Origin of the sequence: Acinetobacter sp. WC-743, from assembly GCF_000335555.1 — a bacterium.
Classification (GTDB): Bacteria; Pseudomonadota; Gammaproteobacteria; order Pseudomonadales; family Moraxellaceae; genus Acinetobacter; species Acinetobacter bereziniae.
This window is the reverse complement of record NZ_AMFQ01000011.1, coordinates 1-54,578: the sequence shown is the minus strand read 5'-3', so window position 1 is coordinate 54,578 and position 54,578 is coordinate 1. Positions and strand designations below refer to the sequence as shown.

Genomic DNA, 54,578 nt, shown 5'->3' with positions numbered 1-54,578 from the left:
CGAAACTTATCCCTGATCTCATCATGCATTGGATAAGCACCCACGAGTACACCATCCACCTCGATGGCATCTTTAAATATACTTCTAACTTGCTCAGTATCTGGTTTTTTTAACTCTTCTTCGATTTCTGCATCTGTTTCTTTACGAATATCATGTGATGGGCGCTCTAAACGAAACCTAAAACTATCGATTTGTTTATCCGCTATTCGTTCAACCAAACGAACACCGATATCATCATATATATAAATATTAATTCGATTAATTGGATCTACACTTTCGACAACCCGATAGTTTTTACCTAATGCTTTAAGCCATGGCTCAACGCCTGAACTCATATATAAATCCGTACCATTATAATTAATCGCACAACCATGGACCTTAAACTGATGTTGTGGATTTATTTTCTTTATAAAACCTTCTTTATCAGCATCTTGCTTTGTCGTAGACTGACCATTACTACAACTGATACACAGTAAAAGGGGGAGAAATAGCGCTAGTTTTTTTTGAAATATATGCATTACTTTTTCCCACCCTTGATCATATCTAAACCTTTTTGGACCGATTCTGCTGCTTCATCAATTTTTTCTTGCGCCGCTTTAGCACCTTTATACGCACCCTGTCGGGTCGTATCCCAACCTTTTTGCAGCATGCCATCACTAGCCTGATTGACTTTGTCCTTATTTTGTCTTGCCCATTGTTTAACGCTTTCATCCATCCAATTACAACGGCTTGGATGTCTAAAATAACTTTTTGCCGTATCTAATACCGCTTGTTTATTTGTCGCAGTTGGCTTTTTAGACCAATCCCTCCATTTTGTCCCGACATCACGTACCGCAATAATCGCTAAATTGGCAGCAAGTAAGTGTAAGGGGTTTCGTGCTTCGTCTTTCCCCAATTGTGTATGACTTGGGTTATCACCATGAATCACAGGATTTACCCCTTGTTTTACACTCACAATCTCATGTGAGTGTTTTAAAACATTATTCACGCCAAATTTGAATAAAAATTTAAACAGTGAAGTGACCAGTGTTTCTAATAGTGCGGTTTGCTTTTTAAACTCACTGATGGTTTTTGCTGCTTTTTTTAGCAAATCAACATAACCTGCTTCATATAAAGCACAAATTTCATCCCTTAACTCTAAGTATCGAAACCAAATTTTGGTTAAATTCTTATCTTTAGACACCGCATCAAGGGTAAAAATAAATTCTTGAATAATCAAATCAGAAAAACTACGTTCGCCAGAGACCATTCCTTTATATTCACTCCACTCTTTAAGTGGATCAATCATCTTCGCCAAAGTACCACCAATACTGGCAAAGGTATCCCAAGAGTCAAAAGTTCCTGTCACCAAAGGAATTTGTTCATAGCGACTAAAATTATTTTTTCTTAATACATTGTGTCTAACATCAGTATAACCATGCTTAATCAGTGTAATTTCAACAAAATTACTGTGTGAAAAAAAATCTTCCAAGACATGAAAGGCATTGCCCAAATGCCGCAAAGGCGCATCCGAGCTACTGCTTTGTTTCATGCTTTCTTCTAACTGTCCCAACATATACTCTAATGCTGTTGGAAATGCCGAATCACGCATATTATTTGGGGTATTGTCAGCGATATAATTTTTTAAATTAAATTGTGCAGATTTCTGATCACTGTTGGTTTGAAAGGTTTTATCATTCGGTTTAGGGTTTAATTCTTTGTCTATATGGGTATAAATATCAGCACCAAAAGGATTGTCGATATGTTCTTCAAAACGATAAACACCTAATATACGCTCGCCATCTTTTCCTCTTAGATCACGAAATAAACGATGTGGTAAAGAGCTTTCAGGTAAATAAGCCTTCAAAGCTAACGCTTTATAACGCCTCTGATTTTTTTCACTTAAATTACTGTAATTTCCCTTTTTTAGAATTACTTGCATGATAGAACGGTATTTTGAAGAATAGCTATCACTTTTTTCGTACTTTTTTAATCTAATTAAATCACTTGCGACATTTTCATCAAAAAAATGATCATACGCCAAGACTGCCAATATATTGGAAATTAACTTACGTGTTGGTTTTATGGTAGTAATTTTACCTTGATTATCTATCGCAACATCAATGCTTGTATTCAGCACAGCCCCACAGACCAGTTGGGAATGATCTCTTAACCAATTTCCTGCATAAATTGCATTAACTGTAAGTCGATTAAATATTTCACCTTTTGGGTTATCTTCTCCAATAGCTTCTTTTTCAATAGATTGGTGCCCATGTTCAATCCGCACACCTTTATTGTCATCTTTTTTAATATATTTACCTGTTTTGGGGTCTATGGTTCCCCTATTTGCCAGTATTTTAGTTTGTTTAGAAAACTTACCTTCACCTGCACCAAAGTATTCATATTGGACATCTACCACTTCGTCCATTTGCGACTCGAAATCAGCATGCATTCTTGCGGCTCTTTTCCCCGATGTTGGGGTGATTTTCAGCTTTCCTGAAAACTTTTCAGAGCTTATTTCTGCAAACTCAAACTCAGTATTTGCACCTTTGTCTTTTCCTTCTGTCAATTGACCTAAATTATATGCATAAACCGCACCTTCATCTCGTGGTGCATCAGGTGCCAGTTTTTCTATTTTTACGGGTATTTTTAAAATATCACCAATATAAATAAGATTAGGGTCAGAAATTTGATTAAGTGAGCATAATTCTTCAACAGTGGTATTAAAATTCTTCGCGATCTCTTCCAACACATTGCCTTTGACAATCACATATAGATTAAAGCTATTGTCTAATGAATAGTTACCACTGATTCGTAGATGATCATCGATGTAATGCCCATACTCATGTAAAAGCACTGTATAAAGTCTTTCCAAATTACTGTCATTTTCTAGCGCAGATAACACTGTATCAGCAGCAAGATAGATTTTCTTGTCATGATGATTAAACCCAGCTGCGTGACCGTTGATACTTTTAGCAACCACCGTATGTTCAGGCGGTTGAATTAGACCATTCTCCAAGTCGGTTTTCAGGGCTAAATACAAACTGTCTGGAATATCAAAACCAAAGATCGGTGCGACCAAACTGACAAAACTTTCTTGAGAGAAGGTCTTTGCCAATACAACAAGTTGGTCATGGGCATAGGTACTTTTTAGCGTCGGTAATGGCTGATCTGGTGCAAAATTTACGATCGGCAACAAAGGTAATCCAGCACTCACTTTCATCCCAGAGCTAAGTTTCTGCTGTCCAGATTTAACTTCAAACAAGCCTGGCGTGGTCGAAAAAATACCTGAGCCATTCAGTCTTAATTCAGATGTATCCGCACGAAATACAATTTCTTTAGGACTGATCATATAAATCGTATCTTCAGTCGATATGATCTGAATGCCTTTACGCGCAATCAAATCTGCACCATCACTATGCGCTTTTATTTCAACCTTGCCTTTTGCAGCATAAAGTCTTGCACCGTCTTGCGCCGCAAATAAATTGATCTTGTTTTTTGCATGTGCTACAAGATTCTTTTGGCTACTCAGATTTATACTGTTGCCTGCGCTCTGGCTGATTTGCCCATCTGCTGAAAGATGAAGGTCGCTATTGGTCGACATTGCGATAGAGTTTGGTGAAGCCAGTAGCATTAAAGCTTGTTTAAATGCATCTGCTTTGTCTTTTTCACCTTTTTCTATTTGATTAAGGAAGTATTTTAAATTATTTAAAACTTCCAAAGGATCAGTTTGTTGATGCTTGGCAACTTCACTTAGCGCTTTGGCATTCTCTAGACTATTTTCTAACTGACTTTTGGCTTCGGTTGTATCTAGATGATTACCTGATGCCTCATCTTGTGCATGGGTACTCAGCAGTAAGCCTTGTCCTGCGCGTATTGCGCCCCATTGGTCCGTTCTTAACTCAAAGCCTTCACCTCGCCCTTCACTGGTCTCTGTTTCTTTTGGATAACTGAGATTGCCAAGATTGAGTTGAGTTGCACCATAACTGCTGTGTAACTGACTGCTGATCTGGTTGTTGGTATCGTCAAATCTCAGTTGGTTATAGCCACTTCCCTGATATTCCTTGCTTTTAATCCCTGCCAACTTCTTAGTATCGAGTAACTTGCCTTTGTTATCAAACTTGGTTGGATAACGGTATCCTTCATGAATACGCCCCACCACAAAAGGTCTGTCAATATCCCCCGCAAAGAAGTCAACCACGACCAACTCTCCAATACGTGGTAAGAAGCGTGCTCCATAGCCTTCGCCTGCCCAAGGAGTGAGTACATCGACCCAAGCTGAGTCGGTATCATTGTCGTTCGCACCTGCACCTCCATCATGGCTGTGGTCTTCATTGCGGGTAAACAGGAAGCGAACCTTAATACGTCCCCATTCATCCACATGGATTTCGTCTCCACTCGGTCCAACCACTCTCGCTCGCATTGGATGGGCTGCGGGTCTTTGGGTTAAGGGATTATATTCAGGAACAACTGTAATATTACGTCGTTGTAGAATGAGCTGATTGGCTTGGCGTTCTTCGTTATTGTTTGTGGTGAGATGGGCGAGTTGCCATTGGCTTTGTCGGATGAGTGCTTCGACTTGATGGCTCAAGTCTTTGGGTAAGTTATTTTGGTGATAAAAGGTTTTGGAGATGATCAGAAATTGCCGATCGGCAACATCTTTTAGCTCTAGAGTTGGATGTTGGTTAAGTTCAAAGTGATAACCCACCTGCGCATCTCGTACCGTTGAAGTTGCGATAAATTGTTTGGCTTGCGCATCGTAGTAGTTGCTGAGGTTTTGGTTAAAGCGTTCGATCTGACTGTTGCCGGATGGTGTTACTCCATCTTCTCCATTTAAGTCTTGAGTCCATGCAGGGCTAAAGTGCCATACTTGTTCTAAACCTAGACTGGCGTTATCGTACTGGTCACTGCGCTGATGTTTGCTTTGTACATTGCCTGCACCTTGTTCGGTTTCAAGAATATCGGCTTGCCAACGGTGGATATGTACCGATGTCGGTTGAAGTGAACGTTGTCCTGTAAAATTGATAATCGAATCGCGAGTCTCTACAGATGAACTTCGATGAAAGCGGATCGTGCGTCGTTCTAAACTTTTATATTGAGTATTGTCATCAATTAATCTAAGCTTTTGAGGCTGGATGGGTTCATTAAAATGAGACACTTTAAGCTGTGCTTCATCAATTAAACTGGTCACACCTTCCGATGCTAGAAGCCTTTGAATAAGGTCTATATCTCGTTCATTATTCTGCATAATGAAGGGTCGAATATCGTAATCTTTAGTTAGACCGCTTTTATCCAAAGTCAAACTTGAAGTAAACAGTGGAGATCTGTCTCGCCATTCATTAAATATAACTTCTACTGCTTGTAAAGCAGACATATTCATAAATACGCGCGAGTTTCTACGTTGTTTCCATAGTGCGGTTGGATCTTCAACCGTGAGGCGATAAATCGTCAAAGCTCCATCTGAGGCGCCCACCTCAGCTTTGGTCACAATTCCTGAAATACGATTGAGTTCGGAGCGATCATTGACCACATCAATGGCTACACGACAGCCAATAAAGCGTTTTAATGCAATATCGTTCAGCGTAGATAGACAAATCAGTTGTAAGTTCACCCCATCATTGATGGCATGTATCCCATCAACGCGTTGTAAAAATACCAGTTGATTAAGTTCAGTATTTGAAAAAGACGCATGGATAGCACGTTTTTGAGCAGTAAGACCCAATTTTTCCAAAGCAAAATAAATATTATTAAACATGAGTTATTGTGTAGTTGTTCTAAATTAAAAAACACTCTACAAAAAAGATCATATTTTGTCCATATTTAATTTTATCTACATACTTCATTATGTTTCATTTCGTTTCGATAGTTTTCTCCGATACATTACCGCTCCCATAGTTAAATTAAATTTTTCGCATAATTCTTTTATAGAAAGTGTATTTAATTCCTGTTTGGCGTTCTTACCCAATTTAGAAGAGAAACTCGTTTTTTTTCACCTAATAATTCTTTTAAATAAGAACGAGCAGTTAAAATTTCCTGTTCAGTTTTATTGAGTCCTATCGCAATCTCTTTGATTGAATACTGTGTACTCATATTTTTTTGAAGATCCAATGCACATCTAAATCTAGTGATTATTTTAATTAGCAATCCGAGTAATTTCATTGATTTAGCCCAACCATATTTCTTTAAAAACTCAGCCAAATCATCGGTCAAAATGAAAATATATTGACTCTTTGCAATTCGCTCATACATCGAACCTTTGTAGATCATAATCCCAGCTTGTGTATTTCGCTCTTCACACACATCCCAGTCTTCACCTTACCAATCTTTAATTGTCTTTATTGGATAAATTTTATATCTTTGAACCATAAGCATAAACATTTTTATTAAATTCTTCTTAATACTCAAAGAGCTTTATTTAATTTCAATCACAAATAAAAATTACATTTATTAAACTAATTTAAATAAAATATTTCCAAAGCTGTAATTGCTCAATAACAAGTCGTTCAAAGCTAAAGATACAAATCGTGAATAAATCTACTGATATAGTGAGATTGACAGGTATAAATTGGACACTTACCATCATGACCAATCTTAGATCAGCAGTATTGGTTTTGTTTTGAATCTTCAGTATCAATTAAAAATAATTTCTATCATTTGTGTGACTCTTGCAATTACGGCGTGTTCGTCTTTAGGCGGTGGTTCTGTGCAAAAGCGTGCAGCTAAACTTTCTACAGGTATACAAAAGGCTTATTCAGTTTCTCCTGATATTGCAAATCGAGTCTCACCTTTTATTGTACAAAGTGCAGATCAATATGATGTTAATCCTTTACTGATCGCAGCTACAATTCGCCAAGAATCCAGTTATCGTAGTTATGTGACTTCTCCCTCTGGAGCGGTTGGCTTAACTCAGGTCATGCCACGTTATTGGCAACAAGCTTGCCCGGGCGATCTATTTGATGAATATACCAATGTACGCTGCGGAACCATGATCTTAGCGAAATATAACCAATCTGCAGGTAGTTGGAAAAAAGCATTAGGTTATTACAATGTTGGTCCTACAAATTATGAATCAAATCGTAAAATGAAACGCCAAGGTAAGAGATATGCCAAACAAGTGAAACAGCACGAAAAACAGTTAAAATCTTCGTTATAAAATTTAGCACTAAAATCTAATATCAATCCCCAGAATAAAGTTAAAATTAATTCAACTTAACTTTGCAAACAAAGCACTGCTTTGTTTGCAGCGCAAGATTTGGCAATATCTCTAAAAAGTTGAGCATCGCCTACATCTAAATATCAAAAAACCCTCTCTGAATTATGTATGAGAGGGTTTGTTTTTTTGTCGACTTCACCATTAAGTGTATTGTCGATCAGATACAGTTACTGGCTATTGGCGTTTAATCCGCTGAAATATCTTCAAACAATACTGAAGATAAATAGCGTTCACCGGCATCTGGTAATATTACGACAATGGTTTTTCCTGCATTTTCAGGACGAGCTGCCAATTGTGCCGCTGCTGCTAATGCTGCACCACTTGAAATCCCCACAAAAATACCTTCCTGAGTTGCACTTTTGCGTGCAAAATCAATAGCAACTTGGTTTTCAATCGCAATCACTTCATCGACCAAATCTAAGTTTAAATTCTTAGGAATAAAGTTTGCACCAATCCCCTGAATCTTATGTGGACCAGGTGTTAGCGTTTCGCCACGCTTGGTTTGACCTATGATTGGAGAGTCTGCTGGCTCGACAGCAACTGAATGGATCGCCTGTTTTTTAACATTTTCAAAATAACTAGAGATCCCCGAAATTGTTCCCCCAGTGCCCACACCAGCCACAAGAATATCAACTTTACCACCTGTTGCAGCCCAAATCTCTGGACCCGTTGTCGTCTCATGGATTTTTGGATTAGCTGGATTTTCAAATTGTTGCGGTAAGTAATATTTTTCAGGTTGCTCTGTGGCTAAACGTACAGCTTCCTCTACCGCACCTTTCATCCCTTTTGCTGGTTCAGTTAAGATTAAGTTTGCACCTAAAGCTTTTAATACTTTACGACGTTCAAGGCTCATACTGGCAGGCATTGTCAAAGTAATTTCATAACCTTTTGCTGCTGCTACAAATGCCAATGCAATTCCTGTATTGCCACTGGTTGGCTCAACAATATGCATCCCTTGCTTTAAAAGCCCTTTGGCTTCTGCGTCAGCAATAAGTGCAGCACCAATACGGTCTTTCACTGAAAATGCAGGATTACGGCTTTCTGTCTTTGCTAATACAGTCGCACCACCCGTAATCAAACGGTTAATACGAATCAGTGGTGTATTACCAATCGATTCAGCATTATTGGCATATACAGCGATACCTAGATTTTCTGTGCTTGGGAAATTTGGATCTGTAGACATGGTCTTTCCTTGAATTTAAAATTAATTTATATCAATCTATCATAATGCTTTTTTATGTAGCTTTGACATTCAGTAACTGAATTTAATTATAGCAACAATAAAATAGTTTATTCATATAAATCATATGTTTAGTTTTTGCGCAATGTGTTTGACTGAATTGTCAGCAAATCAAAGTATATATTTGTATATTATTTCAAGCATAATAACGCCATAACTCATCTGAAGAGAAGATTATGGCAAGCAGTGCTTATCAAAAATTTTACCGTCAATTTACAAAAAAAATCTTAGATAAAATTGTCAGCCCACAAGTTTTAGGTGACACACAAACACTTGAAAATACAATTAACGATCCAAATATACCGCATTTTCCAATTTGCTATGTCATCCAAGACGACTCTACATCCAATAAAGTCTTGATCGATAATGAAACTGAAAAGAGAAAACTCAGCCCAGCTTTTGCACCACTTCAGCTTTCTTCTGACTATCAAGAAGATGATTCATTTATTACTTTAGAGCCAACAAAAAGTAATGCTTCAGCTTATTACCCAGATAAAATCATTCGTCTGGTTGAATTTTTGTTGAAGCACCCAGAACAAGATGTATTGCTGATCCCGACCACAATTTTATGGGGACGTGCGCCTGAAAATGAAGACAGTTGGTATAAGGCATTGATGGCAGATGCTTGGGCAAAACCGACAGGTATCAAACAAGCCCTCAATATCACGCTGTATGGTCGTGACAATTATATCGAGTTCCATCAAGCGATTTCTCTTCGTCAATTGATCAATTCAGCGATTGAGCTTACTCCAAATTTCTCACCTGCTCACTATGTGGTTACCGAGCTGAATAAACAATTTAATGGTTATAAAGAAGCCATTCTCGGTCCTGATATTTCAGATCGTCGCAATGTCATCAATAAATTGATGACCACTGAAGCCATAAAAGAAGCTATTTTAAATGAAAGTATTCACAAGAAAATCAGCATCAATGAAGCTGAAAACTTAGCACACAAATATTTAGATGAAATCGTTTCTGATTTTTCCTACTCAACCTTACGCTTTGCTGAGATTGCATTAACCAAGCTTTGGACGCAATTGTATGATGGAATCGAAGTACATAACTTTGATACGGTGCGCGAACTTGCCAAAGATTATGAGATTGTCTACACCCCTTGTCATCGTAGCCATATCGACTACTTGCTGCTGTCCTATGTGATTTATAACCGTGGATTGATGGTTCCGCATATTGCGGCAGGTATTAATCTGAATATGCCTATCGTTGGACAGTTAATGCGTGGCGCAGGTGCGTACTTTATTCGCCGTAGCTTCAATGGAAATGCGTTATATACCGCTGTTTTTAAAGAATATATCTACAGTATGTTAAATCGCAATACACCGATGGAATACTTTATAGAAGGTGGACGCTCACGAACTGGATTATTATTGCCGCCTAAAAAAGGGATGTTGGCAATGACGATTCAAAGTTATCTACGTGGAAACAGTAAACCAATTGCCTTTATTCCTACATATTTTGGTTATGAAAAGCTGATTGAAGGAAGTTCATACATCAAAGAATTGGGCGGTCAAAAGAAACAAGCTGAATCTTTATTTGGTTTATTAAAATCTATTCAAAAAATCGAAAAAGTATTTGGTGTGGTACATGTCAATCTAGGTGAGCCTGTTTTTCTTGAAGATATTTTGCAAAAGAATCAAGCACCGCAACATGTCGGATTGCATGATGAGATTCCTGACAGTGTCAAAGCCACAGTGAATGATATTGCAATCGATATTTTGGAAAATATCAACAAAGCGGTTGTGATCAATCCAATCAGTTTGATTTCTTTGGTGTTGTTAAACGCACCAACGCATAGTTTGGCTGAACGAGAAGTTTTGGTTCGTTTAGAACAATTCCGCAATTTATTGAAACATCATCGCTATGATGATCGTATGCAAATCACTGAACTCTCCAACAAAGAAATCATTCAATATGCCATGAAACTCAAACAAGTTGAGTTGATTGAACATGACAATGAACGTTGGGTAAAAGTAAGTGATATACAAGTCGGCTTACTCAAATATTTTAGTAATAACATCCTACACACCTTTATTCTGCCTGCTTTAATCGCAAAAGTATTTAAACAGCAGACTGAAGAACAGATGTTTAAAATTGAAAAATCTACCTTATGCTCACAAGTGATTGAACAATATCCCTTGATCCATAAAGCATTTTTCTTAAAATGGGACGAAACTGAAGTTGATACCCAGATTGAATGTATTCTGGAATATTTCAGTGCTGAAAAACTGATTGATATTGATGCAGATCAAATCATCAGCATTTCAAACGCAGATCCTAAAATTCGCCTACTTTCAGCCCTTGCACATTTATATGATGTCAATGTGGTGAAAGAGCCTGAAAAAGAAGCAAAGGATAAATAACTGCATCGTAAATTTGAATAAATCTATACTGGGATTAAATCGAAACCAATCGTTTTGATAAAATACCCAGTATAGATATTAGAATTAGACACAGCGAAGATCACTAAAATTCAATGATACCAAGTTTATCTGCTTATCGAATGCTTTAACCCAATAAAACCATAGTAATTGAGCACTTGTGCAAAACTTTTTACTAAAGCAAAACCAGCCTGTTTGTACAAATCAATGATCTCGTCTGGACGAATTAATGCAAAATCTTGAGTGATACGATCTGCCATAACCTCTACTTGCTTTTCATGTAATCCTGAATCCAATGTCAAAGTTTTTAGACTGTCTAACTGTTGCTCATTTTCAAATTGAGTGAGCTCTACACTTAAACATAAGCCTGTATTGCTTAGGCTATTTGAAATATCTTTAAAAAAGTCTAATTTGCTTTCTACAGGAACAAAATGTGATACCAAAATCGCCAATGCGGCATCAAAAGTTGTGTCGATATGGTGCAATATAGAGGTATCACCAACGATACATACAATTCGAGAAGATAGTTCTAAATTATCAATATGTTGTTTAGCTTTTTCAATCATGTTGGGCGCAGGATCAATTGCTGTAAAATTCCATTGCGGAAATTGCTCTGCCAAGTATTGCAACTCATAGCCTGTACCACATCCCACCACCAAAATATGGGCTTGTTGAGGCAAATAAGTTTTCAGTAAAGCATGAACTTGTAAGTGAATCAGTTCGTAACCAGGAATCAACTTGCGGATATGTTCATCATAACTTTCTACAACCACGGGATGATTAAAGTCCTTTGCCATGATTTACCCCCTCTAAGTTTTAATTTTTAAGTAACTGATTGATAATTAATAGATGAATAATTAAGACTCTGACACGATCGTATGTTTAACTTTAACGGCTTGCAGACAAAAATCAGCAATTTGTTTAACAAAATATTCTTTATAGGTTTTATCAAAGCGCTTGGTTTTCGCAATACTGAGCGGTTCGATCACCACAAATGTCATTGCACCTACAATACACAATGCGGTGGTATTTAAATCTTCAAAAATAAACTCACCTGAGTGTCTTCCCTCAGTTAAAATTTTAATAATACTTTCTTTAATCAACTGCTTACTCTGGAAACGTTCAAGCTCAAATTGTGGATCAACAGGTTCAAACAACAGAGAATAAGACAGTCGCGGGCTATTCATTGCACGTTTAACAAAAGTTGTGACTGCACGATGCAATTTTTCAACAGCCGTTAATTCAGTATGGGCAATATCATTCAGAATATTCACTTCGATATGAATAGCGGCATTTAAAACTTCAATCAACACTTGATTTTTATTTTCAAAATAGCGGTAAACTAAACCACTTGAAACACCAGCACGATCTGCAATTGCTTGAATTTGCGCATCTTTAAATCCCCCTTGTGCCACCAGTTCACGAGCTGACAATAAAATCATCTCTCGATTCTGCTGCATTTTTTCTTCCATGACAGAGGATCTTTTATAATTCATAGTAATGTGCAAATCCTATTCAGGCTTAAATCGTTCAAGCTAAATATTAATAAATTTTAAATCAATATGCTATCAATCTCAGCAATTTCATACTGATATATAAACTTCACCAATATCTTTTCATGATCTGTTGAGTGTGAATTTTTGCCAAATACAACCAGATGCACAGCCAGCATTAAACTTTGATTAAGCACAAAATGCCACATCAAACTGTTTATCTTAGATGCAGAACAATCTCACTTTGTCCGTTAATCCCCCCTTTATTTGGTCACTCATCCCCTTTTTTCACATGATCAAAAATGCTTCACTCATCTTATAAAGTGCTTAAATAAAACCAGTGAAACTAATTACTTAAGATAGTTTAGTGGTTGCTATTTTATTTGACTTTTATGACCGCAATAACAAAAAAATTCAAGGAACGAACAGCATGAAAACACAGCCCCTCCTTCTCAGTATACTTACTCTATTTTCAACAGCTTATGCTCAGGCGGCTGCCATGGATCAATCAGGACAATCAATACTGGCATTTCTTGAAGACAAAAACTATTTTGAAGCCAGCATTTCCGCTGTTGATCCAGATGTTTCTGGTAAAGTTCGCAATCGTCCAGATTTGGTCAATGCAGGTAGCAATGATCTAAGTACTGGCGATATGGCGCGCTCATTCCAATACTATAATGCAGCATTGAAACTTCAAATTGCGCCAAAAGTTTCTTTTGGTGTGATTTACGATCAACCATATGGTGCAGATATTGAATATCCTTTACGTACAAATAATACCTTCTCGGATAATGAAATTACCATGAAAGGTACTTCTGCCGATGTAGATACACAAAATATTACGATGCTATTCGGTTTTCAGCCGAATACACATTTTAATTTGTATGGCGGTGGCGTTTATCAAACTGTAAAAGGATCAGTATCTTTACGTGGCAATTCGATGAGTGTATTTAATGGCTACGATGCAAAATTCAAACAAGACAGTGCTGTAGGTTGGATGGCAGGTGCAGCTTTTCAAATACCCGAAATTGCCTTAAAAGCCGCAGTAACTTACCGTTCTAAAATCAAACATAAAATTGATGCGCAAGAAACGATTTTTGGTGAAACATTGGCTTTTACTGGAGATCAACCAACTGAAATCAATACACCTCAATCCGTCAATGTTGACTTACAAACTGGCGTTTATAAAGACACAATTGCGTATTTAAATGCGCGTTGGGTAAATTGGAAAGATTTTAAAATTCGCCCTACCCAATTCGGTGCCTTAACCGAACTCGCAACGGCTGAACTGAGCCAAGGATTGTATTCAGGAGGATTCAATCTCGATGATTATCAAAAAGACCAATACAATTTAACACTTGGTCTGGGACATCAGTTTACTGAAAAATGGGCAGCTTCAGCAGATGTGTCATGGGACTCTGGTACGGGTAATCCTGCTTCTGTATTAAATCCAACCAAAGGTGGGTGGGGATTGGGGATTGGTGTTCAATATAATCCAACTGCTGATTACTTTATTGCTGGTGGAGTTAAATATCAATGGATTGGCGATGCAACCGCACAGGATGGAACATATTATATTCCTGTTCCTGGTGCTTCTGAAGTCGCACAACAAGGTGACTATCGAAACAATAATGCCATTGGTTATGGTCTAAAAATCGGCTATCGGTTCTAAAAACAACGATTTGGATAAATTTATTTTTTAGCGTAGACTTCATTCTGGCGTATATATTTGAAGAATGAAGTCTTTTTTATTAAAAGATTTCATTTCATCGTCATTTATAAATGCTAAAAACTTTAACGATCAAAATGAATAAAAATCAATTTTCAATTTAAGGGTAATAATATGAAATTATTAAATTTAACAGCAATGATTGCTTTAACTACAGCTTTAACAGCATGTGGTGGCTTGCCAAAGGAATGCGAAGAATCTTGGAAACATATGGAAGATTTAGCAAAACAAAGTGGTATTCCTGAAGACTCGCTGAAAGAACAGAAAAAGGCATTTGAAGAAGAAATCAAAAAAATGCCAAAAGAAGATGCGATCAAAGCATGTAAAGCACAATCATCAATTTTTGGAATGGTTAAATAATTTAATCAACAGCAATATATGGATGTGTCTTTACCCATATCCATATATTCTTCAGCTATTTTTTAATCCAAAATTAATGACACTGCTCAGATTCTGTATAAACAAACATAGGACCTAAGTCATATATTTGATCATTCCTTTTTGCTTGTGGAATGTATGCACTTGAAATGCTTCCATCTAAATATAAAGCTTGATCAGTCTTGAGCTGTGTTTTAAAAATATCAGCGAACTCATAAAAATTAATTTTGCCACGACTAATCACAAAATAGAGCTGATTATTTTTAATTCCAACCCCATTCCTAATTTTCAACGAGTCAGAGTCTTTTACAAAGATTGGATTAATTTGTCCATTGATGACCAGCATCGGACCAGATTGTGTCGCAAAGCGTGCTTTAAACTTAGACTTTTGATACTGGGTTGTGGTTTGAATGACAGCTCGATGATCATTCCATGCCACCACACCATTGGGTTGCATAAAGAAGTTACCAAATTTATTCTTTTGTTGATTTAATTCAACCTGTTGTTTGTTTTGCTCAATATAGAGCCCAACAGGTGTAAAATTGGCATGATACATCCCTGCATTCATAGCAAAACTGATATTACATTTCTTGAGGTTCTTTTGTAACGCAGCGAATTTCTTATAGGGGCGAGCCTGTGGATCTTTGAGGAATAACTGTAGCTTACTCAGATCATCAATTTGAACCACATCTGCTATCACTTTCTGATCTTTACTGATTTTAGTATAAGTCGTCTCAGCATGTAGCTGAAATGGAAAAGTACTCAATCCTATACTGGTCAAAAAGGTATAGATCCAATATCTCAAACGCATAAACTTTAATTCCAAATCATCTTTTCAATTTTTTAATTCATAATGTATGCTATTTTGCATTTTAAATGTAATTTTTTACTTAATTAGCACTTTAAGGGCTATTAAATTCATTACGCATCGCTATAATCATTCTATCCTTTCAATTAAATACATGTGTACAATTTATTTGAACTGAGTGAAATATGCAGACAAAACAAATAACCAAATACCCGATTGGAGCGCATTTAATCGTCAAACATTTTGGCTATAGCCATCATGGCATTTATGCAGGACGAGGTCGAGTGATTCATTATTCTGGTTTTGCACATTTCTTTAAAAAGCGTCCTATAGAAATGACCTCTCTCGAAAAATTCTCGCATGGTAAATCCATACGCGTGCGTCTTTATGAGCAACCCAAATTTTCAGGTCGTCATGTCGTACGTCGTATGCGCTCTCGTATGCATGAAAACAGCTATCATTTAATTATCAATAATTGTGAACATCTTTGTAGTTGGGCAATCACAGGGGTAGAAAGTAGTCCACAAGTGGTTAAAATGATGAATCGTTTAACCACAATTGGTTATATTAGTTCAATCATGACCTATATGAATGGGTTATTTTTAACCGTGGCGACCACATGCTTTGCATTGGTGTTATATATAAAAATGAAACTCAGGGCTCAATCAAAACTTAAACTTCCTGCCTACCTTTCGATGAAAGACCAACACACCAAAAAGTAAAAGTTTTAGGCTTTATTCATTTATATAATGAGCAATCTATAGCACCCAATTCGAGTAAAAACTGAGTGCTAAATCATGAGATATGATGTTCTCGTTTTTTAAAAAGGTGGAAATTTATCTTCGACCAAATTCAGCACCAAGCCATGTTCCAAATATGCTTTTAGACCGTCCAATACCGTCGTAAATCCGCCAGTCGCATCGATAATAAATTTAATCAATTCAGAACCCTGCAATGGGATATCATAATTACGAATCGTGACATAAGTTTGCTCAGCACTGACCGCTTCAAAAATAAAATCTACAGACGTTTTAGGATCTTGGCCCCATGCAATTTGAATCAATTTATTTTCAAGAATATTAAAAACCATGACCTTCGATTTTACTTGATATTTATCCCAACTCCACTGCACAATTTTTCCTTCTTTTAGTGGTCCAGTGGAACTGCTAAACCAAAACTTAGTGGTTATTGCTGGGTCTATAAAAGCATTAAAAACCTCAGCTACAGGTTTACGAATTAACATTTGTGTTTCAATGGTTGGATTCATTCTTATGGCTCTATTTAATTTATAGGAATAACAATTGGATCAATAGGATGATACTGATAACACAACTGCGTATGAATCAGTATCAGGTTTTTGTTAATCAATTTAAAAGCTTAGTTTTGAATAAATGAAGATTCTACTAAAGCTTGATAGCGTTCGGAGAATTGACCATTCCAATATGGATATGGTGGATATACTGCACTGATTTGATTTAAACGCTGTAACTGTGTTTCTGTCAATATGACATCTTTTGCAATGAGATTATCTTGTAGCTGTTGCTGGTTACGAGCACCAATCAATACCGTAGAAACTGTAGGGCGCGTAAGCAACCACTTTAATGCAATTTGTGCAACTGAATAACCTGTACTCAACGATAACTCTTTTAGAGTATCGATAACATCATAGAGATATTGATCATTTACTGGTGGTGCAAACTGCGCTGTTGCATGTAAACGACTTTGAGTTGGGATGGGATGCTCTCGATCAAACTTTCCTGTCAAACGTCCCCACCCTAAAGGACTCCATACCACAGCACCAATGTGCTGATCATGATTTAAAGGCATCAACTCCCATTCATAGTCTCGCCCAATCAGCGAATAATAGACTTGATGAGCCACCATTTTTTCATAACCATAACGATCTGCAATTGATTGTGCCTTCATTAATTGCCAACCTGAAAAATTTGAAGCACCGATATAACGTACTTTTCCACTTCGCACTAACGCATCTAAGCTTTTCATGAGTTGTTCTAGGCAAGTGAAACTATCAAACTGATGTAACTGTAATACATCAATATAATCGGTATTTAAACGCTTTAGTGATTGCTCAACGGCACGTATTAAATAATCACGGCTAAAACCGACTTGATTCACTTGGGGATCTTTACGAATCCCCACTTTGGTTGAAATGATTACATCTTGTCGATACGGTGCTAATGCAATTCCTAGCATTTTCTCTGACTCACCTTCTGAATAGGCATCAGCACTATCAAAAAAATTAATCCCTGCGTCTATACAAGATGCAACCATTTGATTGGCTTCAATTTGTTCGGTCTGTCCCCATGCAGAAAATAAAGGTCCTTTTCCTCCAAAAGTTCCTGCACCAAAACCAAGCTCGGATACTTTTAATCCCGAACTTCCTAGAAGATTATATTTCATGACCATTCACCTTGTTTCAATAATCGATATTGCAAAAATAGCAATTTCAATTTATTTAAAAAATCAGGATAATCAGAAAATACTTTTTCGATTTTATGGAAAATGAATACAGAAGATTTTCAATTCTTTCTTCGTGTTGCTGAACTTGGCTCTATCAGTCAAGCAGCAAAGCATGCCAATATCGCTGTTTCAGTGGCAAGTCAGCGTATTCAACGATTAGAACATCACTTATCGCTTAGGCTATTTTATCGCACTACCCGTAAATTGCGTTTGACTGAAGAAGCTAAGATGTTGATTGCACATGGGCAACCGCTACTAGAAAGTTTTCAGATATTGACTGAAAATCTTAAACATTGCGATCAACAGCTTGTTGGAAATATTAATCTCACAGCGCCTGCGAGTTTCGGTGTACAAATACTGGTTAAAGTGATTGCTGAATTTTTAAAGCAACACCCAGCATTGTCGATAAACTTAGATCTTAATGATCAGAACGTAGATTTGATTGCTCAAGGAATGGATATTGCAATTCGGATTGGAAAACTTCAAGATTCATCGTTAATTGCTAAACCGTTATGTATCAATCAGCGCTTACTCTGCGCCTCTCCAGAATACCTTGAGCAGTACGGCACACCTCAGCATATTGAAGATTTAGCGCGACATCGCTGTATCATTCAACGCCATCAAAAAGGCATCACTGATACATGGAACTTTATTGATCCTTTAAAAGGAGATAAATTATTAAATATTCATGTCAAAGGACACTTTATTACCAACGCCGGTGAAGGTGTGCGTCAAGCCGCATTGGCAGGTCTAGGCATTTCAAATCACTCTTTTTGGCATGTTCACGATGATTTAATGACTGAGAGATTAATCCATGTTCTTCCTGAATTTACGGTGGAACCTACCGCGATTTATGCTGTAGTCCCTGATCGAAAACTCATGCCAAACAAAGTCAAAGTTTTAATTGAATATCTGCAAGAGTATTTTAAAAACTTTAATAAATAATTGATTTAAAATTTAACTTATACCAAAGGTCAAAAATAATTTTAATTCATCAATATCATTATTGAAAATTTTTATTGTTAGGTATTTTCACAGCCTCATATTTTGAGAAATGCTATGATCTATTTACGGTCGCGTTGTCAATATTTAAATTGATTACCTTTACGGAGCTTCACTGATCATACTGCAACAAAGAATGGGCTTATTCCAAATGACAAATATAATCGACTACTTCTGTGGATTGCATACTAAAACGGCTATTTGCAGGAACTGTAAAAAATTCACCTGGATGATACACCTCAGTTTCTTCACTCTGCTCTCTTTTTACAAAACATTTTCCAGAAATAATTTCGATTTTTTCGCAGACATGTGTTTCAAAAGTTAAAGGTTTGTCTGTGGGCAAAATGACGCCTAATGTTTTTTTAGAACCATCTTGGCATTCGATAACGTAACTGATTGATCGCCCTTTATAATGTACATTGGGCTTGATATGAACTGTAACTGCATCAAATTGAGAAGACATTGGCTGACCCTGATTATTATTTGTACGTTTAATATATCGCTTTTATATCCCTCAGCTCAATCAATTTTATTGAACATAAAAAAACCTAGCCGAAGCTAGGTTTCTTACTATTATTAAATTATTTAACCTGAGTTCGATATAAAAATCTTGATGAAATATGATACTCGGAAAAGTCATCCGCAACTGTTTGAGGCAGGACTACTTCTATAAAGTATTGTTTCTGTGACTGATTAAATATGTTGCTGGTGGTTGACGAGTTTTGCGGTGAGCAGCGATACCGCTGCGCAAGGTGGTTGCCCTTGCGCAGCTTCGCTCCTCATCCCGAAAGAAAAGTAGGGCTAGCCGCAGGCTGATCCTTAAATTGGGTGAAAACGCAGCAAGACTCCGTCGAGACTTATTTTTTTCAATGAGTTGAAGATGTGGTTGCATCCAACTCACGCTATTTACCCGGCTTAAAGCTGTCTTTCAAATCTAGAATACGGTTAAACACAGGTTTTTCAGCTGCATGGTCATATTGATCTGCAACAAAATAACCTTCTCGTTCAAATTGGAAACGATCTTCTGGTTTTGCTTGAGCCAAAGCAGGTTCAACCACTGCTTGTACGATTTTTAAAGATTCAGGATTTAAAAACTTCAAGAAATCATCATCAGCATCAGGCGCAGCTTCTGTAAATAAACGATCATAAATACGCACTTCGGCAGGTATCCCTTGAGTTGCAGAGACCCAATGAATAACGCCTTTTACTTTACGACCTTCTGGATTTTTACCTAAAGTTTCAGGGTCAATTGAACATTTCAGCTCAACAACTTCACCATTTTCATCTTTAATCACTTCGTCACATTTGATCACATAGGCATGACGTAAACGAACTTCACCATCTGGAACCAAACGTTTAAAGCCTTTTGGTGGCACTTCTTCAAAATCTTTACGATCAATATAGATTTCTGTGCTTAAAGGAATAATGCGATCACCCATATCAACATTTGGATGGCGTGCATGATTGAGTTCCATATCCGCAGGTAAATTGGTTAATGTCACTTTCAAAGGATTTAATACAGCCATACCACGCGCTGCTGTATTTTCAAGCGACTGACGAATACAGAACTCCAGCATTGCCACATCAACAATACCATCCGTTTTAGACACACCAACACGCTTACAGAAATCACGTAAACCTTCAGGAGTAAATCCACGACGACGCATGCCCACAACAGTTGGCATACGTGGGTCATCCCAACCATTAACATAATTGCCTTCAACCAACTTACGTAATTTGCGCTTAGACGTAATGGTGTAATCTACGTTTAAACGGCTAGACTCATACTGACGTGGCACAGCTTTAGAATGAACTTTTTCAACAATCCAATCGTAGAATGGACGGTGGTCTTGGAACTCCAATGTACATAATGAATGAGTAATACCTTCTATCGCATCTGACAATGGATGCGCATAGTCATACATTGGGTACATTTTCCATTTATCACCTGTTTGATGATGTTCTGAATGAAGTACACGATATAAAATTGGATCACGCATATGTACATTTGGAGATGCCATATCAATCTTGGCACGCAATACTGCTTCGCCTTCTGCAAATTCACCATTATTCATTTTTTCAAAACGAACAAGATTCTCTTCAACAGAAATATCACGATAAGGTGAGTTTTTACCTGGCTCTACGAAATTACCACGATTAATTCTAATTTCTTCAGGGCTTTGCAAATCTACATAAGCATCACCTTGTTTGATTAACTGGATTGCCCAAGCATGCAATTGTTCAAAATAGCTTGATGCATATCGTGGTTCACCATTCCATTCAAAGCCCAACCACTTTACATCGTTGGCAATTCCGTCGACATATTCTTGTTCTTCAGCATCAGGATTGGTGTCATCAAAACGTAAGTTACATAAACCTTCATATTCTTCGGCAATACCGAAATTCAAGCAAATCGCTTTAACATGACCGATATGCAAATATCCATTTGGCTCAGGTGGAAAACGAGTCACGACTTGTTGTGTACGACCTGTTGATAGATCATCAGTAATCACTTGACGTACGAAATCTAAGCCCGGTTGTTGTTCTTGCTGCGCATTATCGACAGGGCTGGCATTATTTGTCGGGCTTTTCGGCAGTTCTGAAACAACATCATTTGGCTTCATAGTTGATAAATCACTTCTAAAAGTTAAAATTGAATATAGAAAATGCGATTTTATCCTTTTTAACAAAAGAATTTCACATTTTTACTTGCTATGTAGTTTACAGTTTGCTTATGCTTCTCTCAACCAAAAACCCATGACATTTTTCGTCATGATTAGGAGATTATAGAATGAGTTTTCCTCAAGTCGAATTAAACACCAACAAAGGACGTATTGTTCTTGAACTTAACTCTGAAAAAGCACCAAAAACTGTTGCTAACTTTTTAGAATATGTTCGTGATGGTTTTTATGATGGCGTAATCTTCCATCGTGTTATTGACGGTTTTATGATCCAAGGCGGTGGCATGGATGAAAACTTCAAAGAAAAAACAACGCGTGATTCAATTGAAAATGAAGCTGACAACGGTTTGAGCAATGACGAAGGTACGATTGCGATGGCACGTACACAAGCACCTCACTCTGCTTCTGCACAATTCTTTATCAACGTAAAAAATAACTCTTTCCTTAACCATACAGGTAAAACTGCACAAGGCTGGGGTTATGCCGTATTTGGTAAAGTGACTGAAGGTATGGATGTTGTTGAAGCAATTAAAGGTGTTCGTACTGGCAACCGTGGTTACCACGCTGACGTTCCGCTTGAAAATGTGGTTATCGAATCTGCAAAAATCATTGCTGAATAATAAATAAATCCTAGGCTGTGTTCTTTGATTAAAGAACAACAATGCACCTTGTCCTGTTATAAGGTGCTACTGAGTAGGATAATTTTATAGGAAAAAAAGTGACCTATCTGTTTATCGCTGATTTACATTTGTCACCAGAACACCCTCGACTGGTTCGAGGGTTTTTTGATTTATTGGATCAATATAAAACTCAAAATACTCAATTATTTATTCTGGGTGACTGGTTTAATGCTTGGATTGGCGACGATTATACTGCACCATGGCTAGATGAAGTTGTTCAACATTTACAACAATTTAACCAAGCAGGTAATCAAATTTACTTTCAAGTCGGCAATCGTGATTTTGCTTTAGGGCAAGCATTTCTTGATCAATTCAATGGCAAACTGTTGCCTGATATTTACACACTGACAATCGCGCAAACAGATTTTCGTTTAGAACATGGCGATGCCTTATGTACTGATGATGTTGCTTATCAAAGATTTAAGAAAGTCATTCGTAATCCTCTTGTATTAAAAATCTTAAAAAGTACACCACTAAACTTTAGACAAAAACTTGCCAATGGTTTTCGTAAACAAAGTCGTGAATCTCAGCAAAATAAATCTTATGAAATTATGGATGTCAATTCAAAGGCTGTAGAACAGGCTTTAGAAAATACGGATATCTTGATTCATGGACATACTCATCGTCCTGCTATTCACGATGTAAAGAATAAACCTCGAATTGTTCTTGGCGATTGGCGTGAAAAGACCTCAGAAGCTATGATTTTAGAGGTAGATGAAACTGGAAAATGGCAATTTATAAAATGGCGAATCCGTTAAAATCTATATAACCTTGCATCTTATTTTTCAATAAAACACTTTATTTTTCAGTATTAATCATATTTTCGATAAAATTTTGAATATTTTTTAAATTTACCTTGTCAATCACAACTAAATTTTCTTCAAAAAAATAATTATATTTACTTAAATTATCTTTAATCGTTTGCCCTAGACGAACAGGATCATAAAAAGTAAAAAAATAACTTTTCCCTGAAATATCAATCATTAATAGTAACCAACCTTTCTTTTCATATTCCCATTCGTAATCATGAAAATCTTGCGGTAAATGAATATAATATGCCGTCATGTTTCCCTCTTCAGCTTTTAATTATCATCTTGTTATACAATCACTTTATAGCGATTTAATATTTATTTCAAACGAGCATTTCAAGCTTTTTATCTTTCGCTATTTTGCATATTTATGGCACAAAACTTTATAATTCATGACAATTCTATTTGTTATAAATTCACATCGTAAGAATATACTAAATTCGATTTTCAAATATTTCAAATCGCTCATGATTTTCATGTTTATTTACGATTTTAACATTCACTTTTAGGTGTTTTAGCATAGAATATATCGATAATTTACGATATATGAGATAATTTCATGGATCTACTGACGGTAGCAAAAACACGTTATACCACCAAGGCTTATGATGCGACAAAGAAAATTCCTCAAGAACAATTCGAGCGTTTAGTTGAAATCTTACGTTTAACACCTTCTTCAATTAATATTCAGCCATGGCATTTCTTTATTGCAGATCATGATGAGGCTAAACAACGCATTGCAAAAGCCCTTGTTGGCAAATATGCCTATAACGCACCCAAAGTATTAGATTCATCGCATACCATTTTATTTTGTACCAAAGCAGATATAAGCGAGCAGCATCTGGCAGATTTGTTACAACAAGATGATCTTAGTGGGCGCTTTAAAGATGAAAAAGCCAAGCAAGGACAAAAAGAAAGCCGTTCAGGCTATGTTTCTTATTATCGAAATGAAAAAGGAGACATTCAGCGCTGGGCTGAAAATCAAACCTTTATTGCACTTGGGCAAATGCTTTTAGCCGCAGGGATTGAAGGCATAGATGCTACCCCGATTGGTGGTTTTGATGAAGCAATTTTAACTGAAGAATTGGGTTTAACTGAAAAGAATTTAATTCCTTCTGTCATTATGACACTCGGTTATCGCAGTGATGTCGATTTCAACGCTAAATTGCCCAAATCTCGTTTAGCTCAAAAAGATGTGATTACTCGTCTTTAAAATATAACACGTAGATTTGCAAAGAGTGGCTTATATCCGCTCTTTGCAATTAAGCATATCAATGCTTTCTTTAGTTTTATAAGGCTTATCTTTATAAAGGATGTGAGCTTGCAACTTCTTGACTGATCATTACAGCAGTTGCAGCAGATAATGTCCAACCCAAATGCCCATGCCCTGTGTTATAGAATACACGTTCACGTTTACCTCGTTTTACCACAGGCATCATATTTGGCATCATTGGACGTAACCCTGCCCAAGGCACGCAATGCTCTGTCGATATATCAAAATTTTTATTGACCCAATCTGTCAAAGGCTGAATACGATCAGAACGAATGTCACGGTTATAACCATTGAATTCCGCAGTACCTGCAATACGTAGGCGATTCGCACCTAAACGAGACGTTACAATTTTTGCACTTTCATCGAGCAAACTGACCCAAGGTGCACCATTGATACTTTTTTCATCATTAAGCTGTACAGTGATTGAATAACCTTTTACAGGATAAACATTCACACGATCACCAAGTTGATTGGCTAGTTGATAACTGCCGACTCCGCCACAAATCACAACTGCATCAGCACTCAATTGCTCAATAGCAACCGAATGACCTTCCATATTTTCAACACTTGGGTGGTATTGAATATTAACGCCATTTGCAGTGTGTTCAACATTCACGACTTCCATACCAAATAAATATTTTACCCCATATTTTTCAGTGGCTTTGGCGAGACCTGTCGTAAACTTATGAATATCACCTGTTGCATCACCTGGACAATAAAAACCACCGTAATATTCACCAGTTAAACTGGGTTCAATGGATTTAATTTCCTCATTGGTAACGGCATGACGCTCTAGACCACCTTTACATAACAATGCATTGACACTGGTTGCAACTTTATAATCATATTCAGAATGATAGAAATGCAAAATTCCACGTTTTTCTAAATCAAAATCAATCCCTTCTTGTTCAGCAATGCTAAACAATCTTTGACGTGCTAACAGCGCCATTCTGACCGTGTCTTGTGTATTAGTTTCATAGTGTTTGATATTACCGAGGAATTCTACTAACCAAGCATATTTATGTAAGTCAAAAGAAGGATTGAGCAACAATGGTGCATCTTTTTTTGCCATCCATTTAATGCCCTTGAGAACCGTAGACTTCTGATTCCATACTTCTGCATTACACGCAGAGAGTTGTCCACCATTGGCAAATGAGGTTTCCATAGCAGGAAATAAATGTTTATCAATAACAGTTACTTGATAACCTAGTTGAGCAAGTTCGTAAGCTGAGGTTACACCTGTAATACCCGAACCAATTATGACCACATGACACATACACACACTCCTTTGAAATGTAATTCTTCTCATTACATTGTCAATGTATGCCCCATCTGTCATGTGTACCTGAGAGCTTCGATAAAAACCTAAACTATTTAGGTTTTACCTTCCCCTTCGGTGAGCCATTTCTTTTTTGTTTTCAATAGAATGACTTCTCTCCAGAGGTTTTACAATAATTACAGTCCTTTTGCCTGAGAGTTTCCGGGGTCGTTGCTCCTTCGGCGAGTCTACAAGAGACTTCTCTCCTGCAATCATCTTTCCTTTTATATAGCAATGTATATGCCATTTTGAATAAAATAGATACACTTTTGCGGTAATGAATCGTAAAAATTATTCTGCTTTACCAAACTCTGCTAAAAATTGCTGTTTATCCTCGTCCGTCAAGAATCTTAAAATATAAGCTTGAATACTGTTTTGTTCTAATTGTGCTGTTTGCTCAATTTTGGTTAATGCTACATCGAGTTCAGCCATATTTTCAGCGTATAAGTGCTCCAACCAAATAGCTTCATCAATATCTTGCTCAGTTAAAATCAACGCGACTCCACTTTCAGAAACCAATGCTTCACTGAGTTCTACACTCATATTGCATTGTGTATAAGTCTCACCTGTCCAAGAATTGACCAACAATTGTATATGTGATGCATCCAGTTTTAATTCTACGTATAAATCAGTCGCGGAAAAATACATTATTCTTTCAAATTCTGACTCATAGGCATAAGCTGAAAAATTATCTAATAAATGTTGAATCTGACGATTCTGAGTATTCGCGATTACAGCTATACCATCTACAGCAAAACGTAAAACTTTTAACGCATTCATTTTCTACTCGATAATCTTGACTAGATTTGTTGATTAAATTTGTGATTACATCTGATCTTATTCCACTTTACCCATTATCGGACTGTAAAGTCGATCAACTGTAGTCTGAAATTTAATCTTTAGATTGTATTTAACAGTTCATTTAACTTTTGGATATGTTCCATATCATCAGGGTGCTGTTGCAAATTACGTACACTATGATTTTGGTGATTACACACTCCAACAGCCTCATCCAGATAAAAATCATTTTGAATGATCAAACCATTCACTATACAGCTGGCAATATATCCTTCATAACCTTGAAAAGATTTTATATTCGATAATCGCTTGGCAATCAGCTCTGTGACAACCTTTAACTGGTTCTGTTCAACAGCAAGCATCGGTAGCAACAATAAGAAATCTAAATCTGTCGATTGTAAGCGTTGAAACTCTTTCAAACTCAAAAACCATGCTTCAAAATGCCCGCCAATATTGCCGATATACAGATCATTGAGAAAATAACGAATTTCCTCTGGTGTAAATTGAATATCAATGTAGAGTTTAGAATGAATTGCTAAATGATAATACCGCATTTCCCGATCAGTATGTTCAGGTAAAAAAGACCTATACCATGCTTCAAGCTCTTTGCTATAAAGATCTATTCCTGTCTTCTCCTCAATCGCCTCATCCAAATTCAATTCTTTTTCTTCATCAAAACCACGTAATAATGCAATAAACCAATGCCAAAAATGCTCATTGCTGAAAGTGATTTCGTGCACCAAAATATGTTGGCTCATTGATTCTTTCTTAAATGTAATTAATTATTTACTGCATCATATCGAAACACGTTCAAATCATCGTATTCAATTTGTGGTGTTGTTCCTGAAATAATATCGGAGAGTAGTTTTGCTGAACCGCAAGACATGGTCCAACCCAATGTGCCATGTCCAGTATTGGTATATAGGTTTTGATACTTGGTTTTACCAACAATCGGCGTACCATCAGGCGTTGCAGGTCTTAAACCCGTCCAAAAATGTGCATCCGTAATATCACTGGCATTTGGAAATAATTGCTGGAGTACCATCAGCAAGGTATCTTCACGGCTTGCTTTTAAAGAGCGATCAAAACCATTAATTTCAGCCATTCCTCCAACTCGAATACGGTCATCAAAACGTGTTAAAGCAATTTTATAAGACTCATCTAAGATCGTGGAGATTGGTGATAATGCTGGATCAATAATCTTTGTAGTGATCGAATAACCTTTTAAAGGATATACGGGCGCATCAATATTAAGTTGTTTTAACATCTCATGACTATAACTGCCCAATGCCATTACATAGACATCACCTTTCAATGTACTGCCATCTTTGAGTTTAATGGCTGTAATTCGATCTGAATCTTTTTCAATTGTTTCAATCACTGTATTAAAAAGAAAATTTACACCTTGCTGCGCAGCGAGTTCTGCTAATTCAGTGGTAAATTTTTGGCAATCCCCTGTTTGATCATTAGGCAAGCGCAAACCACCAACAAAATCAACAGTCGCATGCGCCAATGCAGGTTCTGCTTTGATCACACCAGCTTTATCTAATAATTCAAATGGCACACCTTCATGCTTTAATACTTCCGTGTCTTTGCCTGCCACATCTAATTGCTGCTGCTTACGAAACAGTTGCAATGTCCCAAGCTGACGTTCATCAAAATGAATTTGGGTTTCTGCACGCAGTTCATCTAAGCAATCACGGCTATATTCTGAAATTCTCACCATTCGCTCTTTGTTGATTTGATAGCGATTGATATTACATTCAGCTAACATTTGTACCATCCACTGATACTGATACATATCTCCAGTTAGTTTAATGGCGAGCGGCGAATGAGGTTGAAACATCCATTTAAATGCTTTTAAAGGAATCCCTGGAGCAGCCCAAGGAGAGGCATAACCTGGAGAAATTTGACCTGCATTCGCAAAACTTGTTTCAAGTGCTACATTCGGTTGACGGTCAATTACAGTGACCTCATGACCTGCTTGTTTGAGATAATATGCCGATGTTGTACCAATAACACCTGCGCCCATGATGATGATATGCATACTGAACCGACCTTATACGAATTTATCGTCTTATAATAAAAAGTTATCTATTCTAATCTGAATTTTTGCCACTCTTTTAATGTAGCACTTAGAAAGAATTTGGCAACACAGATTTCGTATGGAACTGTCACTATGGTTTATACTGCTGAATTGTTTAGTTTTTTATCTTAAAATAATCATTTTTTTCGTAGAATATATAACAAGGTATATTGCTTTCAGCATATAATATTGTGATAGAAGTCTTGCTCAGCTCAGAAAGCACGAATATTCACTGATAATGATTATAGAATATATTTTACCCCTTTACGCTTCTTATACACATCTAAATTGAATAGTCTATATAGCGATAATCTATTGAAAAACTCAATTAAAATGAATTATCTGTATGAATATTCATTCAGCCAGTCTAACCATAAAGTAGATAATTATGGCTGATCATATCGCTTAATTTAAAAAAGCTCGCTTCATCTATAAAGATTCAGCGAGCTTTGTCATCATCAGCTTAAGGATAAAATCATCGATGGGTATGAATGGACATCACAATCCCAAAACTTGCCAACAAAGCAATCACGGCTGAACCGCCATAACTCATCAAAGGTAAAGGATCGCCTGTTACAGGCAAAATTCCACTCACCATGCCAGAGTTTACAAAAACATAGAAGAATAAGGATAAGCCAATGGTTCCAGCTAAAAGACGTCCATAATTATGAAAGCTATTTAAGCTAATGATCATGCATCTAAAAATCATCGCGGTATACAAGGCAAATAAGAAAAATACTCCAATAAAGCCAAATTCTTCTGCATATGTCGACATGATAAAATCGGTATGGTGTTCTGGTAAGTAGCCTAATTGAGACTGTGTCCCTTCCAAGAATCCGCGTCCTGTCATGCCCCCCGAACCAATTGCAATTTTAGACTGAATAATATTCCAACCAGCTCCCAGTGCATCAGACTCAGGATCAAACAAAGTCATAATTCGTTTCTTTTGATATGCTTGCAAGACAAATGTCCAAATTAATGGAAAAGCCATTGCTAATGCAGCCAGTGTACCAATAATTAAAGTCCATGACATGCCACTGAGAAATAAGGCGAAAACCCCACCAATCACAATACCTATCGCCAAGTCTGGCTGCAGTAGTGCCAATACAAATGGCACTACCATAATCATCAAAGCCACCACAATATGTCTAAACTTGGGAGGTAAAGGATTTCGTGCAAAATACCATGCCATCATTAAAGGCATTGCAAACTTCATAAACTCACTGGGTTGCATACTGCCAATACCGGGTATGGTTAACCAACGTTTTGCACCTAAGCGTACGTCACCAATCAGTAAGACCAAAATCAGTAATAGAATGGCAAATAGATAGAACCATGGGCTAATCGCTTGATAAACTTTGGGTGGAATCTGTGCACAGACAAACAATAAAACAAAACCCACACCAAAGCTGACAGCTTGACGAATCACCATAGTCATGTCTTCCGAAGAAGCACTATAAACCATCAACAAACCAAGAACAGCATTGATGATTAATAAGCCCAATAACCATGGGTCAAGATGCAATTTATCCCATCTCGACATCTTCTGATTAATACTTAAACCATCTCGAACGGACTGACGTAAAAACTTATACTGGGGCGATGGTGTCATAAATGCAAATCTTAAACCTAGCTTAATCTAGCCAAATTATAGAGATAAATATTCAAGGAGAACATCTATCCTTTGAGAATTATTTTTAATTTCTCAGTTTTTTAATGCATTATTTGTGATTGTAAAATTAACTTTGCCAACTCTAAATCGTCAGGATAAGTGATTTTAATATTATCTGAACGTCCCATCACGACTTGGACAGTGTGATTACTATGTTCTAAAGCACTCGCTTCATCTGTAATCATGACTCCATCGTTAAGCGCTGTTTCAATGGCTGTTTTTAAAATTGAAAATGTTGAAATTTGAGGCGTTTGTGCTTGCCACAATTGATCACGATTCACTGTTTTAACAATATTATGTTGCTGATCAACACGCTTTAAGGTATCTCTTACAGGGATTGCAAGAATCGCATTGCTATTTAAGTTGATTGCTCTATTAAGTAGATTGACAAGACACTCACGTGTTACACATGGACGTGCAGCATCATGTACAAAGACAAAATCATCAGGTTGGGCAAATTGTTCGAGATAGCTTAATGCATTTAGCACGGAGTCAACACGTTCATTGCCACCTAAACAAAAATGACTTAAATGTTTATTTTTTAGAGCCAATGTCTGGGCATAATGATCTTGCTCACCAATTGCAAGTACATAACCCGCAAGTGGCAATTCATTTAAACGGTCGATGGTATGCGCTAAGACTGTTTTATTTTGAATAATTTGATATTGCTTAAGTTCTGTTTTTGAAAAACGACGACCTGAGCCAGCAGCCGGGACAATTGCCCAAATTTTACGGTTGGTCTGGTACAGGTTCGTTATCGTCTTCATTGGTTCTTAAGTCTACATTTGGATCTGTGTAAATCTGTTTATAATGGGTACTAATCGTACTCATTTGTACAAATGTTTCATGTGGCTTCACTAGACCGAGATCTAAACGTGCATGTTCTTCTATGGCCTCAGAACCATTTTTCAAATCATACACTTCAGCAGCGAGGATACGGTTGCGTTCTTTTAGATCAGCATTGACTTCAGCTTGCTGTTCAATTTGCTGTACTAAAGCTTGGTGAGGAAAATGACCTCCCTCACCAAACCAGAAGCGATATTGCAATACTGCAACGATTAAAATCGCCAGTATTGCAATCACTTTACTTGAAGTAGTTTTAAAGACTTCTAACATTTCAAAGAGATTAATTCAGACCTTTGAATTCAGCTTTACCGCGATAAGCTGCATGAGTCAACTCTTCAATACGAAGTAATTGGTTATATTTTGCAACACGGTCAGAACGGCAAAGTGAACCTGTCTTGATTTGACCAGCAGCAGTACCTACAGCCAAGTCAGCAATTGTAGAATCTTCAGTTTCACCAGAACGATGTGAAATAACTGTGCTATAACCATTCGCTTTAGCAAGATAGATCGCATCTAAAGTTTCTGACAATGTACCAATTTGGTTGTATTTGATTAAGATCGAGTTACCAACTTTCTCATCAATACCGCGTTGTAAAATCTTAGGATTAGTTACAAACAAATCGTCACCGACCAATTGGATTTTATCACCAAGAATAGAAGTCAAATAACTCCAACCTTCCCAATCAGATTCATCTAAACCATCTTCGATTGAGATAATTGGATATTGTTTTACAAGACCAGCTAAGTAGTCAGCAAACTGGTTGCTTGTAAATGCTTTGTTGCCTTCACCAGCAAGAATGTATTGACCATTCTTGTAGAATTCAGAAGATGCACAGTCAAGCGCTAACATGATTTCAGAACCCGCTTTATAACCTGTGGTTTCAATAGCAGAAAGAATAACTGTAATCGCTTCTTCGTTTGAACGTAAGTTTGGTGCAAAACCACCTTCGTCACCCACCGCAGTGTTTAAACCTTGCTTTTTCAATACAGATTTCAAAGCATGGAAAATTTCCGCACCAGCACGCAAAGATTCAGCAAATGAAGTGAAGCCTACAGGCTCAATCATGAACTCTTGGATATCAACAGTGTTATCTGCATGAGCACCACCGTTCAAAATATTCATCATTGGAACTGGCATAGTCAAAGTTGTTTGACCACGTAAGTCTGCGATGTATTGGAACAATTCAGTTTTTTTCTCAGTTGCAGCAGCACGTGCAGCAGCTAAAGATACAGCCAAAGTTGCGTTTGCACCTAATTTTTCTTTATTTTCAGTGCCATCAAGCGCAATCATTTTGTCATCAAGCGCTTTTTGTTCAAATACGTTTTGACCTTTTAATAAGTCTTTGATTTGACCATTTACGTTTTGAACTGCAGTGCGAACACCTTTACCTAAGTAACGTGATTTGTCACCGTCACGAAGTTCTAAAGCTTCACGAGAACCAGTTGAAGCACCAGATGGTGCACATGCACGGCCAACAACGCCAGAGTCTAGGATTACGTCTGCTTCGATGGTTGGGTTACCACGAGAGTCCAAAATTTCACGTGCACGAATGTCAACGATTTGGCTCATGAATAATTCCTCAGTTGATTAAAAATAAGATGCTGTTTAAGGGCATCAATGAGTATCTAACTTTTTGAAACCTTTAACTAAGGTATCCAATTCTTTTAATTGTGCTAAGAATGGCTCAAGTTGAGACATACGCAATGCACAAGGTCCATCACATTTTGCTTTTTCAGGATCTGGATGTGCTTCTAAGAACAACCCAGCCAAACCTGTTGCCATACCTGCTCGCGCCAATGTAGTGATTTGCGCACGGCGTCCACCCGCTGAATCTGCACGACCGCCTGGTGTTTGTAAGGCATGGGTGACATCAAAAAATACAGGAACATTCATTTCTTTCATGGTATCAAAACCAAGCATATCAACAACCAAGTTATTGTAGCCAAATGATGTACCACGCTCACACAGAATGAGTTTGTCATTACCAGCTTCTAAACACTTATTGAGAATATGGCTCATTTCACGCGGAGAAAGGAATTGTGCTTTTTTGATATTGATAATGGCTTGTGTTTTCGCCATTGCTTCAACCAAATCTGTCTGACGACTCAAAAATGCAGGAAGCTGAATGATATCTGCCACTTCAGCGACAGGTGCAGCTTGGTAAGGTTCGTGAACATCTGTAATAATCGGCACATTAAAATGTTTTTTAATGTCGGCTAACCATTCAATTCCCTTTTCCAAACCTGGACCACGGAATGAATGTAAGCTTGAGCGATTGGCTTTATCAAAACTGGCTTTAAATACATAAGGGATATTTAAGCGGGTACAAATATCGACATAAGTCTCTGCAATTTCAAAAGCCAAGTCTTTCGACTCAAGTACGTTCATTCCGCCGAATAGTACAAATGGCAAGTGATTTGCCATTTGTATATCGCCTAAACGTACAATTTCTTGTGGTTTTAATTGTGACATTTAAACTTCCTAGTTTGTTTTACACACTTACTTACTGTTTTGGTGCTGCTTTTTTGCGGCATCGATAAAACTAGCAAATAATGGATGCCCATCACGTGGTGAACTTGTAAATTCTGGATGGAATTGTACAGCAATAAACCAAGGATGGTCAGGAATTTCTACTGTTTCAACAAGATGTTGCGCAGTTGAATAGCCTGAAATTTTCATACCTGCTTGTTCAATTGCAGGAATGAAACGATCGTTCATTTCATAGCGATGGCGATGGCGTTCAGTAATTTCTGCTTTCGCATACACTTCACGTGTTTTAGTGCCTTCAACCAACTCGGATGTTTGTGCACCTAAACGCATTGTTCCACCCAGATTTGACTCAGTGCTACGATGCTGAATTTCACCACGTTCGTCTAACCATTCAGTGATTAAACCAATCAATGGGAATTTTGTTGAACGATTAAATTCTGTAGACGTTGCTTCTGGCATACCTGCAACATGACGAGCAAACTCAATCACAGCCAATTGCATACCCAAGCAAATACCCAAAAATGGTACTTTGTTTTCACGTGCGTATTGAATGGCTTGCATTTTGCCTTCAGTACCACGCTCACCAAAGCCACCAGGTACCAAGATCGCATCGACATCTTTTAAGATTTCAGCAGGATTTTGGCTTTCCAATTCTTCTGCATTGATATAATCAATTTGAACTTTAACGCGATTTTGAATACCAGCATGTAAAAGTGCTTCATTGACAGATTTATAAGCATCTGGCAATTCAACGTATTTACCGACCATTGCAACACGGATGGTGTATTCAGGATTAAGTAAAGCTTCTACAACGTGATCCCAGTCTGCAAGATCTGCTTCTGGCAAGTTGATATAACCAAAACGTTCACAGATTAAATCATCAACATTTTGTTCGTAGAATGTACGTGGAATTTGATAAATCGAACGTGCATCTTTACAGACCACAACCGCACGCGCTTCAACATTGGTAAAGAGTGCAATTTTACGTGTGGTATCGGCATCAACATCATGCTCAGTACGACAAATCAAAATGTCAGGCTGAATACCAATCGACAATAACTCTTTCACTGAATGTTGAGTTGGCTTAGTTTTAAGTTCAGCAGCAGACTTGATATAAGGTAATAAAGTCAAATGCATTAACATGGTACGTTTATGACCAAGCTCAACCATCAACTGACGTACAGATTCCATGAATGGGAGGGATTCAATGTCACCGACTGTACCACCGATTTCAACGATAGCAACGTCATAACCTTCGCCTGCACGAAGTACACGCTCTTTAATATTATCCGTAATATGAGGAATAACTTGGACTGTACCACCGAGATAATCACCACGACGTTCTTTATTCAAAACATCTTGATATACACGACCAGACGTAAAGTTATTCAATTTGGTCATTTTGGCACGACGTAAGAAACGTTCGTAATAACCCAAATCTAAATCAGTTTCAGCACCATCTTCTGTGACAAATACTTCACCGTGCTGGAATGGGCTCATCGTCCCAGGATCGACATTAATGTATGGATCCATTTTGACCATGGTTACTTTTAAACCACGGGCTTCTAAAAGTGCAGCAACTGAAGCAGCTGAAATACCTTTACCTAGTGATGATACAACACCACCAGTGACGAATATAAAATGGGTCATCAAGTTTCTCGTACAATGGAGCCTAAATTGGCCTACAATGTTGTGCGATTTTACTTTACCTTGTACCAAGAAAGCAAAGTCAATTCACATCAATTCATAGAACAATAAACAATTGGCTATTCTATCAGCATTTCCAATAAAAATTTAGCACTTGATAAGGTGATTTTTAAATATCATTTTGCTGTTATACTAGTTAACATCTCTTTAATCTGTTTTGTTTTGAGTAATTATGAATAAGAAATTTTTAATTTGTGGCGCAATTGCGACAGCACTACTTGTATCTGCTTGTGTAAAAAAAGAAGAGCCGAAAGAGACTGAGCAAGAGAAAGTTGAAACTGCTCAAACAGCGGCATCTGAACCAGCTCAATTTGAAAGCTTACCGAGTGCTGAACAAAATACTCAACAAGTCGAAATTCCTGCGCATGTAGAAGTTGAACGTACTGAAACAGCGAATACAACAACAGAAATTCGTCGTGAACCAACGCATGAAGCGCTTGCAACAACACAGGCTGCTGAAAACAAACCTGCTGCAACAGAAGCTAAACCTGCAAAAGCAGAGTCAGTGAAGACTGAAACAGCTCAAACTGCACCAAAGACCCAGACTGCTCCGAAAGCAAACTCTGGCACTGCTCAATCTGAAGATGACGCAGTTGCTGCTGCAATCGCTGCAGCTACACCTGCATTGAAAAACTAAAAGCTTATTTTTCAACAAAGAAATAGTTTTTAAGCAAAAAAAACCAGTCATTCATGACTGGTTTTTTTTGCTACTTATAATCTTCATAACAAATATAATACTAAGATATAGTAAAACCGCCTAATTATTCACACAAGTAATATTTATATACTACTGATATTAAATAAAATTTATTCTTTTTATAAGATTTTAATGATTCATTTATTTTGCCCTTTTGAATCATAGGTGGTCGTGCTATCGTGAGGCGACATGGATGTCGCCATGTTGAGCGGGGGTATATGAGCAAAAACAAAGCACTGCTTTGTTTGTAGCGCAAGAACCCTATTAGACGAAAGTTTTTTGTCACTTTTCATGTCTGAAAAGTGAGTCATCGCATGCGCAAAAAAAATTTAAACTTTAGATGTAAAACGTGGCAGTGCAAGCTTTAGATCATCAAACAATATATTGATCACATTCATTTTAGTGATTAAGAGAAACGATATTTTACAGTATGGTTTTTTCAACAGATTGACTATACTGAATACTGTTTTAGAAAGTCCGCCATTAAACGTGAAGCCCAAGATTTGGTATTCAAGCCCTCATAAAAACCACAATGACTGCCCTTTTTGGTCGTCACCACCACCACGTTATCCATATTCTGAATGGTTTCCTTATAAGGTTCCAAGTTTTTAATTGAGCACACCGGGTCATCTTCTGCATTCAGAATCATCAGTGGAATTTTAACATTTTCAAAAACATAAATAGGATTGGTGGCTTTTGAATAACTTTCATAATCTGAAAAACCAGCCATTTCAAAATATTCAGTTTGAAACTCTTGTAATGTTTTGGTTCTCAATACATTTTGTACTGAATGTACTGGTGTCCACGTTTGTGTATAAGGCGTGATAAATGCTTTAAACAATTTTTTGGTCATCACCTTGGTATAAAAAGGATGTACATTTTCAAAACCAATTTCAGTATCGTAGCCTGGGCACATTGCAAATGCTGCTTTAAATGGTGTGTCTAGACCTTGCTCACCCAAATAGCGTACCAATAATCCAGTACCTGCAGATGATCCCACCGCAAACAATTCAGTCTGTGAAAATAAATCCTGTATATAGCTCAATTGCTCTTTTAGATCGGATGTTGAACCAAAAATTGACATCAATGGAACAGGCATTGGCAAACCTGCATGCCCACGACGTAAACATAGTGCAATACGCCAACCCGTATACTCATGTAAATCTTTAACTAATTCACGCATACTTTCTGGCGTTCCAGTAATGGTATGCATGATCACAATGGTCGGTGTCTCTTCAGGTAGATCATAACCATACCATGCAATAGCAGTAATGCCTCCATCTTGCATAGTGATTTGATCAATCCGATCATATTGCAACTTAACTGTCTTTTTTTTAATTAAATCAAAATATAAAAGATGTGCGTGTGTATTGGTCAACCACGGTGTAGGACGATATTTGTCTTGTAATTGAGGTAGTTTATCTAAGATCTCAGACATTGCACCTTGCTGATTAAAATACAACTTTGGCAATTCAGCGCCAGTCACTTGATCTAATAAACTTTGGGTAATCTCGGTAAACTTATGGAGTACAGACATTTTCCACCTCAACTTTTTATTTATGATAATCATACTTTAAATATGGGGGTCAACGCTCCCACTATTTATTTATACCATTATGCTTTGGGTATAAAGGCAGCCATTCGTTGCCCCATTTGGGCAGCCAAAGCTTCCAATCCACTTTTCGGGCGAATCATCACTTCAAAATCTACAATTTTTCCAGCCTCATTAAAACGAATCATATCAATCCCTTTTAACTTTTTATCAGCGACGTTGGCTGAAAACTCTAACACTACACTCTGCTCATCGCCTGTATAAAACTCTCGATGATAGGTAAAATTTTCAAAAATTTGGATCACATTGCTTAAAATAAAAAAAACAACTTGCTTCCCTTCATATGGGTGATAAGCCACTGGCGAGCGAAAAACCACATCATCCGCAAGCAGTTCATTTAAAATACTCATATCACGGTTTTCTAGCATCTGATGCCATTTTTGTATTGTAGATTTGCTTTGTGTAAAACTCATTTCTTCCATCCTGAATAGAATCCTCCCTAATAAAAATCTTAAAGACAATTCAACAAAGAGAGGATTTTGATTAAGTTTTTAAATTGGATTAAATCACTGCTGCTAATTCTGCGCCTTGACGAATCGCACGTTTAGCGTCCAATTCTCCCGCTTCCTTCGCGCCACCAATTAAATGAACTGATTTTCCTTCCGCTTGAAGTTGATCAAACATCGCAGTAAATGGCTCTTGTCCAGCACAAATCACCACATGATCAACATCTAAAATCATGACCTTGTCACCAACGGTAATATGCAAGCCTTGATCATCGATCTTGTCATAAGTTGCACCTGGGATCATATTGACATGACGATGTTTAAGACCTGTACGATGAATCCATCCAGTTGTCTTACCTAAACCTGCACCCACAGAATTGGTTTTACGTTGCAGTAAATAGATTTCACGAGGCGATTGCTCAACTTCTGGCTGCTTTAACCCACCAACATGCGCATAAGATGTGTCAATCCCCCATTCATCATAGAATTTCTGAGGATTTAAACTGCCACTCTCACCTTCATGTGAAAGGTACTCAGCGGTATCAAAGCCAATACCGCCTGCGCCGATGATTGCGACTTTTTTGCCAACAGGCTTACGATCACGTAAAACCTCGATATAGGACAATACTTTCGGATGATCAATGCCTTCAATATTTAGATGGCGTGGTGTCACACCTGTAGCCACAACAATTTCATCAAACTTTGCAGCATTCAATTCTTCATATGTCGCAGTATGGTTGAGTACCAGTTTAATGTTGGGTTGTAATTCAATTTTACGTTTGAAATAACGTAAGGTTTCATAGAACTCTTCTTTACCTGGAATGGTTTTGGCAATGTTGAACTGACCACCAATCTGATTAGATGCTTCAAAAACGGTAACTTTATGTCCACGATCTGCGGCATACGTTGCAAAGCTTAAACCAGCAGGTCCTGCACCAATCACGGCGATATTTTTAATAACATCGGATTGTTTAAAAATCAGTTCAGTTTCATAGCAAGCACGTGGATTGACTAAACATGTAGCAATTTTCATGGAAAAAATATGATCTAGGCACGCCTGATTACAACCAATGCAAGTATTAATTTCATCTGCACGACCTTGTTCAGCCTTTTGCACAAAATGAGAATCTGCAAGCATCGGACGCGCCATAGAAATCATATCAGCATCGCCTTGAGCCAAGACATGCTCTGCCATTTCTGGGGTATTGATACGGTTCGATGTGATTAAAGGTACTTTAACAGAACCTTTTAATTTTTTAGTCACCCAAGTAAACGCTGCACGAGGTACTTTGGTCGCAATCGTCGGGATTCGTGCTTCATGCCAACCGATTCCAGTATTGATAATCGTTGCACCAGCTTTTTCAATTTCTTTCGCCAAGTGAATGACTTCTTCGAGCGTAGAACCACCTTCAACCAAGTCCAACATAGACAAGCGATAAATAATAATAAAGTTTTCACCTACCTCTTGGCGTGTTCTTCTTACGATTTCAATTGGAAAACGGATACGGTTTTCATAACTGCCACCCCACTCATCATCACGGTGATTAGTTCTTGCAGCAATAAACTCGTTGATCAGATAACCTTCTGATCCCATAATTTCTACACCGTCATAGCCTGCAATTTGTGACAATCGGGCACAATTGGCAAAGTCTGCAATCGTTTGATGAACTTCTGCTGACGTTAGTGCATGTGGCTTGGTTGGATTAATTGGCGCTTGAATCGCTGAAGGTGCAACGTTTTCAGGCTGATAAGAATAACGTCCAGTATGTAAAATTTGTAGTGCAATTTTACCTCCAGCATCATGAACTGCTTGAGTAATGACTTTATGTTTTTCTGCTTCTTCTAAATGATCTAATTTTGAACCACCAAAAAATGTTACACCATGATCATTGGGTGAAATACCACCTGTAACAATCAGTCCTACACCACCTGCAGCACGTTCTGCATAAAATGCAGCCATACGCTCATATCCACCTTGAACTTCTTCCAGTCCAACGTGCATAGAACCCATCAACACTCTATTCTTTAATGTGGTAAAGCCTAAATCTAAAGGCGCAAGTAGATGCGGATAATTAGACATGTAAACTCCTTGGCGTGCATTCGCTAGCTATCAATCTGATGAAAAAGTCTAATATTTTTTAATGCAACAAGTTGCATAGTTTGGGTATTTATAATCGAGATTTGATTTTTATGCAACATGTTGCATAATGACTTTATATTCATTTTATTGACCTAATATTACACAATGTCATTAGCCCATGTTTTATTGACCAGTCTGATCGAAAAACCAAGCACAGGTTTTGAGTTGGCTCGACGCTTTGACCGATCCATGGGATTCTTTTGGAATGCGACCCATCAGCAAATATACCGTGAACTCAACGGCATGCAAAAAAAAGGCTGGATTTCGACTTTAGAAGATCAGGCGGATCAAGGTCGTAAAAAAACCTATCAGGTTGAACAACTTGGGCGTGTCGAGTTGGCTGACTGGATGGTTAAGCAAGGACAGCCTGCTCAACTTCGTGAAGAGCTTATGGTGCGCTTACGTGCTGAAGCACAATTTGGTGGAAATACTGTTTTACCTGAATTAGAACGTCATTTAAAATTGCATCAAGAAAATTTAAAACTCTATCTTCAAATTTTTTCCAAAGATTTTGAACACACAGAGACACTTGATCGTACTTTATATATCCATAAAATGATTTTACAATTGGGAATAGACTTGGAAAATGGCTGGATCAACTGGCTCAATGAAGTGATTCCACGACTAAAAGCATTTGAGAATAAAGACAATCCGTAGGAATATGCATGCCACACTATACAATGCCTGATGGCGAGAAATTATTTGTCCGTGAAATTGGTCAAGGCGAACCTGTTGTTGTTTTGTCTGGTTTAGGCATGCATAGCTGGCAGTGGTTACCCTTTTTATTACCCAATATTAAACAATACAAATTTTATATCCCCGACTGGCGTGGTTTTGGTGGCTCGAAGACGTGTAATATACCACAAGATATAGATGCAATATCAAATCACTGGCGTGACCTTGACAGCTTAATTGATCAACTGAATTTAGATAATTTTATTCTCATGGGTTATTCCATGGGCGCAACCACAGCCATGCATGGTATGCAGTATGGGAATTTAGCTGGCAAATTAAAAGCTTATTTACATATCGATCAAACCCCTAAAATTCCAACAGACGATACTTGGGAGTTTGGCTTATTTGGCAAAAAATATTTTAAAATAAAGCGCTTACTCAAAGATTTTTCTGACTTTTTACATCAGTATTCTCAGTATCGTTTTGTCGATGAATTGCCGATTGAGCCAAGAACAGAACTGATTCAAATTTGGTTGAATTTCATTAAGATTCAAGGCAGTAATAAATTAAGTCCATTTATGTTTAATTTAGCCTTAAAACATCCACAACTCCAAAAACACTTATTGCCTATCCGCCGCATGGACTATTTAACGTGGTATATCGACAATTATCTCAATCATGATGAAGATTATCGTGATGCCATTGCTCAATTGGCTTGCCCTACGACCTTCTTTATTGGTGAAAAGTCTTCACTGTATCCAGCTGAAGGACAAATGCAAGTTTCCAATAGTTTGATCAATGCCAAAAATATTATATTTAAACGGTCCGGACATACTCCTCTTATCACTGAACCTGTCAAGTTTAGTCAAGAAATTCGCTCTTTTCTAAAACAGTCTGCATAAGCGATATTTATAAAAAAATCCTCGTTTAAAGCCAATTAAACGAGGATTTTAAAACTCAGTCTTTAAAATCTTGCTTTAAAAATTATACATTGCCACTGCATTAAAACGATTATCTTCGCCTGTATCTTGTCCATTTGCACCAGCAGCAAAAGCCTTACGCTCACCATAGACATATTCCAATCCAAAGCTTAATGGTTTTTTTGGGCTATAAAATACATTTGCCCAAGCCTGCCATACATGCTTATTGGCTTTTGTCGGATCACTCAAATATTGAATATATTTCTGATTTTCATCTGCTTTCATATAACCATAGCCCAAAGTCGAACGCCATTGTGGATTAAACTGTTGGGTCACACCCAGAGTGATAGAGTCAAATTCATTTAATGCCATGATTTTTTTGTTGGCATCCACAGAAAAACCAGCATTGGTCCATGACACCAAACTAGAGTCTCCTTTCACATGATAATAATCTGCTTTTAATGTGGTCTTTGTACTCAGTTCATATTTTGCCCCGACACCCACACCCCATGCCAATTCATCATCGGTTGTAGTCCGCTTTTGACTCATCATTGCCCTTAAACTCATAGTCCCCGCACGATCTGCAAAGCTATGATTCAGGCGTGTAGAAAATACTGGCAAGCGCATACTGGATAGTGCATCTTTTGAATCCTCCACAGCACTGACAAGTTGAGTTTCTGCATTAAATTTATGCGTATAACGGACTTGTGCATCACGCTTTACTGCCCCGCCAACATAGCCCAAAGCATCAATCGTTTCTGGCATATAATCTGGAACTGCGAAATTTGACCAAGTTTGACCAACCAACCATGAACCATAATTAAAATAGGCATGTCGAATCCTCAATGCATCATTTGCTCCCAAGAAATCAACCTCTATTTTCGCATTTATATCCTGATCTGCGGTTTTAAAATCTAAGCCTATGCGCGTTGCTGCTAGGGTTGATTTTAGTACATCACTACTTTCGTTATTACCTTTCAGTGGAACGGTATTGATTTGATTATAAAGCCGCTCAGCACTTCCTCCTTCTGACTGATATAACAAGTCTGCACGGACATTGCCGTATAGACTCATTTCAGCGCCTGCTTTAGAACGTATTAACCAGGATGATGTTGATGAATTTGTCGCTGTTATCGGATTAGCCTGTGGCTGATTTTGTATCAGTTGAATAGCTTGATTTTGCTGTTTCTGATGCTGCTCAATCATTTCACGCAACTGTTTGACTTCACTCCTTAATTGTTCAACTTCAGAAAGTGAATCTGCATGAGCCATATTTAGACTAAATAAACCGATTGAAACTAAAATGACGTTGTAGTTAAATTTTTTCATTGTAGAAAGCATCCTATTCTCTACGATTGATTATTTTGAACCAGCCTTAATCTCCGTGATTCAGGCTGAAAAATCGATTAATTTGTAGTATTGCCAACAATATTTTGTTGCGGTGACGTTGCTGAAAGCACTGTATTTTTTTCGACAGAAGCCTTTAAGTTGACTAAAAATATTGCAATTGCAGCAATCACACCTGGAATTGCAATCACAAGAAAATTCATTTGATGAGGAAGTTCAAACGTGAGCAGTGCGCCAGTGAGGACTGGACCTACAATTGCACCGATACGTCCAATACCAGACGCCCATCCCATACCTGTGGAACGAACAGCCGCAGGATAAAATTGAGCAACAAAGGTATAAAGTAAGATTTGCGAGCCGATTGTTGCTGCACCTGCTATCGCAATAAGTGTATAAAGTACAGCCTGTGGGCTTTTAAAACCGAGCAAAATGAGTGCCATAGCACCAACAGCAAACATGATCGTTAATACAGGTTTAATGTGAAATTTATCTGCCAATGCACCACCACCAATTGCACCGACCATTCCGCCAATATTGAGTGCAAATAAGAAAATCATACTTGCACCCAATGAATAACCTGCCTGAATCATCAGCTTTGGTAACCAACTGCCCAATGCATAAACCATCAATAAACACATGAAAAATGCAATCCAAAACATGAAGGTGCTAAAAGTACGTCCTTGTTGAAATAGCGCACGTAATGGTGCTTGATCCTCAGCAGTGACTTCATTTAGCACAAACTGAGTGGATGCTGTTAAATCTTGTTGCGGGGCAATTTTTTGCACAATCTCACGGACTTGGTCAGTTTTTTTTTGTTGAGTCAAATACATCAAAGACTCAGGTAAAAATTTCCAAATCAAAGGGAGCGCTAAAAAAGGAATGATGGCGATGTAGAACATAATTTTCCAGCCATAATCAACCACCAACCACGCACCCAATAATGCTGAAGCCATGCCACCAATCGCATATCCACTAAACATCACTGCAACCAATGTGCTGCGAATACGTTTAGGTGCATATTCAGTCATCAATGCCACCACATTTGGCATCACCCCACCAATTCCAAGACCTGCTAAGAATCGTAAAATCCCAAATTCAATTGGTGTTGATGCAAAAGCACCTAAAAAAGTAAATCCACTGAAAATCGCCACACAAATCATAATGGTTTTTTTACGACCTAATTTATCCGACAAAGTCCCAAAACTCATCGCACCAAACATCATGCCAAATAGTGCTGTACTGGCAAGCATTCCCGCTTGAACAGCGGTAAGCCCCCACTCTTGCATCAACAATGGTAAAGCTACGCCATAAATGACTAAATCATAACCGTCAAAAATAATGATAGATAAACACCACAATAAAACTCCCCAATGGAATGGAGTAAATTTTGCATCATCGACAATCCGATTGATATTTAATTGCATATTCAGCCTCCTGCTGAGAAACGTCATCTAAGTTTTCTCAGACAATGGAGTAAGCGCTATTTTTTGTCCAAAACCGATTACATATATATCCATACCTAAAAAGTCGGTTTAATATTTTTATTTGAATAAACAATAGATTAAAAAGCTTGAATAAAATAATTCAGCCTTATATTTTTGCTCATTTATTTTTTATTTTAACTTTTAAATGGCTGTTTCTAGATTTATTAAGCAAAGCAAACTACTTATTCTGATTTTTAAATACATTACTTTTCACGTAATATATCAACCACATTGGATGTTATAATTAAAAGAATTAAATACCCTTAATCATTGCCATTATATTTTTGACGATGCATGTGATTAAAATAATATAAATAAAGAAACCCAATTGTCAGTCTGCATGATGAGCTTTTAAATAAGGTATCTGATCTCATGCTTGTTTCATGGCAATAAATCTATAGTCAAACCGCTTGATTATTCATACAAGTGATTTGGATGATTCTTTTATTTTATACTTTTGAATCATAAACAGTCTTGCTATCACGAGGCGACATGGATGTCGCCATGTTGAGCGGGGGTATTAGGATGTACCCCTCGCTCAACGGAAGATTTTTGTTACTTTTCATCTCTGAAAAGTAGAGTATAGCCTACGCAAAACAATTTAAACTTTAGAGCTAAAGCGTGGCAATGCAAGCTTTATATCATCAAACAATATATTGATCGCTTTAATTTTATTGATCAACAGAAATGATATTCTACTGTATGAATTTTTCAACAGATTGACTATACATACTTAATTTTAGCCCATAACGCCTACTATTTATGATGTGTTACTGCTTCTAATATATTGTGCTAAAGCTTGCACGATCATATTGAAAACCTTCCAAATCATAAACTTGATAAATACAATCGAACAAAGATCGAATATCTTCGCTTTCATCCATACAACGAATCGCCATAAAGATAGGGCTTTTTGCAGAGCTGTCCAACATGGGGATATAGATTAGATTTGGCAATTGAATGGTTTTTGCACTTTCAGGTACAACACATACGCCTTCTCCTGCTGCAACTAGCCCCAAAGCCAATTGAATCTCACGGACCTCCTTGAGATTTTTAGGATCTAGACCATGTTCAGAGAAAAGATGACGAACCTGTGTTGAAAAGTTGGGCTTCGGATGGCTTGGGTATAGAAATAAATTCTCATCTTCAATATCTGCAAAATAAGTTCCTTTTGAATCAGCCAAAGGATGGCTAATATGAACAGCCAACATTAATGGTTCTTCTCGTAATAAAACTCGTCGAACTGCGGGATCAGAAATCCTAAGACGCCCAAATCCAACATCAATACGCCCCTCTTTTAGCGCTTGAATTTGATCTTTGGTACTCATTTCAACCAATTCAATTTTTAAATGAGGTTGCTGTTGTCGAAACATATAAACAATTTTAGGGAGCAAACCGTACAAAAGTGAGCCAACAAAACCCATGGTGACTGTTTTTTCGATCAAACCAATCCGTTTGGTCATCGACTTGACTTCTTCTGCATTAGACAAAAGTTTAACGGCGTGTTGATAAAAAAATTGCCCCGCTTCAGTGGTTTTTAATGGACGGCTTCCTCGTTCAAAAAGTGAGATACCCAATTCACTTTCAAGATTTTGAATCTGTCTGCTCAACGGGGGTTGAGCAATATAAAGCTTTTCAGCCGCTTTGGTAAAACTCTGTTCTTCTACAACAGCAACAAAATAGCGTAAATGCCTGAGTTCCATCTCAAACTCCATACCTTTAAGATATAAAAAAATGCAAATTTGATCTTAGACAGCGATCATTCATTCTTTTAAGGTATATCAAAAGCAAGATGCAAAGCAAGACTGAAAATTTAAGTGATTCAAAGCCAACCCAAGAATGACATTCTGTTAGCCAAATGAATTTTCAAACCAGTTTAAGCAAGAAGTCTTGTTGCCAACAACATGGAAAGTGGGCAGCAAAGTTGCAAGCAAATTTTATTCAGCATGCGATGCCAAACCACTCATACTTAAGGAGCTTAGTATGAATCGTCAAGAAATCGATGCTTTAGTCAAGCAAATGAATATTGATACAGCAACAGCTAATGTTAATCCTCGTATTCAACAAATTGTGGTTCGCTTAGTCGCTGATCTTTTTCAAGCCATCGATGATCTCGATATTTCCCAGACTGAACTATGGAAAGGACTAGAATATTTTACAGATGCAGGTCAAGCCAATGAGCTTGGACTATTGGCGGCAGGTTTAGGACTTGAGCATTTCTTAGATCTACGTGCTGATGAAGCCGATGCCAAAGCAGGCATTACGGGTGGAACACCACGTACTATCGAAGGTCCACTTTATGTTGCTGGCGCACCAGAATCAATCGGTTTCGCCCGTATGGATGATGGTTCTGAAGTTGATCTGATTGATACCTTATTGATTGAAGGTACAGTTACAGATCATCACGGCAATCTCATTCCCAATGCTAAAGTAGAAATTTGGCATGCCAATCGCTTAGGTTCCTATTCTTTTTTTGACAAATCTCAAGCTGATTTTAACTTACGTCGCACCATTTTGACCGATGCCAATGGCAAATACGTCGCTCAAACGACAATGCCTGTAGGTTATGGATGCCCACCTCAAGGGACAACTCAGGCACTTTTAAATCAATTGGGTCGTCATGGCAATCGTCCATCACATGTGCATTATTTTGTCTCAGCACCAGGTTATCGAAAACTGACCACCCAATTCAATATTGAAGGTGATCAATACCTTTGGGATGACTTTGCTTTCGCTACACGTGAAGGTCTGGTGGCTACTGCTGTAGACATCACCGATGAAGCAGAGATTGCCCGTTATGGTTTAAACAAAGCCTTTAAAAAGATTGAATTCAATATTCAACTGATTCAGACACAAGACCAAGCCCCATCGACTGAAGTCATTCGTCGACGCGCAAGCGCTTAATCATACGCATAGAACCGAGTGCTTTTAATCACAACATTTCAGTTCGTAATCTTATTTGGAAAGCCGGAGAAATAACATGCCACGTATTCCAGTGATAAACACCAGCCATCTTGACCGTATTGATGAGCTTTTGGTTGATAACTTTGAAACAGGTGAATTTAAACTTCATCGCTCAGTATTTACAGATCAAAGTCTATTTGATCTTGAAATGAAATATATTTTTGAAGGTAATTGGGTGTATTTAGCACATGAAAGTCAAATCCCCAACAATAATGATTACTACACCACCCATATTGGTCGCCAACCTATCATCATTGCACGAAATCGCAATGGTGAATTAAATGCAATGATCAATGCATGTTCACATCGTGGCGCTCAGTTGTGCCGTCATAAGCGTGGCAATAAGGCGACCTATACTTGCCCTTTTCACGGTTGGACATTTAACAACTCAGGTAAATTACTCAAAGTGAAAGATCCAAGTGAAGCAGGTTATTCAGACTGCTTTAACCAAGAAGGGTCTCATGATCTAAAAAAAGTTGCGCGTTTTGAAAGCTATAAAGGTTTTCTTTTCGGAAGTTTAAACCCTGATGTACCTAGTCTGGTTTCATTCCTTGGTGAAACAACCAAAATCATTGACATGATTGTAGATCAGTCTGATCAAGGTTTAGAGGTTTTACGTGGCGCATCGACTTATACATATGATGGTAACTGGAAACTTACCGCTGAAAATGGTGCAGATGGTTATCATGTCTCTGCAGTACATTGGAACTATGCCGCAACGACTCAACAACGAAAAGAAAAGCAACAGGAAAACGATAATGTCCGTGCCATGAGTGCAGGTGCATGGGGTAAACAAGGTGGTGGCTCTTATGGTTTTGAACATGGTCACATGCTGTTATGGACCCAATGGGCAAATCCAGAAGATCGTCCGAACTATCCGAAAGCAGAAGAATATACTGAAAAATTTGGCGCACCCATGTCGAAATGGATGATTGAACGCTCTCGTAATTTATGTCTATACCCGAATGTTTATTTTATGGATCAATTCGGATCACAAATACGTGTACTTCGCCCGATTTCAGTCAATAAAACTGAAGTCACGATTTACTGTATTGCACCTGTAGGTGAAGCGCCAGAGGCACGTGCCCGTCGTATCCGCCAATATGAAGATTTCTTTAATGCATCGGGTATGGCGACTCCTGACGACCTCGAAGAGTTCCGTGCCTGCCAAGCAGGTTATGCGGGTATTGAACTGGAATGGAATGATATGTGTCGAGGTTCAAAGCATTGGATCCAAGGTCCAGACGATGCTGCCAATGAAATCGGTTTAAAGCCAAAACTCAGTGGCATTAAAACAGAAGACGAAGGTTTATATCTTGCACAGCATCAATACTGGTTAGAGGTGATGAAACATGCCATCCAATCAGAAAAACAACTTGCTCAACAAGAAACGTGCATGCAAGGAGAAATCGCATGAATGCAACAGCACCTATTGAACAAGTGTCTTTAGATAATATTGCTCAATTTCTCTACCGTGAAGCTCGCTTTTTAGATGATGAACAATGGGATCAATGGTTGGCATGTTATGCGCCGACTGCATCATTTTGGATGCCTGCTTGGGATGATGATGATCGCCTTACAGAAGACCCGCAATCAGAAATTTCATTGATTTACTATCCAGATCGTCAAGGGTTGGAAGACCGTGTTTTCCGTATCAAAACTGAACGTTCTTCAGCAACAATGCCCGATACACGTACCAGTCACAATATCAATAATATTGAAGTTATTGCTGCTGACGGGCTTAAAGTCACGGCTCGTTTTAATTGGAATACCTTAAGTTTCCGCTACAAAACCAGTTATAGCTACTTTGGAATGTCACGTTACGAAATCGACTTTTCAGGTCCTCAACCCCAGATTTTAAATAAATATGTGGTGTTGAAAAATGACTACATCAATCAAGTGATTGATATATATCACCTCTAATTGTGTTGACACCATAAGCTGATATTCGCTCTAGCTCAAGCATATTTGGGCTAACAGCAATCTAATGTTTAAAGATTTTTATAGGACCACCAGCCATGTCAAACCACAATGTTGCACTTCAATTTGAAGATGGCGTAACTCGTTTTATATCTGTTGCACAAGGTGAAACTTTATCTGATGCAGCGTACCGTCAAAAAATTAATATTCCTTTAGACTGTCGTGATGGTGCATGTGGAACCTGTCGTGCTTTTTGTGAATCAGGTACTTTTGATATGCCTGAAGAAAGCTATATTGAAGATGCGTTAACAGCTGAAGAAGCTGAGCAAGGCTATATTTTAGCTTGTCAATGTAGACCCAATTCGGATGCTGTTTTTCAAATTCAAGCCTCTTCTGAAGTATGCAAAACTGAAATTCATGCCTTTCAAGGTACGCTGTCACGAGTAGAAAACCTGTCCGATTCAACCATTACATTTGATATTCAATTGGATGAAGGTCAGCCTGATATTCATTTCCTTGCAGGACAATATGTCAACGTTGCCATCCCAGGAACCAATGAAACACGCTCCTACTCTTTTAGCTCTAAACCGGGACAGCGTTTAACAGGCTTTGTGGTTCGTAATGTTCCCAATGGAAAAATGAGTGATTTTTTGAGTGTCAATGCCAAAGCTGGCGATAAAATGACGTTTACAGGTCCGTTTGGAAGTTTTTACCTTCGCAATGTTGTTCGCCCTGTACTTATGCTCGCTGGCGGTACGGGGATTGCTCCTTTTATATCCATGTTGCAGGTACTAGAAGAAAAAGGTTCAACTCAGCCTGTACGTTTGGTTTTTGGTGTCACCAATGACTTTGATCTTGTGGCATTAGATAAGCTCAATGAACTCCAAGACAAATTGCCGTGGTTTGAATTTCGAACAGTCGTTGCCCATCCAGAATCGACACATGAACGCAAAGGTTATGTGACGGGTCATATTGAAAATGACTGGTTAAATCAAGGTGATGTCGACGTTTATCTCTGTGGTCCTGTACCTATGGTTGAAGCTGTTCGCACATGGTTAGATCAAGAAGGTATTCAACCTGCAAATTTCTTATTTGAAAAATTCTCAGCCAATTAAATTTGTCTGATTTTGGAGCTGAGCAAATGTCAAATAGACAAAGATTTGAAAATAAAGTGGTGATTGTTACCGGTGCCGCTCAAGGTATTGGACGTGGTGTAGCATTACAAATGGCTGCCGAAGGTGCGCAAGTGGTTATGGCAGATCGTTCGGCTTATGTCGAAGAAGTACTGGCAGAAATCATGCAGTTTGGAGGTAAAGGCGTCACCATTCATGCAGATCTAGAAACTTTTGCAGGTGCTGAATCCGTCGTCAGCAAAGCGATTACATGCTACGGACGAGTCGATATTTTGGTCAATAATGTCGGTGGTGCAATCTGGATGAAACCTTTTCAGGAATTTTCTGAAGCGGAAATTATCAAAGAAGTGAATCGTTCATTGTTTCCGACTTTATGGTGTTGTCGTGCAGTTTTACCTGAGATGATTAAAAATCAACATGGCACGATCGTCAATGTTTCTTCGATCGCCACTTGTGGTATCAATCGTGTACCCTATTCTGCATCCAAAGGTGGCGTCAATGGTTTAACAACTGGACTCGCTTTTGAACATGCTAAAGATGGAATACGCGTCAATGCTGTAGCGACTGGAGGAACAGAAGCGCCACCTCGTAAAGTACCACGCAATAGCGAAGCATTGACTGAAAATGAACAAAAATGGATGCAGGATGTCGTTGAGCAAACCATAGATCGGACGTTTATGGGACGATATGGCACGATCCAAGAACAGGTTAATGCCATTTTATTTTTGGCATCAGATGAATCTTCATATATGACAGGTACGATTGTTCCTGTCGGTGGTGGTGATCAGGGATAAACTGATCGCCCATTTTATGCAACAGGAACATTGAATTCATCGCATGGAGGCTTTGCCCAATGGCAACCCTGTTAAAAACACTTAAACAAGATTGGTCAATTTCCGCAACAGTCGCGGGGTTCTTAGCTGTACTGATTTCTTATGCGGGACCCATGATTATCTTTTTTCAAGCCGCCCAACAAGCCAACGTTTCTTCTTCCATGATGGCATCATGGATTTGGGGAAGTTCGATTGGCGCGGCGATTGCGGGTATTATTTTATCCATTAAGTTTAAAACCCCAATTATTACAGCATGGTCTGCGCCTGGAACAGCATTGCTTGTGGCATTGTTCCCGCATATTTCATTAAATGAAGTCGTTGCAGCTTATATCACTTCAGCGGTTATTATTTTTTTAATTGGTATTACTGGGTCTTTTGATAAACTTTTAAATTGGATTCCTCAAGGACTGGCTGCCGGTATGATGGCTGGCATTCTTTTTCAGTTTGGTCTGGGACTTTTTAAAGCCACGGATCATATGCCTTATCTTGTCTTTGGTATGCTGATTTGTTTTTTATTGGCAAAACGGTTTTCTCCCCGTTATGCCATTATCTGGGTACTGATTGCAGGTGTTGTACTGAGTTTCAGTCTAGGACAAATCCAACCTGTTGCAATGGATTTTTCTCTTGCGATTCCACATATGATTTACCCTGAATGGACATGGTCTTCTACACTAAACCTTGCGATTCCACTCACCATTGTCAGCTTAACTGGGCAGTTTTTACCCGGTATGGCTATTTTAAAACTGAGTGGTTATCAAACTCCTGCCAAACCTATTTTAACTGTCGCAAGCATCACCTCGATTGTAGTTGCATTCACAGGTGGAATCACCATTGTACTTGCTGCAATTACAGCTGCACTGTGTACAGGTAAAGATGCTCATGAGCTTAAAGAAAAACGTTATATTGCAGGTATTGCCAATGGTATTTTTTATATTCTGGGCGGTTTATTCGCAGGTAGCATAGTCATGCTCTTTAGTATTTTACCAAAAGAACTGATTGCAGCACTTGCGGGCTTGGCATTGTTAGGGGCAATTGCAACCAATATGAGTGTTGCTATGAAAGATGATTCTCAGCGAGATGCCGCGTTAATTACATTTCTCGCAACGGTTTCTGGAATGCACTTTTTAGGGTTTAGTTCGGTTTTTTGGGGTATTTGTATTGGAATGATCAGTCATTTACTGTTAACGCCTAAGCAGTCAAAAGTTCAGACTCCAATGCCAGTTCAGGACTCTACACCGAGTTAGTATAGTAAAAATTCATTTAACCTTGTTATAAAACCTCATTGATTAAATGGGGTTTTTATATTATTTTTTAAATAAAGTATTGTTGTGGACTCTATGTATTGAGTTATTCATTGCTTTTTTAATTTTATCGCAATATTTTAAAAAATTTCAAAAAAAACCTAACATTAAAAAATTAACACACTGCTAAAGTCTTTTTATTAAATTTCTTTCTATATTCAATAAAATCTTCTTTTAAACCTATTTGTACTTCTTTTCCATTTAAATAATTTCCGTATTTTATTTGATCTGATTTAATTTTAGCATCATCATCTAAAAAAATAGAGGCAAATTCTTGTTGTGAACTCCTCAACATTATTCCTTTTTTAAAATAAACTATACTCTCATATCCTCCAAAATTAGATTCATTATCTAACCTTGAAACAATTACACATTGCGTAACATTAATTTTATAAATATGTGCATACATAGTTAATACCATACCATTATCATAATTTGCAGGAATATTTAATGATTGTACTACTTTATACTTTTTACTAATTTCTTCACCAGTAAGTAAATTTTCTTTTGCCTTGACATTTATAGTTATAAAGAACACTAAGGCTATGCAAATTCTTAGAATCATAATAAAGTCATCCTTTTAAAAAGTTATTTTTTTATAATTACTTACCCCTAATTGCAAAAGCTGTGGCTTTAAAATACGCCAAGTTTTACCATTAGGATGTAATTCGAAGTGAGGATAGTCTGGTTTAGGTTTTCCATTCTTTTTAAATATTCCACCCCATACCAAGCCCAAACTTTCTCCTATTGTGATGTGTGCTGAGAAAACAGGAGGTTTTAACTTGGTAAACTATAGACACTCATCAGGAGTTTACCATGAGCAAGAAACAGAAGACTTACACCGCAGAATTTAAAGTTGAAGCAATAAAATTGATTGAAGCCAATCAAGGCAATGTATCGGAAACAGCCAGACAACTTGGCATTTCAATGCAAACTCTTTCAAATTGGAATAATAAAGCAAAGACTGGCACCTTAGCAGGCACTAAACAATATTCACCTGATCTAAATGCCTTACTCGAAGAAAATAAAAAGCTCAAACAACAGCTCAAAACAGCTGAAATGGAACGTGAATTTCTAAAAAAGGCAGCAGCGTACTTTGCGAAAGAAAGTCAGTAAGGTACGCCTATATGAAACAGCAAAGATATTTATTCCCGATTAGCTTTATGGCTAGATTACTTCACGTTTCAGTGTCACGATTTTATGATTGGCTAAAACGAGGCATGAATAAAAGATTGGTTCAGCGAAATCAACAGACAATTTTGGTCAAAATAGCTCATGAGGAAACTAAACAAAGCTATGGCTATATTCGATTAACTAAGCATTTACAAGCGCAAGGTATCAAAATCAGTACGTATGCTGTACGTCAAATAAAAAAGCTCAACCAGCTGTATTGTAAGCGTCATAAGCGTTTCAAAAGAACTACGAAGAGTGATCATAATCGAGCGATCTACGCAAATTTACTAGAGCAACAGTTTTCAATGACTAAGCCCAATCTTGCATGGTCAAGCGATATTACATACATTTGGACTGCTGAAGGTTGGTTATACTTGGCAGCAGTAAAAGACCTGTACACGAAACAAGTGGTTGGCTATAGCTTAAATGAGCGTATGACCGCACAACTTGTTTGCAATGCACTGACTATGGCGATTCGTAATCAAAAACCAACGAAAGGCTTAATTATTCATTCGGACAGAGGCAGCCAATATTGCAGCCATGAATATCGAAAGATACTGGAAAAATGTGATTTTCAAGGTTCAATGAGCAAACGTGGGGACTGTTACGATAATGCACCGATTGAAAGTTTCTGGGGCATACTCAAGAATGAATTAGTGCATCATTGCAACTATAAAACCAGAGATGAAGCTAAAGCAGATATTACAGAATACATTGTGTTATTTTATAATCAGCGAAGAATTCAAAAGAGTTTGGATTTTAAAACGCCAAATCAAATAGCAGAGAACTTTTATCGGTTAGCTGCCTAGCATATCCCAAGTGAAAGTCTCCTGCTAATTCAGCACATATCAAG

General features: G+C 37.7%; 48 protein-coding genes, 1 pseudogene and 1 riboswitch. Of the genes and pseudogenes, 19 read left to right on the top strand and 30 right to left on the bottom strand.

The window, feature by feature from the left end:
* The 3 genes and pseudogenes from ACINWC743_RS01685 to ACINWC743_RS01675 form a co-directional block, all read right to left on the bottom strand.
* A pseudogene (locus ACINWC743_RS01685) lies at positions 1–518 on the bottom strand (hypothetical protein); the annotation flags it as partial.
* On the bottom strand, positions 518–5,734 hold the full coding sequence (gene tssI, locus ACINWC743_RS25160) for a type VI secretion system tip protein TssI/VgrG (protein ID WP_009584093.1): 5,217 nt from the start codon (positions 5,732–5,734) through the stop codon (positions 518–520). The gene tssI and the pseudogene ACINWC743_RS01685, both read right to left, overlap by 1 nt.
* 182 nt (positions 5,735–5,916) lie before the next feature.
* Positions 5,917–6,279 carry a hypothetical protein gene (locus ACINWC743_RS01675; protein ID WP_009584084.1) on the bottom strand — a complete coding sequence of 121 codons (363 nt, stop codon included), beginning with the start codon at positions 6,277–6,279 and terminating at the stop codon, positions 5,917–5,919.
* Between the two features lie 316 nt (positions 6,280–6,595).
* Here ACINWC743_RS01675 and ACINWC743_RS01670 point away from each other — a divergent pair, with 316 nt between their 5' ends.
* On the top strand, positions 6,596–7,132 hold the full coding sequence (locus ACINWC743_RS01670; RefSeq protein ID WP_009584085.1) for a lytic transglycosylase domain-containing protein: 537 nt from the start codon (positions 6,596–6,598) through the stop codon (positions 7,130–7,132).
* Positions 7,133–7,376: 244 nt separating this feature from the next.
* Here the strand turns inward: ACINWC743_RS01670 and cysK are convergent, their stop codons facing one another.
* A complete protein-coding gene (cysK, locus tag ACINWC743_RS01665) occupies positions 7,377–8,375 on the bottom strand; it encodes a cysteine synthase A (RefSeq protein ID WP_004830592.1) in 999 nt (332 codons plus the stop codon).
* Positions 8,376–8,608: 233 nt separating this feature from the next.
* On the opposite strand from cysK, the gene plsB reads away from it, so the two are divergent.
* Positions 8,609–10,810, top strand: a complete 2,202-nt coding sequence (gene plsB, locus ACINWC743_RS01660) for a glycerol-3-phosphate 1-O-acyltransferase PlsB (RefSeq protein WP_009584111.1) — start codon at positions 8,609–8,611, stop codon at positions 10,808–10,810.
* A 125-nt stretch (positions 10,811–10,935) separates the two neighbouring features.
* On the opposite strand, the gene ACINWC743_RS01655 is transcribed toward plsB, so the two are convergent.
* Both ACINWC743_RS01655 and ACINWC743_RS01650 read right to left on the bottom strand, forming a co-directional pair.
* Complete coding sequence (locus ACINWC743_RS01655) at positions 10,936–11,625, bottom strand: class I SAM-dependent methyltransferase (RefSeq protein ID WP_009584102.1); 690 nt, start codon at positions 11,623–11,625, stop codon at positions 10,936–10,938.
* Positions 11,626–11,685: 60 nt separating this feature from the next.
* Positions 11,686–12,324, bottom strand: a complete 639-nt coding sequence (locus ACINWC743_RS01650) for a TetR/AcrR family transcriptional regulator (protein ID WP_046760663.1) — start codon at positions 12,322–12,324, stop codon at positions 11,686–11,688.
* Between the two features lie 427 nt (positions 12,325–12,751).
* Here ACINWC743_RS01650 and ACINWC743_RS01645 point away from each other — a divergent pair, with 427 nt between their 5' ends.
* Both ACINWC743_RS01645 and ACINWC743_RS01640 read left to right on the top strand, forming a co-directional pair.
* Entirely contained in the window at positions 12,752–13,993 is a 1,242-nt protein-coding gene (locus ACINWC743_RS01645; RefSeq protein ID WP_009584110.1) for an OmpP1/FadL family transporter, read from the top strand.
* 171 nt (positions 13,994–14,164) lie between these two features.
* Positions 14,165–14,410, top strand: a complete 246-nt coding sequence (locus ACINWC743_RS01640; RefSeq protein ID WP_005031802.1) for a hypothetical protein — start codon at positions 14,165–14,167, stop codon at positions 14,408–14,410.
* Positions 14,411–14,483: 73 nt separating this feature from the next.
* On the opposite strand, the gene ACINWC743_RS01635 is transcribed toward ACINWC743_RS01640, so the two are convergent.
* Positions 14,484–15,239, bottom strand: coding sequence for a phosphodiester glycosidase family protein (locus tag ACINWC743_RS01635; protein WP_009584100.1), 756 nt, complete (start codon positions 15,237–15,239; stop codon positions 14,484–14,486).
* A 182-nt stretch (positions 15,240–15,421) separates the two neighbouring features.
* Here ACINWC743_RS01635 and ACINWC743_RS01630 point away from each other — a divergent pair, with 182 nt between their 5' ends.
* Positions 15,422–15,958, top strand: a complete 537-nt coding sequence (locus ACINWC743_RS01630) for a lecithin retinol acyltransferase family protein (RefSeq protein ID WP_009584082.1) — start codon at positions 15,422–15,424, stop codon at positions 15,956–15,958.
* Positions 15,959–16,056: 98 nt separating this feature from the next.
* Here the strand turns inward: ACINWC743_RS01630 and ACINWC743_RS01625 are convergent, their stop codons facing one another.
* Positions 16,057–16,503: an SRPBCC domain-containing protein gene (locus ACINWC743_RS01625; RefSeq protein ID WP_009584103.1), complete on the bottom strand. Its 447-nt coding sequence runs from the start codon at positions 16,501–16,503 to the stop codon at positions 16,057–16,059.
* 110 nt (positions 16,504–16,613) lie between these two features.
* Positions 16,614–17,657 (bottom strand): aldo/keto reductase, encoded by a 1,044-nt coding sequence (locus tag ACINWC743_RS01620; RefSeq protein WP_009584081.1) that lies wholly within the window; start codon positions 17,655–17,657, stop codon positions 16,614–16,616.
* Between the two features lie 102 nt (positions 17,658–17,759).
* Here ACINWC743_RS01620 and ACINWC743_RS01615 point away from each other — a divergent pair, with 102 nt between their 5' ends.
* Positions 17,760–18,662, top strand: a complete 903-nt coding sequence (locus ACINWC743_RS01615) for a LysR family transcriptional regulator (protein WP_009584086.1) — start codon at positions 17,760–17,762, stop codon at positions 18,660–18,662.
* A 199-nt stretch (positions 18,663–18,861) separates the two neighbouring features.
* Here the strand turns inward: ACINWC743_RS01615 and ACINWC743_RS01610 are convergent, their stop codons facing one another.
* Both ACINWC743_RS01610 and ACINWC743_RS01605 read right to left on the bottom strand, forming a co-directional pair.
* A complete protein-coding gene (locus ACINWC743_RS01610) occupies positions 18,862–19,182 on the bottom strand; it encodes a pyrimidine/purine nucleoside phosphorylase (RefSeq protein ID WP_009584079.1) in 321 nt (106 codons plus the stop codon).
* A 439-nt stretch (positions 19,183–19,621) separates the two neighbouring features.
* Positions 19,622–21,343: a glutamine--tRNA ligase/YqeY domain fusion protein gene (locus tag ACINWC743_RS01605; protein WP_009584098.1), complete on the bottom strand. Its 1,722-nt coding sequence runs from the start codon at positions 21,341–21,343 to the stop codon at positions 19,622–19,624.
* Between the two features lie 167 nt (positions 21,344–21,510).
* Between ACINWC743_RS01605 and ACINWC743_RS01600 the strand changes: the two genes are divergently transcribed.
* Positions 21,511–22,020 carry a peptidylprolyl isomerase gene (locus tag ACINWC743_RS01600; RefSeq protein ID WP_004830577.1) on the top strand — a complete coding sequence of 170 codons (510 nt, stop codon included), beginning with the start codon at positions 21,511–21,513 and terminating at the stop codon, positions 22,018–22,020.
* A 98-nt stretch (positions 22,021–22,118) separates the two neighbouring features.
* Entirely contained in the window at positions 22,119–22,838 is a 720-nt protein-coding gene (locus tag ACINWC743_RS01595; RefSeq protein ID WP_009584094.1) for a UDP-2,3-diacylglucosamine diphosphatase, read from the top strand.
* Between the two features lie 40 nt (positions 22,839–22,878).
* Here ACINWC743_RS01595 and ACINWC743_RS01590 read toward each other — a convergent pair whose 3' ends face one another.
* On the bottom strand, positions 22,879–23,145 hold the full coding sequence (locus tag ACINWC743_RS01590; protein ID WP_009584107.1) for a hypothetical protein: 267 nt from the start codon (positions 23,143–23,145) through the stop codon (positions 22,879–22,881).
* Positions 23,146–23,448: 303 nt separating this feature from the next.
* Between ACINWC743_RS01590 and nfsB the strand changes: the two genes are divergently transcribed.
* Positions 23,449–24,102, top strand: a complete 654-nt coding sequence (gene nfsB, locus ACINWC743_RS01585; protein ID WP_009584078.1) for an oxygen-insensitive NAD(P)H nitroreductase — start codon at positions 23,449–23,451, stop codon at positions 24,100–24,102.
* Between the two features lie 91 nt (positions 24,103–24,193).
* Here nfsB and ACINWC743_RS01580 read toward each other — a convergent pair whose 3' ends face one another.
* The 10 genes from ACINWC743_RS01580 to ACINWC743_RS01535 form a co-directional block, all read right to left on the bottom strand.
* Positions 24,194–25,438, bottom strand: coding sequence for a D-amino acid dehydrogenase (locus ACINWC743_RS01580; RefSeq protein ID WP_004830572.1), 1,245 nt, complete (start codon positions 25,436–25,438; stop codon positions 24,194–24,196).
* Positions 25,439–25,610: 172 nt separating this feature from the next.
* A riboswitch (glycine riboswitch) is annotated at positions 25,611–25,699 on the bottom strand.
* 72 nt (positions 25,700–25,771) lie between these two features.
* Positions 25,772–26,260 carry a hypothetical protein gene (locus ACINWC743_RS01575; RefSeq protein ID WP_009584112.1) on the bottom strand — a complete coding sequence of 163 codons (489 nt, stop codon included), beginning with the start codon at positions 26,258–26,260 and terminating at the stop codon, positions 25,772–25,774.
* 119 nt (positions 26,261–26,379) lie between these two features.
* Positions 26,380–27,036: an Imm19 family immunity protein gene (locus ACINWC743_RS01570; RefSeq protein ID WP_009584089.1), complete on the bottom strand. Its 657-nt coding sequence runs from the start codon at positions 27,034–27,036 to the stop codon at positions 26,380–26,382.
* A gap of 20 nt (positions 27,037–27,056) precedes the next feature.
* Positions 27,057–28,325, bottom strand: a complete 1,269-nt coding sequence (locus ACINWC743_RS01565) for a D-amino acid dehydrogenase (RefSeq protein WP_009584109.1) — start codon at positions 28,323–28,325, stop codon at positions 27,057–27,059.
* A 514-nt stretch (positions 28,326–28,839) separates the two neighbouring features.
* A complete protein-coding gene (gene rodA / locus ACINWC743_RS01560) occupies positions 28,840–29,976 on the bottom strand; it encodes a rod shape-determining protein RodA (RefSeq protein ID WP_004830568.1) in 1,137 nt (378 codons plus the stop codon).
* Between the two features lie 101 nt (positions 29,977–30,077).
* Positions 30,078–30,803 carry a 2-C-methyl-D-erythritol 4-phosphate cytidylyltransferase gene (gene ispD, locus ACINWC743_RS01555; protein WP_009584113.1) on the bottom strand — a complete coding sequence of 242 codons (726 nt, stop codon included), beginning with the start codon at positions 30,801–30,803 and terminating at the stop codon, positions 30,078–30,080.
* Positions 30,766–31,152, bottom strand: a complete 387-nt coding sequence (ftsB, locus tag ACINWC743_RS01550) for a cell division protein FtsB (protein WP_004830565.1) — start codon at positions 31,150–31,152, stop codon at positions 30,766–30,768. Before ftsB ends, ispD begins: the two co-directional genes overlap by 38 nt.
* A 10-nt stretch (positions 31,153–31,162) precedes the next feature.
* Positions 31,163–32,452 carry a phosphopyruvate hydratase gene (gene eno / locus ACINWC743_RS01545; protein WP_009584105.1) on the bottom strand — a complete coding sequence of 430 codons (1,290 nt, stop codon included), beginning with the start codon at positions 32,450–32,452 and terminating at the stop codon, positions 31,163–31,165.
* 45 nt (positions 32,453–32,497) lie between these two features.
* Positions 32,498–33,355: a 3-deoxy-8-phosphooctulonate synthase gene (gene kdsA, locus ACINWC743_RS01540; RefSeq protein WP_004830563.1), complete on the bottom strand. Its 858-nt coding sequence runs from the start codon at positions 33,353–33,355 to the stop codon at positions 32,498–32,500.
* A 27-nt stretch (positions 33,356–33,382) separates the two neighbouring features.
* Positions 33,383–35,023 (bottom strand): CTP synthase, encoded by a 1,641-nt coding sequence (locus tag ACINWC743_RS01535; protein ID WP_004830562.1) that lies wholly within the window; start codon positions 35,021–35,023, stop codon positions 33,383–33,385.
* Positions 35,024–35,252: 229 nt separating this feature from the next.
* On the opposite strand from ACINWC743_RS01535, the gene ACINWC743_RS01530 reads away from it, so the two are divergent.
* Positions 35,253–35,717: a hypothetical protein gene (locus ACINWC743_RS01530; protein WP_004830561.1), complete on the top strand. Its 465-nt coding sequence runs from the start codon at positions 35,253–35,255 to the stop codon at positions 35,715–35,717.
* A 511-nt stretch (positions 35,718–36,228) separates the two neighbouring features.
* Here the strand turns inward: ACINWC743_RS01530 and ACINWC743_RS01525 are convergent.
* The 3 genes from ACINWC743_RS01525 to ACINWC743_RS01515 form a co-directional block, all read right to left on the bottom strand.
* On the bottom strand, positions 36,229–37,314 hold the full coding sequence (locus tag ACINWC743_RS01525; protein ID WP_009584115.1) for a YheT family hydrolase: 1,086 nt from the start codon (positions 37,312–37,314) through the stop codon (positions 36,229–36,231).
* A 77-nt stretch (positions 37,315–37,391) separates the two neighbouring features.
* Positions 37,392–37,802 carry a nuclear transport factor 2 family protein gene (locus ACINWC743_RS01520; protein WP_035300011.1) on the bottom strand — a complete coding sequence of 137 codons (411 nt, stop codon included), beginning with the start codon at positions 37,800–37,802 and terminating at the stop codon, positions 37,392–37,394.
* Positions 37,803–37,890: 88 nt separating this feature from the next.
* Positions 37,891–39,915: an NADPH-dependent 2,4-dienoyl-CoA reductase gene (locus tag ACINWC743_RS01515; protein ID WP_009584087.1), complete on the bottom strand. Its 2,025-nt coding sequence runs from the start codon at positions 39,913–39,915 to the stop codon at positions 37,891–37,893.
* Between the two features lie 165 nt (positions 39,916–40,080).
* Between ACINWC743_RS01515 and ACINWC743_RS01510 the strand changes: the two genes are divergently transcribed.
* Positions 40,081–40,632 carry a PadR family transcriptional regulator gene (locus ACINWC743_RS01510; protein WP_004830555.1) on the top strand — a complete coding sequence of 184 codons (552 nt, stop codon included), beginning with the start codon at positions 40,081–40,083 and terminating at the stop codon, positions 40,630–40,632.
* An 8-nt stretch (positions 40,633–40,640) separates the two neighbouring features.
* Positions 40,641–41,552, top strand: a complete 912-nt coding sequence (locus ACINWC743_RS01505; RefSeq protein WP_004830554.1) for an alpha/beta fold hydrolase — start codon at positions 40,641–40,643, stop codon at positions 41,550–41,552.
* 75 nt (positions 41,553–41,627) lie between these two features.
* On the opposite strand, the gene ACINWC743_RS01500 is transcribed toward ACINWC743_RS01505, so the two are convergent.
* From ACINWC743_RS01500 to ACINWC743_RS01490, 3 genes are all read right to left on the bottom strand, one after another.
* On the bottom strand, positions 41,628–42,899 hold the full coding sequence (locus ACINWC743_RS01500; RefSeq protein WP_009584106.1) for a DcaP family trimeric outer membrane transporter: 1,272 nt from the start codon (positions 42,897–42,899) through the stop codon (positions 41,628–41,630).
* A 77-nt stretch (positions 42,900–42,976) separates the two neighbouring features.
* Positions 42,977–44,341 (bottom strand): MFS transporter, encoded by a 1,365-nt coding sequence (locus ACINWC743_RS01495; protein ID WP_009584080.1) that lies wholly within the window; start codon positions 44,339–44,341, stop codon positions 42,977–42,979.
* Positions 44,342–45,180: 839 nt separating this feature from the next.
* Positions 45,181–46,104 (bottom strand): LysR family transcriptional regulator, encoded by a 924-nt coding sequence (locus ACINWC743_RS01490; RefSeq protein WP_009584104.1) that lies wholly within the window; start codon positions 46,102–46,104, stop codon positions 45,181–45,183.
* A 280-nt stretch (positions 46,105–46,384) separates the two neighbouring features.
* Here ACINWC743_RS01490 and catA point away from each other — a divergent pair, with 280 nt between their 5' ends.
* From catA to benE, 6 genes are all read left to right on the top strand, one after another.
* Positions 46,385–47,305 (top strand): catechol 1,2-dioxygenase, encoded by a 921-nt coding sequence (catA, locus tag ACINWC743_RS01485; protein ID WP_009584114.1) that lies wholly within the window; start codon positions 46,385–46,387, stop codon positions 47,303–47,305.
* Between the two features lie 76 nt (positions 47,306–47,381).
* Positions 47,382–48,782: a benzoate 1,2-dioxygenase large subunit gene (gene benA / locus ACINWC743_RS01480; protein ID WP_009584083.1), complete on the top strand. Its 1,401-nt coding sequence runs from the start codon at positions 47,382–47,384 to the stop codon at positions 48,780–48,782.
* Positions 48,779–49,288 carry a benzoate 1,2-dioxygenase small subunit gene (gene benB / locus ACINWC743_RS01475; protein WP_009584099.1) on the top strand — a complete coding sequence of 170 codons (510 nt, stop codon included), beginning with the start codon at positions 48,779–48,781 and terminating at the stop codon, positions 49,286–49,288. Before benA ends, benB begins: the two co-directional genes overlap by 4 nt.
* Positions 49,289–49,383: 95 nt before the next feature.
* Complete coding sequence (benC, locus tag ACINWC743_RS01470) at positions 49,384–50,400, top strand: benzoate 1,2-dioxygenase electron transfer component BenC (protein WP_009584096.1); 1,017 nt, start codon at positions 49,384–49,386, stop codon at positions 50,398–50,400.
* A 26-nt stretch (positions 50,401–50,426) separates the two neighbouring features.
* On the top strand, positions 50,427–51,212 hold the full coding sequence (locus tag ACINWC743_RS01465) for a 1,6-dihydroxycyclohexa-2,4-diene-1-carboxylate dehydrogenase (protein WP_009584088.1): 786 nt from the start codon (positions 50,427–50,429) through the stop codon (positions 51,210–51,212).
* A gap of 59 nt (positions 51,213–51,271) precedes the next feature.
* Positions 51,272–52,495: a benzoate/H(+) symporter BenE gene (gene benE / locus ACINWC743_RS01460; RefSeq protein ID WP_009584095.1), complete on the top strand. Its 1,224-nt coding sequence runs from the start codon at positions 51,272–51,274 to the stop codon at positions 52,493–52,495.
* A 172-nt stretch (positions 52,496–52,667) separates the two neighbouring features.
* Here the strand turns inward: benE and ACINWC743_RS01455 are convergent, their stop codons facing one another.
* Both ACINWC743_RS01455 and ACINWC743_RS24230 read right to left on the bottom strand, forming a co-directional pair.
* Positions 52,668–53,117, bottom strand: coding sequence for a hypothetical protein (locus ACINWC743_RS01455; RefSeq protein ID WP_035300006.1), 450 nt, complete (start codon positions 53,115–53,117; stop codon positions 52,668–52,670).
* Positions 53,118–53,132: 15 nt separating this feature from the next.
* A complete protein-coding gene (locus ACINWC743_RS24230) occupies positions 53,133–53,288 on the bottom strand; it encodes a hypothetical protein (RefSeq protein ID WP_009584097.1) in 156 nt (51 codons plus the stop codon).
* Positions 53,289–53,368: 80 nt separating this feature from the next.
* On the opposite strand from ACINWC743_RS24230, the gene ACINWC743_RS01445 reads away from it, so the two are divergent.
* Positions 53,369–54,534, top strand: a protein-coding gene (locus ACINWC743_RS01445; RefSeq protein WP_085947548.1) for an IS3-like element ISAba21 family transposase whose coding sequence is annotated in 2 segments (ribosomal slippage) — positions 53,369–53,627 and positions 53,627–54,534 — 1,167 coding nt in all. Because the reading frame shifts where the segments join, the coding sequence is not laid out codon by codon here.
* Positions 54,535–54,578: the final 44 nt, after the last annotated feature.

Excerpts from the sequence above, each read along its gene's own strand:
- rodA (WP_004830568.1), bottom strand. The coding sequence starts at position 29,976 with ATGACACCATCGCCCCAGTATAAGTTTTTACGTCAGTCCGTTCGAGAT.
- eno (WP_009584105.1), bottom strand. The coding sequence starts at position 32,452 with ATGAGCCAAATCGTTGACATTCGTGCACGTGAAATTTTGGACTCTCGT.
- ACINWC743_RS01625 (WP_009584103.1), bottom strand. The coding sequence starts at position 16,503 with ATGAATCCAACCATTGAAACACAAATGTTAATTCGTAAACCTGTAGCT.
- ACINWC743_RS01650 (WP_046760663.1), bottom strand. The coding sequence starts at position 12,324 with ATGAATTATAAAAGATCCTCTGTCATGGAAGAAAAAATGCAGCAGAAT.
- tssI (WP_009584093.1), bottom strand. The coding sequence starts at position 5,734 with ATGTTTAATAATATTTATTTTGCTTTGGAAAAATTGGGTCTTACTGCT.
- ACINWC743_RS01600 (WP_004830577.1), top strand. The coding sequence starts at position 21,511 with ATGAGTTTTCCTCAAGTCGAATTAAACACCAACAAAGGACGTATTGTT.
- plsB (WP_009584111.1), top strand. The coding sequence starts at position 8,609 with ATGGCAAGCAGTGCTTATCAAAAATTTTACCGTCAATTTACAAAAAAA.
- ACINWC743_RS01510 (WP_004830555.1), top strand. The coding sequence starts at position 40,081 with ATGTCATTAGCCCATGTTTTATTGACCAGTCTGATCGAAAAACCAAGC.
- ACINWC743_RS01490 (WP_009584104.1), bottom strand. The coding sequence starts at position 46,104 with ATGGAACTCAGGCATTTACGCTATTTTGTTGCTGTTGTAGAAGAACAG.
- ACINWC743_RS01535 (WP_004830562.1), bottom strand. The coding sequence starts at position 35,023 with ATGACCCATTTTATATTCGTCACTGGTGGTGTTGTATCATCACTAGGT.
- ACINWC743_RS01520 (WP_035300011.1), bottom strand. The coding sequence starts at position 37,802 with ATGAGTTTTACACAAAGCAAATCTACAATACAAAAATGGCATCAGATG.
- ACINWC743_RS01455 (WP_035300006.1), bottom strand. The coding sequence starts at position 53,117 with ATGATTCTAAGAATTTGCATAGCCTTAGTGTTCTTTATAACTATAAAT.
- ACINWC743_RS01530 (WP_004830561.1), top strand. The coding sequence starts at position 35,253 with ATGAATAAGAAATTTTTAATTTGTGGCGCAATTGCGACAGCACTACTT.
- ACINWC743_RS01615 (WP_009584086.1), top strand. The coding sequence starts at position 17,760 with ATGAATACAGAAGATTTTCAATTCTTTCTTCGTGTTGCTGAACTTGGC.
- ispD (WP_009584113.1), bottom strand. The coding sequence starts at position 30,803 with ATGAAGACGATAACGAACCTGTACCAGACCAACCGTAAAATTTGGGCA.
- ACINWC743_RS01605 (WP_009584098.1), bottom strand. The coding sequence starts at position 21,343 with ATGAAGCCAAATGATGTTGTTTCAGAACTGCCGAAAAGCCCGACAAAT.
- ACINWC743_RS01635 (WP_009584100.1), bottom strand. The coding sequence starts at position 15,239 with ATGCGTTTGAGATATTGGATCTATACCTTTTTGACCAGTATAGGATTG.
- benC (WP_009584096.1), top strand. The coding sequence starts at position 49,384 with ATGTCAAACCACAATGTTGCACTTCAATTTGAAGATGGCGTAACTCGT.
- benA (WP_009584083.1), top strand. The coding sequence starts at position 47,382 with ATGCCACGTATTCCAGTGATAAACACCAGCCATCTTGACCGTATTGAT.
- ACINWC743_RS01495 (WP_009584080.1), bottom strand. The coding sequence starts at position 44,341 with ATGCAATTAAATATCAATCGGATTGTCGATGATGCAAAATTTACTCCA.
- ACINWC743_RS01620 (WP_009584081.1), bottom strand. The coding sequence starts at position 17,657 with ATGAAATATAATCTTCTAGGAAGTTCGGGATTAAAAGTATCCGAGCTT.
- benB (WP_009584099.1), top strand. The coding sequence starts at position 48,779 with ATGAATGCAACAGCACCTATTGAACAAGTGTCTTTAGATAATATTGCT.
- nfsB (WP_009584078.1), top strand. The coding sequence starts at position 23,449 with ATGGATCTACTGACGGTAGCAAAAACACGTTATACCACCAAGGCTTAT.
- ACINWC743_RS01575 (WP_009584112.1), bottom strand. The coding sequence starts at position 26,260 with ATGAATGCGTTAAAAGTTTTACGTTTTGCTGTAGATGGTATAGCTGTA.
- ACINWC743_RS01565 (WP_009584109.1), bottom strand. The coding sequence starts at position 28,325 with ATGCATATCATCATCATGGGCGCAGGTGTTATTGGTACAACATCGGCA.
- ACINWC743_RS01465 (WP_009584088.1), top strand. The coding sequence starts at position 50,427 with ATGTCAAATAGACAAAGATTTGAAAATAAAGTGGTGATTGTTACCGGT.
- ftsB (WP_004830565.1), bottom strand. The coding sequence starts at position 31,152 with ATGTTAGAAGTCTTTAAAACTACTTCAAGTAAAGTGATTGCAATACTG.
- ACINWC743_RS01655 (WP_009584102.1), bottom strand. The coding sequence starts at position 11,625 with ATGGCAAAGGACTTTAATCATCCCGTGGTTGTAGAAAGTTATGATGAA.
- ACINWC743_RS01570 (WP_009584089.1), bottom strand. The coding sequence starts at position 27,036 with ATGAGCCAACATATTTTGGTGCACGAAATCACTTTCAGCAATGAGCAT.
- ACINWC743_RS01590 (WP_009584107.1), bottom strand. The coding sequence starts at position 23,145 with ATGACGGCATATTATATTCATTTACCGCAAGATTTTCATGATTACGAA.
- catA (WP_009584114.1), top strand. The coding sequence starts at position 46,385 with ATGAATCGTCAAGAAATCGATGCTTTAGTCAAGCAAATGAATATTGAT.
- ACINWC743_RS01515 (WP_009584087.1), bottom strand. The coding sequence starts at position 39,915 with ATGTCTAATTATCCGCATCTACTTGCGCCTTTAGATTTAGGCTTTACC.
- ACINWC743_RS01630 (WP_009584082.1), top strand. The coding sequence starts at position 15,422 with ATGCAGACAAAACAAATAACCAAATACCCGATTGGAGCGCATTTAATC.
- ACINWC743_RS01645 (WP_009584110.1), top strand. The coding sequence starts at position 12,752 with ATGAAAACACAGCCCCTCCTTCTCAGTATACTTACTCTATTTTCAACA.
- ACINWC743_RS01580 (WP_004830572.1), bottom strand. The coding sequence starts at position 25,438 with ATGTGTCATGTGGTCATAATTGGTTCGGGTATTACAGGTGTAACCTCA.
- kdsA (WP_004830563.1), bottom strand. The coding sequence starts at position 33,355 with ATGTCACAATTAAAACCACAAGAAATTGTACGTTTAGGCGATATACAA.
- benE (WP_009584095.1), top strand. The coding sequence starts at position 51,272 with ATGGCAACCCTGTTAAAAACACTTAAACAAGATTGGTCAATTTCCGCA.
- ACINWC743_RS01500 (WP_009584106.1), bottom strand. The coding sequence starts at position 42,899 with ATGAAAAAATTTAACTACAACGTCATTTTAGTTTCAATCGGTTTATTT.
- ACINWC743_RS01525 (WP_009584115.1), bottom strand. The coding sequence starts at position 37,314 with ATGTCTGTACTCCATAAGTTTACCGAGATTACCCAAAGTTTATTAGAT.
- ACINWC743_RS01505 (WP_004830554.1), top strand. The coding sequence starts at position 40,641 with ATGCCACACTATACAATGCCTGATGGCGAGAAATTATTTGTCCGTGAA.
- cysK (WP_004830592.1), bottom strand. The coding sequence starts at position 8,375 with ATGTCTACAGATCCAAATTTCCCAAGCACAGAAAATCTAGGTATCGCT.
- ACINWC743_RS01640 (WP_005031802.1), top strand. The coding sequence starts at position 14,165 with ATGAAATTATTAAATTTAACAGCAATGATTGCTTTAACTACAGCTTTA.
- ACINWC743_RS01610 (WP_009584079.1), bottom strand. The coding sequence starts at position 19,182 with ATGTCTTCTCAATTTGATGCAGTTACAGTTCATATCAAGCCCAATGTA.